The organism is Streptomyces sp. NPDC014006 (assembly GCF_043088925.1).
Lineage (GTDB): Bacteria > Actinomycetota > Actinomycetes > Streptomycetales > Streptomycetaceae > Streptomyces.
In genome coordinates this window covers 1-42,559 of sequence record NZ_JBICAJ010000015.1, presented here as the reverse complement: position 1 = coordinate 42,559, position 42,559 = coordinate 1, and the positions used below count along the sequence as shown (strand labels likewise).

Sequence of the window (42,559 nt, the reverse complement as noted above, 5' to 3'; positions counted from 1 at the left end):
CCGACGGCGGCCTCGGCCGCTGAGGCAGTCTCACCCCGGCAACGCACCGGCGCCGGGGGGGCGGGGGCCCCCCCCCCGAGGTGTGGCTCAGAGGTGCCGGAGCGCGAGTCGCATGCCCGGCTCGATCAGGTCGGGGTCGCCGCCGATGACGCTCTTGTTCGCGGCGTAGATCCGCTGCCAGCTCGTCCCGTTGTGCGCCGCGATGGCGCTGAGCGTGTCGCCCTGGCGCACGGTGTAGTCACCGCCGCGCGCGGTTCCGCGGTCGGCGTGGCCGCCGGAACGGGCCGGCGCCTTCGCCGGCTTCGACGCGGCGGACTCGGTCCGCTGCGGCTTGGACTTCGACCTCGACTTCGCCGAGACGGGGTTCGCCGCGGGCGCGTCGCCGTACGCCCCGGCGTGGCCCGAGCAGACCGGCCAGGCGCCCCAGCCCTGGGCGCGCTGGACCTTCGTGGCCACCGAGATCTGCGCGGACCGGGAGGCCTGGTCGGCGGTCGGCGCGTAGGCGGTGCCGCCGTAGGCGCGCCAGGTGCTCGCGGAGAACTGCAGCCCGCCGTAGTAGCCGTTGCCGGTGTTGATGTGCCAGTTGCCGCCGCTCTCGCACTGGGCGATGCGGTCCCACACTCCGCCGTCCGCCGCCGCGGCGCCGCCGGCCGAGGCGAGCAGGCCGAGGGGGGCGAGAAGCGCCGCCCCGGCGAGGACCGCCGTCGTGCGGGCCTGCCCCTTGGTCAGGGTCTTGCGGTCGGTGGTGCGGCTGTTATCGGCACATTCGGACATGTAGATCCCTCTCGAACGACTCGAGGTCCCCCAAGGCGGACCGCCACCCCTCGCACATCGGCGCGGGGGTCGCGCTCCGCCCCGTCCACCGGGGGTGGTGCTCCGCGACTCGGCGCGGACCGGTGGACGTACTCGAGCGGTGCTCGTTGCACACGGCGGAGGAATGTAGGGAGCCGGAGGGCCCGGCATCAACCAATTCGCTGTCATTCCAGGCCAGTTGGCGGTTACCCGGGGTATCAACGATTTTCGGACACCCACTACATCCTGGAATTCCATGACATATCAACCACGACTCACGCCCCCCTGTGAGCCACTTCACGGCGCCAACGTCCTTGACGACTCGAACACTTGACGCTGCGTGACCGGTTCCGGCGCGGAGTTGACCGTACGCGTCGGATGAGGGGATTCCGTTCCCGCGCGTGCGTGACCCCCACCACAGATCGTCCGTTGTGCTCTTCATGAGCCGGGAACCGCCCGGCGCCGCCAACGCACCGCATCCCGAGGGAGCCCCCCGTGCCGCGCATGCTCGACGTCAGCGACGAGGTTCGCGCCGAGATCGGCGACGAAGAAGCCGACCGGCTGCTCGCCGGGGACAACGCCCCCGGCAGTTACGACTGCACCTCCTGCCGCACCCCGGGCGACCCCGAGCACGAGCGCACCAGCACCGTGCTGTTCATCGGCGACGAGACCGCCGTACTCGCCTTCGCCCACGCCGGCTGCCTGCCCTCGCAGGTCGTCCAGGTCACCGAGGAGCAGCTGCAGGGCGCGGTCCGCTCCATCGGCGGCGTCGCCGGCGGCCAGGGTGCCGTGGGTGAGCCGGTGAAGTCGGTGCCGGAGCAGGCCGTGCTCGGCGTGACCAGCGGACTGGTCCTGATCACCGGGGAGTTGCACGCGGCGCTGGTCGTGGAGCCGACCGGACCGATCGTGCGCCCCGGTTCCACCGGTACCGGCGACGACTTCCTGCCGCTGCTGATCGAGCACGGCTTCGTGCCGCTGCCCGAGCTGTCCGCCGTACCGCCGGTGCTGCACGGCTGGTCCGCGCTGCTGGCGATGGGGCAGCTGCACGCGGTGCTCCAGCCCGGCGCGGACGGCGGCCAGCCGGTGGCCTGGTGGCAGGCGCACCAGCCGCTGCAGGTCACCGAGGGCTGGCGAGCGGCCGCCAACAAGCACCAGCAGGTACTGATGTTCGCGGCCCCCGTGGGCTCCATCGGCCGCCAGCCCCGCGAGGACCTCCTGCGCGACGCGCTGGACAAGACAGCGGCAAACGGCCACCTGGTCGCGGCGACACTGCCCCTGGCCGGGACCTGAGCCCCCGACTCGACCGGACCTGCCCCCCTGCCGGGCCGGTCGACACCGATCGACGGCACTGCCTGCCCCCGGCCGGGACCTGAGCCCCCGACTCGACCAAGCCGAGGCCGCCTGTCGGGAACAGTCGGCACCGGTTGACGGCTGTCCGGGCACGCCCGCATCCACCCTCGACACGCACGCCTGCCACCAACGCCGGCCCAGGCCCGGACGAGACGCGCGGCCGGGGACCGGTCGGCCCCCAGAGCGGACCAGGCTGAATCCGGGTCCGTCCCGCTCGGACAGAGCCAACAGCCGGGGCCTGCCGACACCAGCGGGGCCCCGGCCACCGACCGAACCAGGGCGGCATCAGACACCCGCGGGCCGGGGCCCGGCCAGAGCCCGCGGCCGCCACCCCGGCCCCGGCCCCCTTCCCGGCCCACCGCCCCGGGCCAGCCGACCCCGACCGGGTCCGACACAGGCTGCCCCGCCCCGAACTGGGCTTGCTGTCGGCACCGCTTGACGCAAGCCAGAGCCGAACCCGAGGCCGGCACCGGCTCGTACGGCACCCGAGCCGACGCCTGCCGACGCCGGGCCGGGCAAAGGCCGGCAGCCGACGCCCGCGGCCTCGGCCGGACCAGGCCCACCGCCGGACCGGTCGACCTCGTCCCTGACTGCGCCCGCGGCGACAACGCCGAGACTGCGCCCACAGCCGACCCCTGCCGGCCTTCGTCGGGCCGGGCCTGCAGTCGGTCCTGACTCGCCCCGAGGCCGGGGGGCGGCGGAGACCCGAGCCCCATAGCCGGAGTTGGGCCCGAGGCCCAAGGCCAGGGCAGGGCCCCGTAGCCGGGCCGGAGGCCGCAGACCGGGGCTGCGGCCCACTCCGGGTTGTTGGGTCACGCCGGGCCAAGGCCCGGGTCCGGAGCCGGGCCAAGGAGGGGGGCCGGCCGCTCAAGGCACTGAGGCCCAGGGCCATCGCCGGGCCGGAGCCGGAGCCCGGTCGCCGCCGGAGGCACGGGTGGCCGCATCTCATGACGTGCCGTGTCGTTGGGACTTACGTGCACAATTACGACGTTCCCCGCCGCCAGAGCTTCTCCTCGGTTCCGCCTCCGCCGCGGGTGGGGCAGGACTCGCACCATGGCCCATCGGCCACGCCGATCTACGACGCGCTCTACGCCGAGTACGTCAAGTCCTTCCGCTCACTGCCGGGTGACCGCAGTGGCGAGGAGGAGCTGGGGTTCACCGCCTTCGGGAGCATGCGGCACAGCGGCCCGGTCGTCCCCCGGCCGGGATCGTTCTCCAGCTCGTACAGCGCCTACAGCGCGGGAGCGCAGAGCGCCCGCGTGGGCCGGCAGTCGGCGTGGCAGCGGGTCGGTCCGGTGGGGCCGGCGGGCGGGACCGCTCGGTTCGCCCCGGCGGCGCTGCCGCCCGGCCGGACCGGCGACAGCTGACGGCCCGCCGAAACCGGGCGGCTGACGGCCGTATGACGAAGGAGGGCGGCGCCCCGAGCCCGTGACGGGCTCGGGGCGCCGCCCTCCGGCGTACCCGGACTACTTCTTCTTGCCGCGCTTCTCTCGCACGCGCACGGAGATGTGGATCGGCGTGCCCTCGAACCCGAATTCCTCGCGCAGCCGGCGCTCGATGAAGCGCCGGTAGCCCGCCTCGATGAAGCCGGAGGCGAAGAGCACGAACCGCGGCGGCTTCGTGCCGGCCTGGGTGCCGAACAGGATGCGCGGCTGCTTGCCGCCCCGGATCGGGTGCGGGTGGGCGGCGACCAGCTCGCCGAGGAAGGCGTTCAGCCGGCCGGTCGGGACGCGGGTCTCCCAGCCGGCGAGGGCGGTCTCGATCGCCGGCACCAGCTTCTCCATGTGCCGGCCGGTGCGGGCCGAGACGTTGACGCGCGGCGCCCACGCCACCTGGCCCAGCTCGGTCTCGATCTCCCGCTCCAGGTAGTAGCGGCGCTCCTCGTCGAGGGTGTCCCACTTGTTGAAGGCGAGGACGAGCGCGCGGCCCGCCTCGACCGCCATGGTGACGATCCGCTGGTCCTGCACGGAGATGTTCTCGGAGGCGTCGATCAGGACGACCGCGACCTCGGCCTTCTCCACGGCGGCGGCCGTGCGCAGTGAGGCGTAGTAGTCGGCGCCCTGCTGGAGGTGGACCCGCTTGCGGATGCCGGCGGTGTCGACGAACTTCCAGGTCGTGCCGCCGAGTTCGATCAGCTCGTCGACCGGGTCACGCGTGGTGCCCGCCTGCTCGTTGACGACGACGCGCTCCTCGCCGGCCACCTTGTTCAGCAGGGAGGACTTGCCGACGTTCGGACGGCCGATGAGCGCGATCCGGCGGGGGCCGCCGACGCCGGTGCCGAAGGACTGCTCGGGCGCCTCGGGCAGCGCCTCCAGGACGGCGTCCAGCATGTCGCCGGTGCCACGGCCGTGCAGCGCGGAGACGGGGTGCGGCTCGCCGAGACCGAGGCTCCACAGGTAGGCCGCGTCGGCCTCACCGCTCTGCCCGTCGACCTTGTTGGCGCACAGCACGACCGGCTTGCCGGCCTTGCGCAGCAGCCGTACGACCGCCTCGTCGGTGTCGGTGGCGCCGACCTTGGCGTCGACGACGAAGACGACGGCGTCGGCGGCCTCGATGGCGTACTCGGCCTGCGCGGCGACGGAGGCGTCGATGCCCAGGACGTCCTGCTCCCAGCCGCCGGTGTCGACGACCTTGAAGCGGCGGCCCGCCCACTCGGCCTCGTAGGTGACGCGGTCGCGGGTGACGCCGGGCTTGTCCTCGACGACGGCCTCACGGCGGCCGATGATCCGGTTCACCAGGGTCGACTTGCCGACATTGGGGCGGCCGACGACGGCGAGGACCGGCAGCGGGCCGTGCCCGGCCTCCTCGATCGCGCCCTCGACGTCCGTGACGTCGAAGCCCTCTTCCGCGGCGAGCTCCATGAACTCCGCGTACTCGGCGTCGCCGAGAGCCCCGTGATCGTGCTCGTGTGCGTCCGAGCCGTCGGGCTGGATGTGGTCGTTCATGAAGTCCGTACCTCGTCGTTCATTCGTGGTGATCGGTGGAGCGGCCCGCGAGGAGGCTGATCCACTACTCAGTGTCGCCTAGCGGCCGGTCAGCCGCCTGGCGTTTTCCAGGTGCTCGGTGAGCTGCTTCTGGATGCGCTCGGTGGCCTCGTCGAGTGCCCTGCGCGTACGGCGTCCACTGCCGTCGCCCGCGTCGAACGGGTCGCCGAAGACGACGTCGATGCGCGAGCGCAGCGGCGGCAGCGCCTTTATCAACCGCCCGCGCCGCTCGGAACTTCCCAGCACCGCCACCGGCACGATCGGCGCCCCGGAGCGCACTGCGAAGTAGGCGAGTCCGGCGCGCAGGGAGGCGAAGTCGCCCTCGCCGCGGGTGCCCTCCGGGAAGATCCCGAGGACGCCGCCGGCCGTGAGGACGTCCAGCGCCTGGGTGATCGCGGTGCGGTCGGCCGTGGAGCGGTCGACCTTGAGCTGGCCGATGCCGGTCAGGAAGGGGTCGAGCGGCCCGATGAACGCTTCCTTCTTGATCAGGAAGTGCACGGGCCGGGGCGCCACACCCATGACCATCGGGCCGTCGACGTTGTGCGCGTGGTTGACGGCAAGGATCACCGGGCCGCGCGCCGGCATCCGCCAGGCACCCAGCACACGTGGCTTGAACAGGCCGTACATCAGGCCGACGCCGATGCGCCGCCCGACGTCCGCGCCGCGCTCGGACGCTACGGTCACTTCCCCGCCCGCTTCTCCTCGACGAGGGTGACCACACACTCGATGACCTGGGCCAGCGTGAGCTCGGTGGTGTCCACCTCGACGGCGTCGCCGGCCTTGGCCAGCGGCGAGGTCTTGCGGCTGGAGTCGGCCGCGTCCCGCTTGAGCAGCGCCTCACGGGTCGAGTGCACGTCGGCGCCCTTCAGCTCACCGCTGCGCCGGGCGGCGCGGGCCTCCGGGGAGGCGGTGAGGAAGATCTTCAGGTCGGCGTCCGGCAGCACGGTCGTACCGATGTCACGGCCCTCGACGACGATGCCGTTCTCCGCGCCGATCGCTATGGAGCGCTGCAGCTCGGTGATCCGGGCGCGCACCTCGGGCACCGCGCTGACCGCGCTGACCTGGGAGGTGACCTCCTGGGTGCGGATCGGAGCAGACACGTCGAAGCCGTCGACGGTGATCGTCGGCTTCTCCGGGTCGGTGCCGGAGACGATCTGCGGCTTGCCCGCGGCGGCGGCGATCGCGGCGGGGTCGTCGACGTCGACGCCGTTGGTCACCATCCACCAGGTGATCGCCCGGTACTGGGCGCCGGTGTCCAGGTAGCTCAGGCCGAGCTGCGCGGCCACGGCCTTCGACGTGCTCGACTTGCCCGTGCCGGAGGGACCGTCGATGGCGACGATCACAGGCGGCACAGTCTGGGCGGCGCCGTTTTCCACGGGGGGACACCTTCCTGGTGCGAGGCGGTGAGCGGGGTGCGGGGCGCACGGCCCTAGAGGGACGCCCCGCACAAGGTTACTGGCTCCGCGGCGCGCCTCTTACTGCCGGATGGCCCAGCCCCGCTCGCGCAGCGCGGCCGTGAGCACCGGCGCCGCCTTGGGCTCGACCATGAGCTGGACCAGGCCGGCCTGCTGTCCGGTCGCGTGCTCGATCCGCACGTCCTCGATGTTGACCCCGGCCCGTCCCGCGTCGGCGAAGATGCGGGCCAGCTGCCCGGGCTGGTCGTCGATGAGGACGACGACGGTCTCGTAGACGCGCGGCGCGCTGCCGTGCTTGCCGGGGACGCGGACCTGGCCCGCGTTGCCGCGGCGCAGCACGTCCTCGATGCCGGCGGTGCCTTCGCGGCGCTTGTCGTCGTCGCTGGACTGCAGGGCCCGCAGCGCCTGGACGGTCTCCTCCAGGTCGGAGGCGACGTCGGAGAGCAGGTCGGCGACCGGTCCGGGGTTCGCGGAGAGGATGTCGATCCACATGCGCGGGTCGGAGGCGGCGATCCGGGTCACGTCCCGGATGCCCTGCCCGCACAGCCGTACCGCCGTCTCCTCGGCGTGCTCCAGGCGGGCGGCGACCATGCTGGAGACCAGGTGGGGCATGTGGGAGACCAGCGCTACGGCCCGGTCGTGGGCGTCGGCGTCCATGACGACCGGCACCGCGCGGCAGTGCGAGACCAGCTCCAGGGCGAGGTTCAGCACCTCGGTGTCGGTGTCCCGGCTGGGGGTGAGCACCCAGGGGCGGCCCTCGAAGAGGTCGCCGGAGGCGGCGAGCGGGCCGGACTTCTCCCGGCCGGACATCGGGTGGGTGCCGATGTAGGAGGCGAGGTCCAGGCCGAGCGCCTCCAGCTCCCGGCGCGGCCCGCCCTTGACGCTGGCCACGTCGATGTAGCCGCGGGCCACGCCCCGGCCCATGGCGTCGGCCAGCACGGTGGCCACGTGGGCGGGCGGGGCGGCGACGATCGCCAGGTCGACCGGGCCGGTGGGCGGCTCGTCGGTGCCGGCGCCGAGCGCGGCGGCGGTGCGGGCCTGCTCCGGGTCGTGGTCGACGAGGTGGACGGTGACGCCGCGCTGGGCGAGGGCGAGGGCGGCGGAGGTGCCGATCAGGCCCGTGCCGATGACGAGTGCGGTCCTCACTGGGCGATGTCCTTGCGCAGGGTAGCGGCGGCGCCGAGGTAGACGTGGTTGATGTCGGCGCGCGGCTTGTCCGACTCGATGTGCGCGAGGACGCGCACCACGCGGGGCATCGCGCCCTCGATGTCGAGCTCCTGCGCGCAGATCAGCGGCACGTCGACGATGCCGAGCTTGCGGGCGGCGGCCGCCGGGAAGTCGCTGTGCAGGTCGGGGGTGGCCGTGAACCAGATGCTGATCAGGTCGTCCGTGCTCAGGCCGTTCCGTTCCAGGATGGCGGTGAGCAGCGCCGCGACCTGCTCGTCCATGTGCCCGGCCTCGTCGCGCTCCAACTGGACGGCCCCCCTGACCGCTCGTACCGCCACGGCGCTGCTCCTTGCGTATCGGCTCTGGTGCTGTCGGTCCAGCCTAGTCAGACCGGGGCCCGTGAGCGTGCGGCGCCCGTGGGCTGAGACGCGCGGGCCGTTCGCCGGGCCGCCTCAGGGGTCTGCCGACGGATCTGCGCATCCAGGGCCCCGGCCGGCGGCACCTCGCCGTAAGGAGTGAGACCGTCGACCGCGGGCGGGAGCGCCTGGGCGAGGTCGCCGGCGGCCTGCCCCGGCGCGACCCCGACCTCCCGGGGGCTCCCTCGACGCCCGGGTACCCCGAAGGCGCACCCGCCCCGCGCAGCCGTCGCGCGCCGCCCCGTCAGGCGTCCCAGAGCGCGCCGAGGGCCAGCAGCTCGCTGCGGTACTCGATGCGGTCCGCCCATGCGGCCGGCCAGGCGTCGGCGCCCAGGTACGCCCCCGCGAAGGCGCCGGTCAAGCAGGCGATGGAGTCGGAGTCGCCGGCGGTGCAGGCGGCGCGGCGCAGGGCGGTCAGCGGCTCGTCGGGGAAGAGCAGGAAGCACAGCAGCCCGGTCGCCAGCGCCTCCTCGGCGATCCAGCCCTCCCCCGTGGCCAGACACGGGTCGGTCTCGGGGGACACGGTCCGCGCGGCGTCCTGGAGCCGCGCCAGGATCTCCAGGCACTCGTCCCAGCCGCGCGCGATGAAGTGCTCGGGGGAAGAGTCCTGGCTGCGGGTCCACAGGTCGCCGAGCCAGGTGTGGTCGTAGGAGGTGCGGTGGTCGAGGGCGTACGACCGCAGCAGCCCGACCAGCGCGGTGGGGTCGGCCCCCTGCGCGAGCAGGTGCACGGCGTGCGCGGTGAGGTCGGAGGCGGCGAGCGCCGTCGGGTGGCCGTGGGTGAGGCCGGCCTGGAGCTGGGCGGCCCCGGAGCGCTGGGCGTCGGTCAGCCCGGGCGCGAGCCCGATCGGCGCGACGCGCATGTTGGCGCCGCAGCCCTTGGAGTGGATCTGGCCGGCGTCCTGCCAGACGCGGCCCTCCTCCTTGAGCAGGCTGCAGGCGCGCAGGCAGGTGTTGCCGGGGGCGCGGTTGTTGTCCGGCGACTGGTACCAGTCGACGAACTCCTCGCGCACGGGCCGCTCCAGCCGCTTGGGCGCGAGGTGGCCGCGGTCCATGGCGGTGCGCAGTCCGCGCCCGAGGGCGAGGGTCATCTGGGTGTCGTCGGTGACGAGCGCCCGCCGCGGCAGCTCCAGCTCCCGCCAGGGTCCGAACATCGAGAGGATCAACGGCACGGTCTTGAACTCGGTCGGGTAGCCGAGGGCGTCCCCGAGGGCGAGGCCGATGAGTGCTCCGGTCGCGGCGCGCTTGGACATGCGATCCCCCTTTATCGTCATCGTGACAATAAAGGGGGATGGCGATCACCGCAAGGCGCCGAGAGGGTCGGTTTACAGGTCGACTTCCTTCATCAGCATGCCGACCTCGGTGTTCGACAGGCGGCGCAGCCAGCCCGACTTCTGGTCGCCCAAGGTGATGGGGCCGAAGGCGACCCGGACCAGCTTGTCCACCGGGAAGCCGGCCTCGGCCAGCATGCGGCGCACGATGTGCTTGCGGCCCTCGTGCAGCGTGACCTCGACCAGGTAGTTCTTGCCGGTCTGCTCCACGACCCGGAAGTGGTCGGCGCGGGCGTAGCCGTCCTCCAGCTGGATGCCGTCCTTGAGCCGCTTGCCCAGGTCGCGCGGGATCGGGCCGACGATGTGCGCGAGGTAGGTCTTCTTCACGCCGTACTTCGGGTGGGTCAGCCGGTGCGCCAGCTCGCCGTGGTTGGTGAGCAGGATGACGCCCTCCGTCTCGGTGTCGAGGCGGCCGACGTGGAAGAGACGGGTCTCCCGGTTGGTGACGTAGTCGCCGAGGCACTGGCGGCCCTCGGGGTCCTCCATGGTGGAGACGACACCGGCCGGCTTGTTCAGCGCGAAGAACTGGTACGACTGGGTCGCGACGGTCAGGCCGTCGACCTTGACCTCGTCCTTCTCCGGGTCGACGCGCTTGCCCTGCTCCAGCACGATCTCGCCGTTGACCTCGACCCGCGCCTGCTCGATCAGCTCCTCGCAGGCCCGCCGAGAGCCGTAGCCGGCACGTGCGAGCACCTTCTGCAGCCGCTCGCCCTCCTGCTCGGCGCCCGGGAAGGTCTTCGGCAGCTTGATGTCCTTCTTGCCGGCGTAACGCTCCCGGTTGCGCTCCTCGGTACGGGTCTCGTACTCACGGGAGCGCGAGGGGGCCGTACGGCCGCCGGGGCGCTGCCCCTGCTTGGGGCTGCCCTTGGCACCGCCGCGGGCCGAGGGGCCCCGGCCCGACTTCGGACCGTCCTGCGTGGCGCCGGGGCCGACGTCGTAGCGCCGCTCCTCCGGGCGCGGCTTCTTCGGACGGCCTCCCTGCTTGTCGTCGCGGTTGTTGCCGGCGCCGCGGTGGTTCCCGCGGCCCCCGCTGCTCCCGCCGCGGCCGCCGCTGTTGCCACCACGGCTCCCGCCGTTGTTTCCGCTGCTGTTCCTGCCGCTACTGCTTCGCATCAATGTTCCGTCTTGTCGTCTGCGTCGTCGGAATCCGGAGCGTCCGGATCGAATGACGGAACCCCTTCCTGCGTCTCGGCCTCGATCGCCTCCGCCTCCGGGAGGAAGGGCGCGAGTTCCGGGAGCTCGTCCAGGCCGCGCAGGCCCATCCGCTCCAGGAAGTAGTTCGTCGTCCTGTACAGGATCGCACCTGTTTCGGGTTCCGTGCCCGCCTCCTCGACCAGACCGCGCTGCAGGAGGGTGCGCATCACGCCGTCGCAGTTGACTCCGCGGACGGCGGAGACCCGGCTGCGGCTGACCGGCTGGCGGTAGGCGACGACGGCGAGGGTCTCCAGGGCGGCCTGGGTGAGCCGGGCCGTCTGGCCGTCGAGAACGAGGCGCTCGACGGCGGGCGCGTAGGCGGGACGGGTGTAGAAACGCCAGCCGCCGGCGACGTACCGCAGCTCGAAACCGCGCCCCTGCACGGTGTACTCGTCGGCGAGCTCGCGCAGCGCGTCGGCGATCTGCCGCTCGGGCCGCTCCAGGATCTTCGCCAGGTGCTCCTCGGTCGCGGGTTCGTCGACGACCATGAGGACGGCCTCGAGGGCCGGTTTGAGGTCGAGCCCGGCCACGGCCCGCAGGCCGGCAGGGGCCTCGCTGATGTCCTCGCTCACGCCTTCTTCTCCTCCCGGGCCTCCTCGGCCTTCTCCGGCGGCCGGTCGAACTCGTCCGTGACGGTCGGCGCCGCGTCCCCGTCCCCACCGGTCCAGCGCACGGTCAGCTCGCCGAGGGCGGCCTCCTGCTCCAGGGCGACCGCCTTCTCGCGGTACAGCTCCAGCAGGGCGAGGAAGCGGGCCACGACGGTGAGGGTGTCCTCGGTGTCCGCGACGAGCGTACGGAAACTGGCCTCGCCCAGCTCCTTCAGCCGCGCCACGACGAGCTGTGCCTGCTCCTGCACGCTGACCAGGGGCGCGTGGATGTGATCGACGTACACCTGCGGCTTGGCCCTCGGCTGCATCGCCTTCACGGCGAGCCGGGCGAAGCCCTCCGGGCCGATGCTGATGACGACCTCGGGCAGCAGCTCGGCGTGGTGCGGCTCCAGTCCGACGGTACGGGGGTAGCGGCGGGCCTCGTCCTCGATCCGGGCGTTGAAGATGTCGGCGATCTGCTTGTACGCCCGGTACTGCAACAGCCGCGCGAACAGCAGGTCGCGGGCCTCCAGCAGGGCGAGGTCGCCCTCGTCCTCGACCTCGGCGGCGGGCAGCAGCCGGGCGGCCTTCAGGTCGAGCAGGGTGGCGGCGACGACGAGGAACTCGGTCGTCTGGTCCAGGTCCCAGTCGGCCCCCATGGCCCGGATGTGCGCCATGAACTCATCGGTCACCTTGGACAGCGCGACCTCGGTGACGTCGAGCTTGTGCCGCGAGATGAGCTGCAACAGCAGATCGAAAGGCCCCTCGAAGTTGTCCAGCCGAACCTTGAAGACGCCGTCGCCGTCGGGAACGCCGACCCCGGCATCGGGCGCGCTTGCGTCGGCGCCGGATGCGGACTGCCCGCCGGGGGCGGCGATCGCGGGGCCGGGAACACCGACGGCGCCCGCGTCCGCGACATCCGCCGTCCTGACCGGGGCTCCCCCGGCGCCGGACACGCTTGCGTCGGCTGTGACCACGGCACCCGACAGGCCCGCCCGGGTCTTCGGGGATGCCTCGGTCGCGCCGAAGTCCGTCAGCCCACCGCCGGGCTCCGCGGCGTCGAGCGCACCGACGGGCGCCCCCGCACCGGCCCCGCCCTCATCACCGCCGCGCGGGTGGGGCGGTTGCGGTGCCCCGGGTCCGGCAGGCGCGTCCGTCGCCGACGGCGCCGCCGCATCGTCCCGCGCCGCGGAGTCGCCCCGGTACACCGGCTCGGGCAGAAGCTCCCGCTCCTGCGGCGGACCCGAGTCCGGCCGTTGCGGCGCCTCGGACGGTGACGGCTCGCCATGCACCCTCCGCTCGCCCGGCTGCTCCAGCTCGCCCGGCTGCTCCCGCTCATCCGGCGCAGCCACCGGCCCCCGGCCCAGTGGGCGTCGGCGGCCGGCCGGGCCGTTGGGGGTGGCGGGGTCGTTCGAGGTCATGACCCCCGCAGGGTACCGCTAGCGTCCGCGCAGGCGGCGTACGAGGATGCTCGCGTCCCCGCGGGACTCCAGGTCGGCGAGGACGACGGCGACCGCCTCGCGGACGATGCGCCCGCGGTCCACCGCCAGGCCGTGCTCGCCGCGCAGCACCAGACGGGCGTGCTCGAGGTCCATCAGCTCCTCGGCGGAGACATAGACCGTGATCTTCTCGTCGTGCCGCTCGCGCCCGCTGGGCCGCCGTGCGGCGCGCCCGCGCCGGCGCGGCTGCGCGGCCTCGTCGTCCACCGCACCGGCACCGTTGGCAGAACCTTCCTGCTGTACCGCCCTGCGGCGCGCGGCGCGTTCCGGCGCCGTCGAGGCCCGGCTGCGGGACTCCTCGCCCGCCTCGGCGTCGGCCGCGACGTGCTCCACGCCCTGGCCGTCCCCGCCCTGCGCGGGCACGGAGTGCGGCGCGTCGTCGGGCGCGGCGGCCGCGACGGCGTCACTCTCCCCCGCGGGAGCGGGCACCCGGGCCTCGCCGCCCGGTCGCCGGGGAGTGGACGGCTGCAGCGCCATCCCCCCTGTCGTACGGAAGAGTTCGTCGGCCCCCGGCAGACTCACTCGGCGTGACACCGGGCGAGCACCTCCCTGGCGAGCTGACGGTAGGCGGCGGCGCCGACGGAGTTGGAGGCGTAGGTGGTGATCGGCTCACCGGCGACCGTGGTCTCCGGGAAGCGGACCGTGCGCCCGATGACCGTGTGGTAGACGTGGTCGTCGAACGCCTCGACCACACGGGCCAGCACCTCGCGGCTGTGGACCGTGCGCGAGTCGTACATCGTGGCGAGGATGCCGTCGAGCTCCAGGTCGGGGTTGAGCCGCTCCTGGACCTTCTCGATGGTCTCGGTCAGCAGCGCGACGCCGCGCAGCGCGAAGAACTCGCACTCGAGCGGCACGATCACCTTGTGCGCCGCGGTGAGCGCGTTCACGGTGAGCAGGCCGAGCGAGGGCTGGCAGTCGATGACGACGAAGTCGTAGTCCGGTAGCAGCGGCTTCAGCGCGCGCTGCAGCGTGGACTCGCGCGCGACCTCGCTCACCAGCTGCACCTCGGCGGCCGACAGGTCGATGTTGCTGGGCAGCAGGTCCATGTTGGGGACCGCCGTCTTCAGCAGGACCTCGTCCGCGGACATCCCCCGCTCCATGAGCAGGTTGTAGACCGTCAGGTCGAGTTCCATGGGGTTGACGCCGAGACCCACCGACAGCGCGCCCTGCGGGTCGAAGTCCACGAGCAGCACGCGCCTGCCGTACTCCGCGAGCGCGGCACCCAGGTTGATGGTCGACGTCGTCTTGCCGACGCCGCCCTTCTGGTTGCACATCGCGATGATCTTCGCGGGACCGTGGTCGGTCAGCGGGCCCGGGATCGGGAAGTACGGCAGCGGGCGCCCGGTCGGGCCGACGCGCTCGCGGCGCTGACGCGCGGCGTCGGGCGCGAGGGTGGCCGCGTACTCGGGGTCCGGCTCATACTCGGCGTCGGGATCGTAGAAGTGCCCTTCGGGCAGTTCGTCGTAGTCGGCGAAGTGGTTGTGGGGCGCGCCACTTCCGTCGCCGGCCATGGCGTTCACGTGATGACCGTCCATGCTCTGGTGTGCTGACAGAGCCGTATGGGGGCTGTTCTGGCTCTGGTGGGCTGCGAAGGTTCGGACAGCGACGGAGCCGACAGCCTCGAGCCCCGTGGGGTCCTGGCCCCGCGCAGGCATTCCTGGTCGACCACCCCCGGGAGAAAATGTCGACTCATTCACAAGTCGTCTTACCTCCTTGGTGACCAGGAAACTTCTAGACAAGGTCAGCGTGGCACCATGCCGACGGTTGGCGACTCTATGGCGTGTCGGGCGTCCGCAGCAACACAATCCGCCGGACCCGGCCCGATGTGTCGGCAATGAAACATCGCGCTGTCAAGGGCGTACGGCCGTCGCACCGCAGGTTTCACCGGTGTGCGAATCGGTCGAAGGGTTACGTTCGAGGCGAGTTGACCGAGAGTCGCAAAGTGACCATACACACATCCGGCCGGACCTTGTCGGGCAAGGTCCGGCCGGATGCGTGGTGTTGACGACCTGTGTTGACGTATCGCCTTATTCCCGCGGATGACTTGGAAGTACGGCGGCGAGCCGGTCGGCCGGAGGGTCAGCCCAGGAGGGTGGAGAGCTCCACGTGCTCCAGGCCGTGGGCCTCGGCGACCTCCTTGTAAACGACCTTGCCGTCATGAGTGTTGAGGCCCTTGGCCAGCGCGGCGTCACGGCGCAGCGCCTCCACCCAGCCGTTGTTCGCGAGCGAGACGATGTACGGCAGCGTCGCGTTGGTGAGGGCGTTGGTGGAGGTGTTCGGCACCGCGCCGGGCATGTTGGCGACGCAGTAGAAGACCGAGTTGTGGACCTTGAAGGTCGGCTCGGCGTGCGTGGTCGGGTGCGAGTCCTCGAAGCAGCCGCCCTGGTCGATCGCGATGTCGACAAGAACACTTCCGGGCTTCATGCGGGCCACCAGCTCGTTGGTGACGAGCTTGGGTGCCTTGGCGCCCGGGATGAGCACGGCGCCGATGACGAGGTCGGCGTCCAGGACGGCCTTCTCCAGCTCGAAGGCGTTGGACATGATCGCCTTGACCTTCGTGCCGAAGATCTTGTCGGCCTCGCGCAGCTTGTTGATGTCGCGGTCGAGCAGGGTCACGTCGAAGCCCATGCCGACGGCGACCTGGGTGGCGTTCCAGCCGGAGACGCCACCGCCGATGACGACGGCCTTGGCCGGGGTCACGCCGGGGACGCCGCCGGGCAGCACGCCTCGGCCGCCGGCCGCGCGCATCAGGTGGTAGGCGCCGACCTGCGGGGCCAGCCGGCCCGCGACCTCGGACATCGGGGCGAGCAGCGGCAGGGCGCGGTTCGGCAGCTCGACGGTCTCGTAGGCGATGGCCGTGGTGCCGGACTCGATGAGCGCGTCCGTGCACTCCTTGGAGGCGGCCAGGTGCAGGTAGGTGAAGAGGATCTGGTCCTTGCGAAGGCGGTGGTACTCCTCCGCGATGGGCTCCTTGACCTTCAGCAGCAGGTCGGCGGAGGCCCAGACCTCGTCGGCCGTCTCCAGGATCTGCGCACCGGCGGCGACGTACTCGTCGTCCGTGATCGACGAGCCGACGCCGGCGTTGCGCTCGATGACCACCTGGTGGCCATTGCGCACCAGCTCGTGCACGCCGGCGGGGGTGATGGCCACCCGGAACTCGTTGTTCTTGACCTCGCGGGGGATGCCGACCTTCACGTCGATCACGGTCCTTGGCTCAGGGGAAACAGGGGCATTACTAGACATACCCAGGCATGCGGGGGCACACCGGGAGACACCGCAGGAGAACGTGCGGCAGAGCCAGTCTAATGAAGGTGTTCCAGCTGTCTAGCCTTTCATTGCATCAATCTTCAGCGGATGCACTACGGATTTCGCAGGCATTGGCGGCGCATTCCCGCTGGTCGAGCCCCTCAGGGCTCCCTGCCCCCTGCTCCGCGAGCATCCGCTCGGCCGTCCCGCGGTGGATGCCGGCGGCCACCGGATCGGCGAGGCGGTCCAGGGTGTCGGCGATCCGCAGGTGCAGCGCCGCCTGCAGCCGGGTGTCCTCGGCCCGGCGCGCCCACTCCACCGCCTCCTGGCAGGTTCGCAGCGACTCCGCCGGCCGTCCGGCGTACTCCTGCACCCGCGCCAGCTCGCTCAACGCCCGTGCATGCGCGGTCACATCACCGCACCGCCGGTAGCCGGCGGCGGCAGCCCGCCAGCTGCGCAGCGCCTCGCCGTAGCGGCCCGCGTAGGTCTGCGCGGTGGCGATACGGCCGTACAGCCGGGCGGCGTCGGCGCGCTCGGCGCGGGCCAGGCGCTGGGTGAGCGCCCGGCCGAACCAGTCGGCGGCCCGCTCGTAGTCCCCCAGCTCCAGATGCGCCCCACCTACGGATTCCATTGCGCGAGAGGTCGCGTACGGGTCATTTGCTTTGCGTCCGGCATCCAAAGCTGCGCGATACCGCAGTAGCGCCTCGTTCGTCCGGCCGGTCTGGGCGTCCAGGTCGGCCAGGTTCAGCAGGGCGGCGGCCTTCTCCCGGGGCAGGTCGCGCCGGTCGGCCACGTCGAGGACCAGGCGGTGCACGCCGTACAGGTCGGGCGCGGCGGCCTGGGTGCCGACATGCGCGACCATCGCCCGCACCAGCTGGGACAGCAGCCGCCGGGCGAGGGTGTCCAGCTCCCCGTCGGCGACCGCGAGGCGGGCGGCGCCCAGCAGCGCGGGGCGGCGCACCCGCAGCCACTCCTCGGCCGCCGCGGGGCTGGAGAAGCGCAGGGCGCGCGGCATGCCGAGCAGCTTCTCCCGTGCCTGCGGGCTGTCCGTCTCGGTGATCGCCCGGCAGGACTGCAGCAGCCGTACCGTCCGCTCCAGCATGCGGGCGCGGGCGAGCTGCAGCTCGGCGGGGCGGTCCTGGGTCTCGGTGAGGGCCTTGAGCAGGGGGTGCAGAGCACCGGGGATCTCGTACTCCGGCAGCGGCGAGTCCACGGCCCGCAACAGGCCGAAGCGGACGAAGTCGTCCAGGGCGGTGCGGGCGCCGCTCACCGAGCAGCCGGCCAGCGCGGACGCCGTGTGCGGGTCGACGTGCCCGGCGGGGGCGAGGGAGAGCAGACGCAGTATCCGGGCGGCCGGGGCGGGCAGCGCGGTGTAGGCGAGCTTGAAGACCCGGGCCAGCGCGGTGGTGTCGTCGCCGTCGGCGCGCAGCTGCTTGGCGAGGTCGGCGACGGCCGCCTTCGGGTGGGCCGTGAGCCAGCCGGCGGCCAGCGTCAGCGCGGCGGGCCCGCCCTGACACACCTCGACCAGGCCTTCGGCGGCCCTCGGGTCGACGGTGACCCGCACGGAGCCGATCCGGCGGGACAGCAGTTCGACGGCGGACTTGGTGTCCAGCCCGCCCAGCGTGCAGGGCCGCACATCGGCGATGCCGGTCAGGGGACGCGCGGAGACGGCGACGACCAGGCAGCCGGGGTTGTCGGGGAGGAGGGCGTCGACCTGCTCGGCGCCGGCCGCGTCGTCCAGCAGGAGCAGCGTCCGCCGGTCGGCGAGGGCGTCGCGCAGCGCCTCGGTCAGCTCGTCCTCGCCGGCCCCCGGCGGAACGGGCCGCTCCAGCGCGGCGAGCAGCTCACGGGCGGCACGCTCCACGGGGACGGGCGTGCCGTCCGCCTCGCTGAGCCGGGCGCGCAGCACCCCGTGCTCGTAACGGTCCGCGACCTGCCGGACCAGTTCCTCGGCGAGGGCGGTACGGCCGGAGCCGGGGCGTCCGGCGATGAGCAGCACCCGCGCGCGGGGGGCCTTCCTCCCGCTGAGCGTGTCCAGCCCCGCGCGCTCGATGTCGGCGCGGAGTTCCTTCAACTCCCGTGTGCGGCCCAGGAACACACTCTCCGCCGACAGCCGCACGCCGTCCTCGTCCACCGCCTGTTCCGTCACGGGCCACGCTCCCGTTCCACCGCACGCCAGTGCCCGACGGGACCAATCGATCGGGCGTCTCCAGAGCCTAGTTCACGCTCTGCGACGAACCCGTGCGGAGCACGGCGGTACAGGGGCGAGAGTCCCCTGATCGGATCAACCGATCTTCAGACCAGCGGCTGGGCAGTACCGGTGAGGGGCGCGGGGCTGTGCCGATGTGCGGCTATCGCCGCGTGGGCGCGACCAGCCACAGCGAACGCGCGGCCACCAGCACGGGCGAAGTCCCCGCAGCGCTACGCCTCGAACGGCCGCGCAGGCCAAGGCGCCACCGCCGGCCGCAACGCCTCCACCCCGTCCCCCTGCCGCGCGGCAACGAGAGACAGCACCCCCGTCACCAGACACGTGTTGTGAAGCTCCCCGGCGAGAATCCCCCGCACCAGCTCATCGACGGGCACCCGCGCGTGCTGCATGTCGGTCTCCTCGTGCTCCGCCGCGAACCGCTCCCCCTCCGCCTCGGACAGATTGCGCGCGAGGAAGATCCGTACGGCCTCGTCACAGCCGCCGGGCGTGGTGTACAGGTCGGTCAGCACCCGCCAGTCCTCGGCCTTGACGTGCGCCTCCTCGTACAGCTCGCGCTGGGCGGCGTGCAGCGGGTTCTCGCCGGGCACGTCGAGCAGGCCGGCCGGGATCTCCCACAGCTTGTGCCGCACCGGGTGGCGGTACTGGTTGATCAGCAGGACCCGGTCGTCCTCGTCGAGGGCGAGGACGGCGACCGAGCCGGGGTGTACCTGGTAGTCGCGCGTGGCCACGGAGCCGTCGGGCATGACCACGTCGTCCGTCCTGACGGAGGTCTTGGCCCCGGTGAACGGGGTCCGCGTCGCCCGGATCTCCCACTCCTCGGGCGTGTCCTTGATCGTCATGCCGTTCCTTCCCCACGTGCGCATACGAAAGCCGGGGTGCTTCCTACTGAAAGGTATGCACCCCGGCCACCGTACAAGCTGGTGTGTTACTTCGAATTCTTCCGCTCGACCGCGGCCTTCACGAGACCGGCGAACAGCGGGTGCGGGCGCGTCGGACGCGAGCGCAGCTCCGGGTGGGCCTGGGTGGCCACCAGGTAGGGGTGCGTCTCGCGCGGGTACTCGACGTACTCGACGAGCTTGCCGTCCGGGGAGGTGCCGGAGAACAGGATGCCCGCCTTCTTCTCCAGCTCCGCGCGGTAGGCGTTGTTCACCTCGTAGCGGTGGCGGTGCCGCTCCTCGACGTACTCCTTGCCGTCGTAGACCTCGCGCACGATCGAGTCCTCGGCCAGCTTCGCCGGGTACATGCCGAGTCGCATCGTGCCGCCCATGTCGCCCTCACCGGCGACGATGTCCATCTGCTCGGCCATGGTGGAGATGACCGGGTGGCCGGTGGCCGGGTCGAACTCGGTGGAGTTGGCGTCCGGGATGTCAGCGAGGTTGCGGGCGGCCTCGATCACGATGCACTGCAGGCCCAGGCACAGACCGAGCAGCGGGATCTTGTTCTCGCGGGCGTACTTGATCGCACCGACCTTGCCGAGCACACCGCGGTCGCCGAAGCCGCCGGGGATGCAGATGCCGTCGACGTCCGACAGCTGCGCCTTGGCGCCGGCCGGCGTCTTGCAGTCGTCGGAGGTGACCCACTTGATCTTGACGCGGGCGCGGTTGGCGAAGCCGCCGGCGCGCAGCGCCTCGGTGACCGACAGATAGGCGTCGGGCAGGTCGATGTACTTGCCGACCAGGGCGAGGGTGATCTCGTGGTCGGGGTTGTGGACGCGGTCCAGCAGGTCGTCCCAGGTCGTCCAGTCGACGTCCCGGAAGGGCAGGTCGAGCTTGCGCACGACATAGGCGTCCAGGCCCTCGCCGTGCACGGTCTTCGGGATGTCGTAGATCGAGCGGGCGTCGGGGCAGGCCACCACGGCGGCCTCGTCGACGTCGCACATCAGCGAGATCTTCCGCTTGATCGCGGTGGGCACCTCGCGGTCGCAGCGCAGGACAATGGCATCGGGCTGGATACCGATGTTGCGCAGCGCGGCCACCGAGTGCTGGGTCGGCTTGGTCTTCAGCTCGCCGGAGGGGCCGATGTACGGCAGGAGCGAGATGTGCACGACGAAGACGTTGTCGCGGCCGACCTCGTGACGGACCTGGCGGACCGTCTCCAGGAACGGCAGCGACTCGATGTCGCCGACGGTGCCGCCGACCTCGGTGATCACGACGTCCACCTCGTCGGTGGCCATGCGCCGGATGCGGTGCTTGATCTCGTTGGTGATGTGCGGGATGACCTGCACGGTGTCGCCGAGGTACTCGCCACGGCGCTCCTTGGCGATCACCGTGGAGTAGACCTGGCCTGTAGTGACATTGGCGGAGCCGTCCAGGTCACGGTCGAGGAAGCGCTCGTAGTGTCCGATGTCCAGGTCGGTCTCTGCGCCGTCGTTGGTGACGAACACCTCACCGTGCTGGAAGGGGTTCATCGTGCCCGGGTCGACGTTCAGGTACGGGTCGAGCTTCTGCATGACGACGCGCAGGCCCCGGGCCTTGAGCAGCATGCCGAGGCTGGAGGCGGTCAGCCCCTTGCCGAGAGAGGAGGCGACACCCCCGGTGACGAAGATGTGCTTGGTCGTCGTGGCTTTGCTGTTTCGAAAAGCAGCGGGCGGCATGGCCAAAGGGGGGCTCCCGTGGTCGCGGTCTGGGGGTTGCGGGTCGGCTGTCCGCTCCGGAAGTCCGGGGGTGCCGTCGCTGCGGTTCGGGGGTTTTGCTCCCACCGGTCCACGGGCTACCAGGGTATCAGCGACCGGCGCCGATGGCTTCCGGCCACGCTCCGCGCACGCACCGCCACCCGGCACGCATGGATTACGGGTTTCTCACCCGATGCTCACTCGTTCGGTGGATGGCTGTTGCCCGGAGGGGCACGCGGATCATCTACGTGCGTCGTATCCTGCTCGGACACTCGCTGCCGAGCCCGGCCGGGTACCAGGCGCCACCCCAGCCCGTACATCACCGGAACAACGAGAGCTCGTCAGTTCGTTGAGCAGAGATTGTCGTTTTGCCATCGCGGTTGAGCGGCTGCTTTGCTTCACCGCTCAACGACGCACAACAACGACCCCTTGACCGCACTAGCGACAGCCCCGCACGCGCGGGGCGACGTGGCCGTTCGACTGGAGTTGCACGTGGCCGGGCGCATCGAAGACTACGCACTCATCGGAGACATGCAGACAGCGGCGCTGGTCTGCCGTGACGGCACGGTGGACTGGCTCTGCCTGCCGCGCTTCGACTCGCATGCCATCTTCGCCGGCCTGCTGGGTACCGAGGAGCACGGGTACTGGCGGCTGGGCCCGGCCCACGGGCCCGACCAGCAGCCGCCGACCGCGGCGCGGCGCAGCTACCGCGGTGACTCGCTGATCCTCGAGTCGGAGTGGGACACACCACGCGGCACGGTCCGGGTGACCGATTTCATGCCCCCGCGTGACGGCGCCCCGCAGCTGGTCCGGATCGTCGAGGGCGTCTCGGGCCGCGTCCCCATGCGCTCCGCGCTGCGGATGCGCTTCTCCTACGGCCGGGTCGTGCCGTGGGTGCACAAGCACGAGGGGCGCACGGTTGCCGTGGCGGGCCCGGACTCGGTCTGGTACGACACCGAGGCCGAGACCTACGGCAAGTCGCTGACGACGTTCTCGGACTTCACCGTCGCACCGGGTGACCGGATCGCGTTCACGATCTCCTGGCAGCCCTCGCACAAGGAGCCGCCGCCGCTGCCGGAGCCCGAGCAGTCGCTGGAGGCGACGGAGGACTTCTGGCGCGAGTGGGTCGAGCAGTGCACGTACCACGGCCCCTACCGGGAGGCGGTGGTCCGCTCGCTGATCACCCTCAAGGCGCTGACCTACGCCCCCACGGGCGGCATCGTGGCGGCGCCCACCACCTCCCTGCCGGAGGACATCGGCGGCGTCCGCAACTGGGACTACCGCTACACCTGGCTGCGGGACGCGGCGATCACACTGTCCTCGCTGCTGCGCACCGGCTACCGCGAGGAGGCCCGCGCCTGGCGCGAGTGGCTGCTGCGCGCGGTGGCCGGCGACCCGGAGAACCTGCAGATCATGTACGGCATCGCGGGCGAGCGCGAGCTCGGCGAGGCGGAGCTGGACTGGCTGCCGGGCTATGAGAAGTCCGCGCCGGTGCGGGTCGGCAACGGCGCCGCGCACCAGCTCCAGCTGGACGTGTACGGCGAGGTCACCGAGGCGCTGCACCTGGCCCACATGACGGGCCTGGCCCGCAACGACTACGCCTCGCTGCTCCAGCTGAAGCTGATCAGCTACCTGGAGAAGCACTGGCAGGAGCCGGACGAGGGCATCTGGGAGGTGCGCGGGCCGCGCCGGCACTTCGTGCACTCCAAGGTGATGGCGTGGGTCGCCGTCGACCGCACGATCAAGCTGCTGGAGTCCGGCGAGGCCGACGGTCCGCTGGAGCGCTGGCGGGAGCTGCGCGACGAGATCCACCGCGAGGTGTGCGAGAAGGGTTACGACGAGGAGCGCAATACCTTCACCCAGTCCTACGGCTCGAAGGAGCTGGACGCCTCTCTGCTGCTGATCCCGCAGATGGGCTTCCTGCCGCCGGACGACAAGCGGGTGATCGGCACGATCGAGGCGATCCAGCGGGAACTGTCCACGTCGGACGGTTTCATCCTGCGCTATCCCACCGAGGGCCAGCACGAGGGCGTCGACGGCCTCCCGGGCGACGAGGGCGCCTTCCTCGCGTGTTCCTTCTGGATGGCCGACGACCTGGCGATGATCGGCCGCGTGGACGAGGCCCGCAAGCTGTTCGAGAAGCTGCTGTCCCTGCGCAACGACCTCGGTCTTCTGGCGGAGGAATGGGACCCGCGGTTGCAGCGGCAGGTGGGGAACTTCCCGCAGGCGTTCAGCCACGTGCCTTTGATCGACACGGCGCTGCGGTTGACCGCGTCCGGCGCGTACGGGGGCTGACGGTCGCTTCCGGGCCGCGGCGCCGTCGTGGCTGGTCGCGCAGTTCCCCGCGCCCCTGGACGTCTGCTGCCAGCGCCGTCAGTGTCGAGTTGCCGCCGGGATCCCCGGCAGTGGCCGGTACCAGAGCGATCTCTTCCAGGCCCGCCTCGGCGTACGCGTCGACGCGGGCCTGGATCGTTTTCAGGTCGCCGACCAGGCCGACCTCGGCCGCGGCCCCGGGCGGCAGGGCCCCGATCAGCGCCTCCCGGTCCGCTCCCGCGGCGGCCAGGTCCACCGCCTCCCCGAACCCCGCCGCCCGGAACATGTCGCTGTAGCCCGGCACGGTCAGGTATCCGGCGATGCTGCCCAGGACCTGCCGTACGGACTCCGGCGCCGGATCGAGGGCCGCCGGCAGCCACGCGGCGAGCGTCGGCGGCGTGCGACCCGCCTTTTCCGCCGCCGCGTCGAGCTTGCCGCGCAGCACTCGTACCTGTTCCGGTGTGACCAGGTCGAGCAGCATCCGGTCGGCGTGCGCGGCGGCGATGCCGATGGCGCGGTCCCCGAAGGCCGCCACGGTCAGCGGGCCGCCGGGCGGTGCGAGGCGGCGGCGGAAGGGACTGCCGGGGACGACCGGCTCGCCGGGCACCGCGCGCAGCAGGTTCCGCAGCGCCGCCGCCGACTCCTCCATCGCGGACGTCGGCCGGGTCCGGGGCCGCCCGTGCACCCCCTCGACCACCCGCTTGCTGGCGGTGCCGATCGCCACGCCCACCGCCCGGCCGCCGGTCACGGCGGCGGTGCCCGCCGCGCCCCGGGCGATGGTGTACGCGTCCCGCACCGACACCGGCACCGGCCCCGCCGTCAGCGCGACCCTCCCTGTCGCCGCGCCGATCGCCGTGGCCGGCACGAACGCCTCCCAGGTCGGCCCCTCGCCGACCCACACCTCCCGGTATCCGAGCCGGTCGGCGAGCGCCGCGACGCGCAGCGGCTCGTCGACCGGGCTGTCGTCCTCACGTGCCACGGCAACCACACTGAAGTCCACGCGGGCACCCGCTACCCGATGCACACGCATCTAATCCACTGCGGCGATCACCTCGCGCGCCGCCCGCTCCCCCTCCGTGGCACCGCCCTCCATGTAGCCCTGGAAGTCGTAACTGCAGTGCTCGCCGCCGATGTGGATGTTGCCCTGTGCGGTCCCCTCGTAGCCCGCGTACCGGTGCAGATAGCCCACCGGCCAGTAGGAGTAGGCGCCGAGCGAGTAGGGGTTGAGGTGCCACGCGGACAGCTGCGCCCGGCCGGTCCACGCACCCGACGTACCGGGGAAGAAGGCGTCGATGTCCTTGAGGTACTTGCCGGCGAGGCCCTTCACATAGGGATCGCTCTCGTACGAGAACGGTCCCGCCGGTGTCAGCGACTTGGCGAGGCTGCCGCCGCCGTACTGGATGAGGATGCCGCCGGTGCCGGGCTGGACCTTGGTGGTGTCCCAGGTCTGCTGCACCCGGCCGTCGGTGAAGCACTCGCCGGCGGACACACCGGGCCAGGGACCGGTGCCACGCCACGGACGGCTGGAGAACTGCATGTTGAGCTTGGTGCAGTAACCCATGCGGGCGTCGCGCAGCAGGCTGGTCATCCGGGGGTCGAAGCCGGCCCGGCTCAGATCGAGCCGTTGCAGGATCGGCAGCGGCACGCACAGCACGGTGTGGTCGGCGGTGACGGTGCGGGTGCTGCCGGCCTCGCTGAAGGTCAGCGTCTGTGTGCCGTCGGCCTCGGCGCGTACCGCCTGCAGCGACCAGCCCTGCCGGATCGTCCCGGCGGGCAGGGAGCCGGCGATGGCGTGCGGGAGTTGGTCGTTGCCGCCGACGATGTGGTAGCGCTCGTCGGACAGGCCCCAGATGTTGAAGTCGCCGGGATTGGTCTGGTAGCCCATCAGCAGCACCAGGGCGAGCGAGGACTGCTCGGTGGTGTCGGCGCCGTACTCGACGTTGTAGGCGACGTCGAAGAGCTGTCCCAGCGGGGAGGCGTGGCCGCCGGGCACGCGTGACTCGATCCAGTCGTACAGGGACATGGTGTCCAGGGCGGTGCCGGCGGCGGTGGTCTGGTTCCACTTGACCTCGCCTGCCGCCTGGAGGTCGGTGTGGAGGGCCTGGTAGACGGCCTTGAAGTCCTCGTCGGCCCGTGCGCGCGGGTAGTAGGCGCCGTCGAAGAAGAAGACCTCCTCGGCACCGTTGGGCCCGCCGCCGAGGAAGTCCTCCAGCGGCAGGGAGAAGCGGCGGCACAGTTCCTGGATCTTCTTGTGGCCGGTGTCGATCAGCTCGCCGCCGATCTCGGAGGTCTGCCCCCAGGCCCAGTGGTCGCGCTGGGAGTACATGCGCCCGCCGACCCGGTCGGGGTCGGCCTCGTAGAGGGTGCAGGCGTATCCGGCGTCGTGCAGGGTGAGCGCGGCGGTGAGTCCGGCGATGCCGGCGCCGACGACGGCGATGTGCGGCGCGGACGCGGCGGCCGCTCGGGCCGGGGCCGCCGCGGCGGTCACGGCGGCGGTGGCGAGGGCGCCCTTGAGGACGGTACGGCGGCGGACCTGGCGCGCCTCGGCGACGGGCACGCCGAGCCGGTGGGCGGCGGCGTGGTCGGCGGTGAGGGCGCTCAGGGCGTGCATCAGCTGCGTACGGGACACGGTGCGGCTCCTCAGGCGTTGGCGGGGGCTTCCTCGATGTCGCTGTCCGTGCGCTCGGCCGCGTCCTCCAGGACGATCCGGCCGATGATCTCGTAGCGTTCCGGCCGGCGGGCCCGCAGATACAGGCCCAGGCCGAGGCCGCCGAAGAAGACCAGCCCGACGATCCACGGGATGGCCTTGAAGAAGAGCGAGTCGGCGGCCGTACCGGCCGCGGTGTCCATGTTGACCACCAGCAGCACCACCACGGCGGTCATGCCGATCCCGCCGAGCAGGGGCGCGGTGAGGGTGCGGAACCAGTGCCGGTCCTCGGGGTGGTTCCTGCGGAAGTAGCCGATGACCGCGAAGGAGCACAGGGTCTGCACGATGAGGATGGCCATCGTGCCGAGGATCGCCAACAGCGTGTACAGGTGGATGTACGGGTCCTGCCCGGTCGCCCAGAACGCGCCGACGAGGGCGACGGCGATGACGGACTGCACGAAGGAGGCGAGATACGGCGAACCGTGTCGCGGGTGGGTGCGGCCGAGGGCGGGGTGCAGGAACCCCTCGCGGCCGATGGCGTACAGATAGCGCGCGGCGCACTGGTGGAAGGCCATGCCGCAGGCGAACGAGCCGGTGATCAGCAGCCACTGGAAGGCGTTGACCGCCCAGGCGCCGATGAAGGTGTGCGCGGGGGCGAAGAAGAGGTCGAGCGGGCTCGTCCCGGCGGACAGCTCGACGGCGCCGTTCAGTCCGTTGCCGGCGATGGTCATCCAGGAGACGTAGATGTAGAACAGGCCGACGCCGACGACGGAGATGAGCGTGGCGCGCGGGATGACCCGCTTGGGGTCGCGGGACTCCTCGCCGTACATCGCCGTCGACTCGAAGCCGACCCAGGACCAGAAGGCGAAGAACAGGCCGAGCCCGGCGGATGCGCCGGTGAAGGCGTTCTTCGGGTTGACCGGCTCGAGCGGGATGCCGTCCGGGCCGCCGCCGTGCACCAGGACGGCGGTGGCGACCGCGAAGAGGACGGCGATCTCCGCGATCAGCATGACGCCGAGCGCCTTGGCGGTGAGGTTGATGTCGAAGTACGCGAGGACGGCGGTGACCAGCAGCATGGCGGCGGCATAGAGGACCCAGGGCAGGTCGACGCCGAGCTGGTCGTGGACGGTGGTCTTCGCGAAGTAGGAGAAGACGCCGACGATGGACGCCTCGAAGACGATGTACGCGAGTACCGCGAGCATCCCGGAGGCCAGTCCGGCGATCCGCCCCAGGCCGTGCGAGATGTAGCCGTAGAAGGCGCCGGCCGCGGTGATCCGGCGGGCCATCGCGACGTAGCCGACGGAGAAGACCGTCAGCACGAGGGTGGCGAACAGATAGCCGGCCGGTGCGCCGGTGCCGTTGCCGTAGCCGACCGCGATGGGCAGGTTGCCGGTCATCGCGGTGATGGGTGCGGCGGTGGCCACCGCCATGAACACTACACCCACCAGTCCTACGGAATTCGCTTTGAGGCGTTGCACCTCTCGCGTGGGAGTCTCTGCCATTCCCGCCCCTCTCACCGTGCAGTCACAACGGAATCCGAAGATCACGTAGCCTTTTTCCTGCGGATACGACAGTGTGTCGGCCAAGTGACGCACGCCACAACAGACAGGGGGTCGCGCGATGGCCCACTCGGGGCGACGCAGTGTCGTGCCGGGCGGCCCGGTGATCGTCTCCGTGACCGCCCGGAGATGTCACCGCAACGCGGGCGCGGGTAGCGTCCGCTGCATGGACAGCCGCACCGACCACCGATTCGACACCCAGGGCACCGGGATCACCGTGCAGCGCGCACTGGAGCTGCCGGGTCTGCGCAGCGGGCTGCCCGAGGTGCTCGCCGGCGCCGACCGGCTGGGGCGCACCGTGCGCTGGGTGCACGCGGGCGAGGTGCCGAACATCGCCTCCCTGCTCAAGGGCGGCGAGCTGCTGCTGACCACGGGATACGGCGTCGGCACCCGTCCGGCAGAGCAGCGGGCGTTCGTGCGGACCCTGGCCGAGCGTGGCATCGCGGCGCTGGTGGTGGAGCTGGGCCCGCGCTTCGCCCGGCTGCCCGCACCGCTGGTGGACACGGCACGGGCGGCGGGGCTGCCGCTGGTCCAGCTGCACCGCGAGGTGCCGTTCGTGACGGTCACCGAGGAGATCCACACCGAGATCGTCAACGGCCACTACGCGCTGCTGCAGCGGGCGGAAGAAGTGCACCGGCGCTGCACGCAGGCCCTGCTGGGCGGCGGCGGGGTGCCCCAGGTCCTCGGCATCCTCGCCGACTTCAGCGACAACCCGGTCTTCCTGGAGACGGCCGACGGCCGGCTGCTGTACGCCGCCGGGGCCGGGCCGGAGGGCACCGATCCGCTCCAGGTGTGGGAGGGGCTGCGCGGCCCGCACAAGGACGCGCCGCCGCCGTCGGGTTCGGTGCTGGTGGACGTTCCCGGCGGCGGTCCGGGCACGGGCTCGGTGCGGGCGCGGCTGGTGCTGCTGCCGGTGCGCTCACCGCTGGCCCCCGTGCACCGGATCGCCGGTGAGCGGGCCGCGGGCATCCTCGCGGTGGTGCTGATGCAGGCCCGCCAGGAGGAGGAGCTTGCCGCGCGCGGGCGCGGCGACTTCCTCACCGACCTCGCCGAGGGCCGGATCACCGCAGAGGACGCCCCGGCGCAGGCCCGCGTCCTCGGCTTCAAACCGGGCTCAGGGCCGCTGCTGCCGGTGGTGATGCGGCTCGGCGACGCCCTCTCCCCCGGCGGCGGCTGGGCGGTGCTGGCCCGCGCCGTCTCCGAGGAACTGGCGGCGGTGGGCGTGCCGGTGCTGATCGGCGTACGCCCGGTCGAGGGCCGCGTGCTGGTCCTGCTGGGCCTGCGCTCGGAGTCGGAGCGGGCCGCGGTCGCCGACCGGGTCGCGGCGGCCCTGCGGGCGGGCGTGGAGCGAGCCGGGATGCAGCGGCCGGGCGCGCAGCCGCCGGTCGTGGTGGTCGGGGTCGCGGGCGGCTGGGCGGCGGCTTCGGCGGGCCTGCGGCACGCGGCGGAGACGGCGACGGCGGCGCAGGGCCTCACGGACCGCCCCTGGTACGACGCCCGCCGCCTGGACATCGACCTGCTGCTGTGGCGGCTGCGCGACCATCCGGACCTCGCGGCCTTCGTGGACCGCGCGATCGGGCCCCTGCGCGAGCACGACCGCACCTCGCGCCCCCCGCTGCTGCCCACCCTCGAGACGTACCTGGCGCACGCCGGCCGCAAGGCGGAGACGGCCCGCGAACTGCACCTGAACCGCCAGACTCTCTACAACCGCCTCGCCCGCATCGGCGAACTCCTCGGCACGGACCTCGACGACCCCCAGACGGTCCTGGCCCTCAGCCTGGCGCTGCGGGCCCGCCGACACGCCCCGTAGGCCCCTACAGCCACGGCGACGGCTGGGTCAACTCGTCGTAGACGCTCAGCACTTGCGCGACCGTCTCGTCCTCCGAGGGCCAGGTGGCAGCCTGGCGTGCGCCCTTGTGCCGCAGCCTCTCGCAGCGGCCGGGGTCGCCGAGCAGGGCGACCACACGGGCGGCGAGTGCGGCGGCGTCGCCGTACGGCACCAGCTCGGCGGCGTCGCCGACGAGTTCGCGGATGCCGCCGACGTCGGTCGCGACCAGCGGTACGCGCGCGTGGAGCGCCTCCTGGGCGAGCACCGACCGCGACTCCCAGCGGCTGGGCAGCAGCGCCAGATCCGCGGCGGCGAGCAGCTCGCCGACGTCGTCGCGGCGCCCGAGCAGCCGGACCGGCAGCCCTTCGTCCTCGATACGGCGCTGCAACTCCGGACGCAGCGGACCCTCCCCGGCGATCGCGACCAGCGGCGCCGGGTCCAGGGAGCGCCACGCGCGCGAGGCGTCCAGCAGGCGGTCGTATCCGCGGTGCCGGTCCAGGGAGCCGACCGCCAGCAGCAACGGGCGCCCCGTGGCGCCCAGTTCGGCCCGCACCTTGGGCCGCCGCCGTTCGGCCTCCTCGTCCGGCGCGGCCGAACGCGATCCGGGTACGGAGACCGCGGCCAGCCGGGCGTCCCGGGCGCCGGTGCGGCGGGCGACGTCCACCAGGACGGAGCTGGTCCCGAGCACCACGGAGGCGGTCCTCGCCACCCGCCGCTCCAGCAGTCGCAGCAGCTGGGCGCGCGGCCCCTCGGCGTACGCCCGGTCGTGCCAGGTGACGACGAGCGGGGTGCGGCGCCCGCTGAGCGCGAGCACGGCCCGGAAGGAGGCGTGCAGCCCGTGCGCGTGCACCACGTCGGCGTTGGCGCAGGCCGCCCGCAGCGCGGCGACGGACACCGGGTCGCTGCTGCGCGGCACGGCCACGTGATCGGCGCCGGCACCGGTGAAGTCGTAGGCGTGATCGGCCTCGTAGGGGGCGCACACGGTGACCTTCACGCCCCGTGCGACGAGCCCGGCGGCCAGCGAGCGCACATGGGCGCTGCTGCAGGCGTTGCCGCCGCCGAGCACCTGCACGGTGCGCAGCAACGGCCGACCGCGCGGTGACGGGCTGCTCGCGGGGGTCACGTGGCCGGGCTCCTGGGTCGGCGTGGGACGGTCACGAAGAGAACGTACAGAAGGATCGCGCGAAGGGGGTGGACCACACCGTTTCCTCCACCACTGACGCCAAGAATGCCAGCACGTACGGGCGTTCCGGGAACCCCGGGGGCGCACGCCGACCTCGTGCGCCTCCCGGCGTCACTCACACGAGTGAGCGGACCGCGCCCCCCTGCCCCTCGACCAGACCTGGCGCTACACGTCCGCGCGGGCCGTCGCCAGGAGTTCCTCCGCGTGGGCGCGGGCCGTCTCGGAGTCCTCCTGGCCGGCCAGCATCCGGGACAGTTCGCGGATGCGGTCCTCACCCTCCAGGACCTTCACGCCCGAGCGGGTCACCGAGCCGTCGTTGGTCTTCTCCACCAGCAGCTGCCGGTCGGCGAACGCGGCCACCTGCGGCAGGTGCGTGACGACGACGACCTGCGCGGACTTCGCCAGCCGCGCCAGGCGCCGCCCGATCTCCACCGCGGCCTTGCCGCCGACGCCGGCGTCGACCTCGTCGAAGAGATACGTCGGCACCGGGTCCGTGCCCGCGAACACGACCTCCACGGCCAGCATGACGCGGGACAGCTCACCGCCGGACGCACCCTTGGCGATCGGCCGCGGCGGCGCACCCGGGTGCGGAGCGAGCAGCAGCTCGACCTCGTCCACGCCGGACGGGCCGTAGCCGACCGTGCGCCCGTACACCTCGACGCCCTCCGGGTCGTCCGTCTGCCGGATGTCGAACGACACGCGCGCGTGCGGCATGGCCAGCGACGCCAGCTCCGCGGTCACGGCCGCCGCGAACCGCTCGGCGGCCTCGGTGCGCGCCTCGGTCAGCGCCTGCGCGAGCCCGCCGAGTTCGGCGCGCAGCCCGTCGCGTTCGGCGGTCAGCTCCTCGATGCGCTCGTCGTCGCCGTCGAGTTCGGTCAGCCGCTGCGCGCTGCGCTCGGCCCACGCCAGCACGGCGTTCACGTCCTCGCCGTACTTCCGCGTCAGCTGGGTGAGCGCCGCCCGGCGCTCCTCCACCGCCGCCAGCCGCAGCGGATCGGCGTCCAGGTCGTCGGCGTACCCCGCCAGCTCTCCGGCCACGTCCCCGAGCAGGATGCCGATCTCGCCGATCCGGTCGGCGAGCGCGGCCAGCGCCGGATCGTGCGACCGGACGGCCTCCAGGGCCCGCTGGGCGCCCGCGACCAGCGTGGTCGCGTCGATGCCCTCGGGGTCCTCGGGATTGCCCGCCAGCGCGGCGTGCGCGACCGTCGCGGCCGACGACAGCGCCTCCGCGTGCCCGAGCCGCTCGGCCTCCTCGGCCAGCTCGGTGTCCTCACCGGCGCGCGGCTCGACCGCGGTGATCTCGTCGAGACCGAAGCGCAGCAGGTCGGCCTCCTGGGCCCGCTCACGCGCGCGTGTCGTGATCTCCTCCAGCTCGGCGGCCACGGCCCGCAGCCGCTTGTACGCCTCGCGGTACTTGGTCAGCGGCACGGCGACCGCGTCCCCGGCGTACCGGTCCAGCGCCTCACGCTGCCGGGACAGCTTCAGCAGCCCCTGCTGGTCGGTCTGCCCGTGCACGGCCACCAGGTCGTCGGCCAGCTCCGCGAGCAGCCCCACGGGCACCGACCGCCCGCCCACGTGCGCCCGCGACCGGCCCTCGGCGGACACGGTGCGGCTGATCAGCAGCGCCCCGTCGTCCAGCTCGGCCCCGGCCTCCTCGGCCCGTACGACGGCCGTGGCGTCCGCGGGTACGGTGATCCGGCCCTCGACCACCGCCTTCTCGGCCCCCAGCCGCACGAGCGCCGCGTCGGCGCGGCCGCCCAGCAGCAGCCCGAGGCTGGTGACCACCATGGTCTTGCCCGCACCGGTCTCGCCGGTGACGGCGGTGAACCCGGGCGACAGCTCGACAACGGCGTCGTCGATGACACCGAGCGACCGTATCCGCATCTCTTCCAGCACGCACAAGACCATACGAGGTCCCGCAGGGCGATTGCGACCGCCCCGCCTTTGTCACCCACGCGAGCGAGGCGCCGTCGTTCTACCAAGGCGGCGTCGGCCTAGTGCGGCGCCCCGCGCCACCCCGAAACCGGCAACGCGAACTTCGCGACGAGGCGGTCCGTGAAGTTGGCGTGGTGCAGCCGCGCCAGCCGCACCGGCACGGCCCCCCGCCGCACCTCCACCCGCGCGCCCGGCGGCAGCTCCACCGTCCGCCGCCCGTCGCACCACAGCACCCCCGGAGGGACGTGCGGCAGCACCTCGACGGCCAGCACCGAGTCGGGCGCCGTCACGAGCGGCTTCGCGAACAGCGCGTGCGCCGAGATCGGCACCATCAGCAGCGCCTCGACCTCCGGCCACACCACCGGCCCGCCCGCCGAGAACGCGTACGCCGTCGACCCGGTCGGCGTCGCGCACACGATTCCGTCGCAGCCGAACCCGGTCACCGGCCGCCCGTCGATTTCCAGCACGACCTCGAGCATCCGCTCCGCGGACACCTTCTGCACGGCAGCCTCGTTCAGCGCCCAGTCGGTGTGCACGATGTCGCCGTTGCGGTGCACGACGACGTCGACGGTCATCCGCTCCTCGACCTCGTACGACCGCGCCACCACCCGGTCGACGACCTTCTCCAGGTCGTCCCGCTCGGCCTCGGCGAGGAACCCGACGCGCCCCAGGTTGACGCCGAGCATCGGCACCCCGGACGCCCGCGCGAACTCCGCGCCGCGCAGCAGCGTGCCGTCACCGCCGAGGACGATGAGCAGCTCGCACCCGTCGAGGCACTGCGGGGTCGCCTCCTTGACCAGCTGCACCTCGTCCGGCAGCGGCAGGTCGACCGCCTCCGCCTGAAGCACCCGCACCCCGATACCGGACCGCAGCAGGCCCTTGACCACGAGCTCGGCACTGCGCACGGCCGCCGGCCGTCCGGTGTGGGCGAGCAGGAAAACAGTACGAGCTCGGTTCTGCGTCAACGCGGCCCCTCCGCCACTGCACGGTCAACATCGGCCGGGTCCAGGGCGGGCGCCCCGGCACGCAGCCACAGAAAGTACTCGACGTTACCGGACGGCCCGGGCAGCGGAGACGCGGTGACACCCTTCACCCCGAGCCCCAGCTCCCACGCCTTCCCGGCGACACCCCGCACGGCCTCCGCCCGCAGCTGCGGACTCCGTACGACACCCCCGCTGCCCAGTCGCTCCTTCCCCACTTCGAACTGCGGCTTGACCATCATCACCAGATCGGCGTCCGGCGTCACGCACCGCACCAGCGCGGGCAGCACCAGAGCGAGCGGGATGAACGACAGGTCCCCCACGACCAGATCCACGGGCTTGCCGTCGATCGCCTCCAGCGTCAACTCGCGTACGTTCGTACGGTCCTTGACGGTGACGCGTTCATCGCTCTGCAACGTCCAGGCGAGCTGCCCGTACCCGACGTCCACCGCGACCACGTGCGCGGCACCGGCCCGCAGCAGCACATCCGTGAAGCCGCCCGTGGACGCGCCGGCGTCCAGCGCCCGCCGGCCCTCGACGGCCAGCCCCTGCGGCACGAAGGCCGCCAGCGCCCCGGCGAGCTTGTGCCCGCCGCGGGAGACGTAGTCGGGATCGCTGCCGTCGGCCCTGACGACGATCGCAGCCGCGGTCTCCACCTGCGTGGCGGGTTTGGTCGCGACGGTCTTGCCGACGGTGACCCGCCCCGCGGCGATCAGCTGGCTGGCGTGCTCACGCGAGCGCGCGAGCTTGCGGCGGACCAGCTCCGCGTCCAGACGGCGACGTGCGACTCCTGCCACGGTGCGTTCAGCTCCTGTTTCCATACGGCGAATCAAACGAGGTGACCCGAAGGGTCTCATTGAGGGGCGGTGGTCGGGTGACGGGTGGGAGCCGGAGGTCCCGGGCGGGCGTCGAGCGCGGTGAGCGCGTCGCGCAGCCCCCGATGTACATCCTCGTACACCTCGAGGTGTCCGTCCGTGGCGAGGTGGTCGGCATCGGCGAGCCGGTCCAGGGCGGCGTCGACGTCGGGGTTGCCGGTGGGGGTGCGGGGCACGGTCAGCGGGGCCGGGGCGGCGGGGTCGTAGGCCGGCTCGTCCGGGCCCCCCTCGTGCGCCTCGGCGTCGGGGACGGTGTCGTGCATGCCCAGACGCTACCTCGAAGCCCTGCGGTACCGTCGAGCGCGATGGCCACGATCGAGGAGTGCCGCAGCGCGCTCGACCAGCTTTCGGACAACATGCAGCGCGCCGAGGGCGACGTCCGCGAGGCCGCGGCCATGGACCGTTCGGTGAGCTGCCACATCAGGGACCTGGACGTCACCTTCGTCGGGCGGCTGACCGGCGGCCGGATCCGGGTGGACGACACCCTTGAAGGCCCGCCCCCCGAGCGGGCCGAGATCCGGCTGGCGATGGCCGGCGACGACCTGGTCGCTCTCGTGGACGGCGAGCTGAGCTTCGCGCGCGCCTGGGGCTCGGGCCGGGTGAGGCTGGAGGCGAGCCTGGTGGACCTGTTCCGGCTCAGGAAGCTGCTCTAGCCCCGTACGCGTGCTTTCCGCGCGGCCGGTACCACCAGCGGCGTGCCCGTCTCCGGGTCGTCGATGACCTGGCAGCGCAGACCGAAGACCTCCTCGACCAGCTCGGCCGTGACGATCTCCTTCGGTGCGCCCTCGGCGACGACCCGGCCGCCCTTGAGGGCGATCAGGTGTGTGGCGTACCGGGCCGCATGGTTGAGGTCGTGCAGGACCGCGACGAGCGTGCGGCCCTGTGCCTCGTGCAGCTCGGCGCACAGGTCGAGCACGTCGATCTGGTGCTGGATGTCGAGGTAGGTCGTCGGCTCGTCGAGCAGCATCAGCGGGGTCTGCTGGGCGAGCGCCATCGCGATCCACACCCGCTGCCGCTGTCCGCCGGACAGTTCGTCGACGTACCGGTCGGCGAGTTCGGCGACCCCGGTCTGCGCCATGGACTCCCGTACGACCCGCTCGTCCTCGCTGGACCACTGGCGCAGCAGGCCCTGGTGCGGGTAGCGGCCGCGGCCGACGAGGTCGGCGACCGTGATGCCGTCCGGCGCGAGCGACGACTGCGGCAGCAGGCCGAGGGTGCGGGCCACCTTCTTCGCCGGCATCGACTGTATGACCTGCCCGTCCAGCAGCACCCGGCCCTGGCTCGGCTTGAGCATCCGCGACAGCGCCCCCAGCAGCGTCGACTTGCCGCACGCGTTCGGTCCGACGATCACCGTGAAGGAGTGGTCGGGGATCTGAACCGACAGCTGCTCGGCGACGATGCGCTGATCGTAGGCAAGGGTGATGTTTTCCGCGGACAGGCGGTTCACGGGGCTCCTATCGGTGTTCTGGTGCGTGCCGCTCATATCCGGCCCGCCCGGCGCTCGGTGACCAGCAGCCACAGCAGGTAGACGCCGCCGAGCACGCCGGTGACCACGCCGACGGGCAGCTGGTCGGCGCCGAACAGCCGCTGCGAGGCGAAGTCGGCGGCCACCAGGAGGGCGGCGCCCATGCACAGCGACGGAAGGAGGTTCGGCCCCGGCGACCGGGTCAGGCGACGGGCGAGCTGCGGGGCGGTGAGGGCGACGAAGCCGACGGGTCCGGCGGCGGCCGTGGCGGTCGCGGTGAGCAGGACGGCGGCCACCATCAGCAGCATCCGTACGCGCTCGACGCGCACTCCGAGGGCGCCGGCCATGTCGTCGCCCATCTCCATCATCCTCAGGCCTTGGGCGTGGGCGAGGACCAGCGGCACCAGCACCGCGCACAGCACGAGCAGCGGCCACACCTGCTCCCAGCCGCGGCCGTTGAGCGAGCCGGTCATCCAGACGACGGCGCGGGCCGCGTCGACCAGGTCGGCCTTGGTGATGAGGTAGCCGTTGACGGCCGAGGCGACGGCCGAGACGCCGATGCCGACCAGGACCAGCCGGTAGCCGTGCACGCCCTGCTTCCAGGCCAGCAGATAGATGGCGAGGCCGGTCAGCAGGCCGCCGGCCAGCGCGCCGAGGGTGACCTGCGCGGTGTTGCCGCCGACCAGGACGATCACCACGAGCGCCCCGGCCGTCGAGCCCTGCCCGAGGCCCAGGACGTCCGGACTGCCCAGCGGGTTGCGGGAGACCGCCTGGAACAGCGCACCGCCCAGACCCAGCGCCGCCCCGACCAGCAGGCCGACCAGCACCCGCGGCAACCGCAGCTCCCGGATGACGAACTCCTGGCCCGGATTGCCTTCGCCGAGCAGCGTCCTGATCACGTCCCCGGCGGAGATCGGGAAGTCACCGGTGCCGATGAGCACGACGCTCGCGGCGAGCGCGACCACCAGCAGCAGGGCGACGACAACCAGCGCGCGTACGTCGAGGCGCAGCGACAGCCCGCCGGGGGTGCGCAGCGCGCGCAGGCCACGCCTCGTGCGCCCCGCAGTGCTCGCCTTCTTCACTGCCGTGCTCACAGCTGCGCCGTCCTCCGCCGTCGGACCAGGAAGATGAAGACCGGACCGCCCAGGACGGCGGTGACGACACCGACCTGGAGCTCCGAGGGCCGCACGGCGATCCGGCCGAGCACATCGGCGCCCAGCAGCAGCACGGGCGACAGGATGGTGGCGTACGGCAGGATCCAGCGCAGGTCGGGACCGGTGAAGGAGCGCACGACGTGCGGCACCATCAGCCCGACGAACAGGATCGGCCCGCAGGCGGCGGTGGCCGCCCCGCACAGCACGGTGGCGGCGAGCATGGCCAGCGCCCGGGTCCGGTCGAGGTGGGCGCCGAGCGCCTTGGCGGTCTCGTCGCCCATGGCCATCGCGTTCAGCGGGCGGGCGAGGGAGAGCGCCAGCACCGTCCCGGCCGCGAAGAACGGCAGCACCTGCTTGACGGTCCCGTCGGTGGCGGAGTTCAGCGAGCCCACGGTCCAGAAGCGCATCTTGCCGAGCGCCGCGTCGTCCGTGATCATCACGGCCTGTACGAACCCGTACAGCGCGGCGGTGATCGCGGTCCCTGCGAGCGCGAGCCGGACCGGGGTGGCGCCCCGGCTGCCGCCGAGGAACCACACCAGCGCGCCCACGACGGCGGCCCCGAGGAAGGCGAACCACACATAGCCGGTCAGGCTGGTGACGCCGAGATAGGTGATGGCCGTGACGACCGCGGCGGACGCGCCCGCGTTGATACCGAGCAGCCCCGGATCGGCGAGCGGGTTGCGGGTGAGCGCCTGGAGCACGGCCCCCGACAGCCCGAGCGCCGCTCCGGCGAGCAGCCCGAGCACGGTCCGCGCGAGCCGGTCGTCGACCACGACGTCGCCGTACGTCCCGGTGTCGTGGAACAAACCGTGCCAGACCTGCCCCACAGACAGCTGTTTGGCGCCGACGGCGATGCTCGCCACGACGAGGAGCGCCAGAAGCGCCACGGCGACCAGCAGCCCGACGGCACGGAGCGCCCGGCGGCTCGGGGGCGCGGGAGCGGTCGCCGCGCGCTGTTCGGGAGGACTGTCGACCAACACGAAGTTAGGTTAGCCTACCCTCGCTCTGGTCCACGATCCCCGGTCGTAGTGACTGGTCCGCTCCCGGTCACAGCCGTCTGCGCACACCGGACACCGGACCCCGGCTCACAGCCCCAGCCGGGCCAGCGCCTTCCCCGCGTCCAGCTCGCACACACCGTCCCCGGCCGCCGTCCAGGCCGCCGCGCACAGCGCCCGCAGACCCTCCAGCGCCTCACCGTCCCCGCTCAGCACCAGCTGCTCCTCCGCGGCACGCGCCGTCCACCCGCCGCACCGGAAACCGTCACGCTCCTCGGTGATCTCCGGCTGCCCGGTGAGCATCCCGCGCAGATCCGCGTCGACATACGTCGGCCGGTGCTGCGGCGGCGCGGCGAGCAACTGCGCGCCGTCGGTGACCCCGGTCAGCACGAGCAGCGCGTCGACCCCGCCGTTGAACGCCCCCTCGATGTCCGTGTCCAGCCGGTCGCCCACCACCAGCGGCCGCTTCGCACCCGTGCGCAGGATGGTCTCCCGGTGCATGGGGGGCAGCGGCTTGCCCGCGACCTGCGGCTCGGCGCCGGTCGCGATCCGCACCACCTCCACGGCGGCGCCGTTGCCCGGCGCGATCCCCCGCCCGCTGGGAATCGTCAGATCGGTATTGGACGCGAACCACGGCACCCCGCGCGCGACCGCGTAGGACGCCTCCGCGAACCGCCCCCACGACAGCTCCGGCCCGCCGTACCCCTGCACCACCGCCACCGGGTCGTCGTCCGCCGACTCCACGGGCACCAGGTCGCGCTCGCGCAGCGCCACCCGCAGCCCCTCACCGCCGATCACCAGCACCCGCGCACCCGCCGGCACCTGCTCACTGATCAGCCGGGCCACCGCCTGCGCGGACGTGATGACGTCCTCCGCGCCCGTCGGTATGCCCAGCTCGGTCAGATGCTCCGCGACGACGTCCGGGGTGCGCAGCGCGTTGTTCGTGACGTACGCGAGATGCATCCCGCCCGCCCGCGCCCGCTCCAGCGACTCCACGGCGTGCGCGATCGCGTTCCCGCCCGCGTACACCACCCCGTCCAGGTCGAGCAGCGCAGTGTCGTACGCCTCGCTCAGGGCCTGGCCACTGCCCTCGGGCCTCGTCCTGACGCTCCGGCTCATTGCACATCGCTCCTCGGGTCGCATGCTCTTTCCCCCGATCATCGCGCATGCCACTGACACACGTACGATGCCGGGATGGACACAGCAGGTCACTCGGAAGCGACGGCGCGCCGGGGCCTCGAACTCACCCCGTTCCGAGGTCTGCGCTACGACCCGGACCGGGTCGGCAGCCTGGCCGCCGTCACCTCACCGCCGTACGACGTCGTGGTCCGCCCCGACGGCCTGCACCACCTCCAGTCGTCGGACCCTTACAACATCGTCCGCCTCATCCTGCCCGAGGCCGGCACCCCGAGTGCCCGCAACGAGCAGGCCGCCGACACCCTGCGCCGCTGGCTCGACGAGGGCGTCCTCACCGCGGACCCCGAACCCGGTCTCTACGTCTACGAACAGCGCGACGGCGACGGCATGCTCCAGCGCGGCCTGATCGGCGCCCTGCGCGTGACCGACCCGGACGACGGCCTGGTCCTGCCGCACGAGGACGTCATGCCGCACGTGGTCGCCGACCGCGCCGCCCTGATGCGCGCGACCTCCGCGAACCTCGAACCGCTGCTGCTGACCTACCGCGGCAACGGCCCCACGGCCCCCGCCACCCGGGCCGTCGAGCGTGCCGCGGAGCAGCCCCCGCTGCTGTCGACGACCACCGAGGACGGCTTCACCCACCGCCTGTGGGCCGTCACCGACCCGGCCGAACTGGCCGCGATCCAGGCCGACCTGGCCCACCACCAGGCTCTGATCGCCGACGGCCACCACCGCTGGGCCACCTACCGCCGGCTGCGCGAGGAACACCCCTCCCCCGGCCCCTGGGACTACGGCCTGGTCCTGCTCGTCGACACCGCCCGCTACCCGCTGCGCGTCCGCGCCATCCACCGGCTCCTGCACGGCCTGCCGGTCGCGGACGCGGTCGCCGCCGTCGAGGACCACTTCCGCGTGCAGCGGCTGGACGTGGCGCTGCCGGAGGCCATGGAGGCCCTCGCCGACGCGGCCTGCGCCGGCAACGCCTTCCTGCTGGCCGGCGACGGCGCCTTCCACCTCCTCGACCGGCCCGATCCGGCGCTGCTGGCCCGCACGATCCCCGCCGACCGCCCAGCGGCCTGGCGCACCCTGGACGCGACGGTCCTGCACGCCACGCTGCTGGAACACGTCTGGCGCATCCCCGAGGACTCCCCGGCCCACATCGCCTACATCCACGACACGGCCGCCACCGTCACCAAGGCCGAACACGACGGCTCCACGGCGGTCCTGTTGCACCCGGTGCGCGAGGAGGTCGTCCGCGACCTCGCCCGCCACGGCGTCACCCTGCCCCGCAAGTCGACGTCCTTCGGTCCGAAACCGGCCTCCGGCCTGGTCCTGCGCGCCCTCGACCTCTGAACCCCTCGATCTTCCGGCCGACGGCACAACGACAAAAGGGCGGGCCCCCGGTGAACCGGGGAGCCCGCCCTCTGCTGTCACGGCCGTCAGTCGTTGTCGCTGTCCTTGTCGCTGTCGACGGCCTCGGCGTCGTCATCGACGGCGTCGTCATCGACGGCAGCGTCGGCGTCGGCGGCGTCGGCGTCGGCGGCGGCGGCGTCCTTCTCCTCGGAGGTCTTCGCGACCTCCGAGGCCTCCAGGACCTCCGCGATCTCCGGGGCGGCCGCATCCTCGTCCAGGGCGTCGACGAACTCCACACCGTCCAGCTCGGCAAGCCGGTCCGAGGCGTCGGTGCTGCCGTCCCGGTCCGCCTCGACGGCCTTGGCGAACCACTCGCGCGCTTCGTCCTTGCGGCCGGCCGCCAGCAGCGCGTCGGCGTACGCATAGCGCAGGCGCGCGGTCCACGGCTGGACCGAGTTGGAGGCCAGCTCGGGGCTCTGCAGCGTCACGATGGCCGCGTCGAGCTGCCCCAAGTCCCGCCGGGCACCGGCCGCGACGAGCCGCATCTCGACCTGGCCGGCCTTGTCCAGCTTGTGCACCTCGGGGGCGCCGGCCATGTCCAGCGCCTTCTCGGGCCGCCCGAGCCCACGCTCGCAGTCGGCCATCACGGGCCACAGGTCGGTGTTGCCGGTCATACGCCGGGCCGCGCGGAACTCGGCGAGCGCCTCGCTGTACTTCTGGCTGGCGTACGCCGCGAAACCGGCGGCCTCCCGCACGGCGGCGACGCGCGACGCGAGCCGCAGGGCCACCTTGGAGTAGCCGTAGGCGCCCTCGGGGTCCTCGTCGATGAGCCGCGCGACCATCACCAGGTTCTTGGCGACGTCGTCCGCGAGCGTCTTCGGCAGGCTCTGCAGCTCCTGGCGTACGTCCTTGTCGATCTCCTCGCCGGTGACGTCCGGCGGGATCGGCAGCCGCTTGATCGGCTCGCGGTCGCGGTCGCGGTCGTCACGGAAGCGTCCGCCGCCGCGCCGGTCATCGCGCCGGTCGTCCCGACGGTCGTCCCGGCCACGGAAACCGCCCGGCCGGCCACCGCGGTCGTCACGACGGGGCCCGCGATCGCCACGGTCGTCCCGGCCACGGAAGCCACCACGCTCGCCGCCACGGTCTCCACCACGGTCGCCGAAGCGACGCTCGCCGGTGCGCTCGCCGCCACGGTCACCGAAGCGACGCTCGCCGGCACGGTCGTCCCGACGGTCGTCGCGCCGATCGTCACGGCGGTCATCACGTCGGTCGTCACGGCGGTCGTCACGGCGGAAACCACCGCGGTCACCGCGGTCGTCCCGACGGAAGCCGCCACGGTCGCCGCGGTCGTCACGGGGCGCGTAGCCTCCACGGTCGCGGTCGTCACGACGGTCGTCCCGCCTGTCGTCACGGCGGTCGTCACGGCGGAACCCACCGCGGTCGCCCCGGTCGTCCCGCCGGCCGAAACCACCGCGGTTGTCGTCACGACGGAAGCCCGGACGGTCACCGCCACGGTCGCCGCGGTCGTCACGACGGAAGCCCGGACGATCGCCACGGTCGCCGCGGTCGTCACGACGGAACGGGGGACGGTCACCGCCGCGGTCGTCACGGCGGAAGCCCGGACGGTCACCACCGCGGTCGTCACGGCGGAAACCGGGACGGTCACCACCGCGGTCGCCGCGGTCGTCACGACGGGAGCCCGGACGGTCACCACCGCGGTCGCCGCGGTCGTCACGACGGAACGGGGGACGGTCACCACCGCGGTCGTCACGACGGAAACCGGGACGGTCACCACCGCGGTCGCCGCGGTCGTCACGACGGAACGGGGGACGGTCACCACCGCGGTCGCCGCGGTCGTCACGACGGAACGGGGGACGGTCACCACCGCGGTCATCACGCTGCGGTCCCCGGTCCCGGTCTTCGCGCCGACCGAAACCACCACGGTTGTCGTCCCGCCGGACCCCACCGCGGTCACCACGGTCGCCCCGGTCATCACGGCGGAAGCCGCCGCGGTCGCCACCGTCACGACGGCCGTAACCGCCACGGTCACGGTCGTTGCCGCCGCGGAAGCCGCCACGGTCGCCGCGTTCCCCGCCCTCCCGGCGCCGCTGATCGCGCTCCGGACGGTCGTCGGGAGAGTTGGTGGACATCGGTGACTCCTGTCTTCGGTACTACAAGCATTGTAAAAACAAAAGGACCCCTGGTCCCAGCTGAACGCTGGTGACCAGGGGTCCTTCCCAAAGATTGTTCGGCGGCGTCCTACTCTCCCACAGGGTCCCCCCTGCAGTACCATCGGCGCTGTAAGGCTTAGCTTCCGGGTTCGAAATGTAACCGGGCG

The 42,559-nt window shown here is 72.5% G+C and carries 35 protein-coding genes and 1 rRNA gene; 6 read left to right on the top strand and 30 right to left on the bottom strand.

Features of this window, described 5'->3' with window-relative positions; genetic code table 11:
- Positions 1–87: 87 nt before the first annotated feature.
- Positions 88–774, bottom strand: coding sequence for a transglycosylase family protein (locus ACF1GV_RS36335; protein ID WP_391689854.1), 687 nt, complete (start codon positions 772–774; stop codon positions 88–90).
- 513 nt (positions 775–1,287) lie between these two features.
- Here ACF1GV_RS36335 and ACF1GV_RS36330 point away from each other — a divergent pair.
- Both ACF1GV_RS36330 and ACF1GV_RS36325 read left to right on the top strand, forming a co-directional pair.
- Positions 1,288–2,082 (top strand): hypothetical protein, encoded by a 795-nt coding sequence (locus ACF1GV_RS36330; RefSeq protein ID WP_391689851.1) that lies wholly within the window; start codon positions 1,288–1,290, stop codon positions 2,080–2,082.
- A 1,034-nt stretch (positions 2,083–3,116) separates the two neighbouring features.
- A complete protein-coding gene (locus ACF1GV_RS36325) occupies positions 3,117–3,509 on the top strand; it encodes a hypothetical protein (RefSeq protein WP_391689848.1) in 393 nt (130 codons plus the stop codon).
- A gap of 99 nt (positions 3,510–3,608) precedes the next feature.
- Here ACF1GV_RS36325 and der read toward each other — a convergent pair whose 3' ends face one another.
- From der to ACF1GV_RS36250, 15 genes are all read right to left on the bottom strand, one after another.
- On the bottom strand, positions 3,609–5,087 hold the full coding sequence (der, locus tag ACF1GV_RS36320; RefSeq protein WP_363266923.1) for a ribosome biogenesis GTPase Der: 1,479 nt from the start codon (positions 5,085–5,087) through the stop codon (positions 3,609–3,611).
- A gap of 78 nt (positions 5,088–5,165) precedes the next feature.
- Entirely contained in the window at positions 5,166–5,753 is a 588-nt protein-coding gene (locus ACF1GV_RS36315) for a lysophospholipid acyltransferase family protein (protein WP_391690143.1), read from the bottom strand.
- A 53-nt stretch (positions 5,754–5,806) separates the two neighbouring features.
- Positions 5,807–6,502: a (d)CMP kinase gene (cmk, locus tag ACF1GV_RS36310; RefSeq protein WP_391689845.1), complete on the bottom strand. Its 696-nt coding sequence runs from the start codon at positions 6,500–6,502 to the stop codon at positions 5,807–5,809.
- Between the two features lie 99 nt (positions 6,503–6,601).
- Positions 6,602–7,687, bottom strand: coding sequence for a prephenate dehydrogenase (locus ACF1GV_RS36305; protein ID WP_391689842.1), 1,086 nt, complete (start codon positions 7,685–7,687; stop codon positions 6,602–6,604).
- The gene (gene aroH, locus ACF1GV_RS36300; RefSeq protein ID WP_391689839.1) at positions 7,684–8,046 is read right to left on the bottom strand and encodes a chorismate mutase; all 363 of its coding nucleotides are present in this window, start codon (positions 8,044–8,046) and stop codon (positions 7,684–7,686) included. Before aroH ends, ACF1GV_RS36305 begins: the two co-directional genes overlap by 4 nt.
- Positions 8,047–8,368: 322 nt before the next feature.
- The gene (locus ACF1GV_RS36295) at positions 8,369–9,376 is read right to left on the bottom strand and encodes an ADP-ribosylglycohydrolase family protein (protein WP_391689836.1); all 1,008 of its coding nucleotides are present in this window, start codon (positions 9,374–9,376) and stop codon (positions 8,369–8,371) included.
- 72 nt (positions 9,377–9,448) lie between these two features.
- Positions 9,449–10,567: a pseudouridine synthase gene (locus ACF1GV_RS36290; protein ID WP_363266928.1), complete on the bottom strand. Its 1,119-nt coding sequence runs from the start codon at positions 10,565–10,567 to the stop codon at positions 9,449–9,451.
- Positions 10,567–11,220: an SMC-Scp complex subunit ScpB gene (scpB, locus tag ACF1GV_RS36285; protein WP_391689833.1), complete on the bottom strand. Its 654-nt coding sequence runs from the start codon at positions 11,218–11,220 to the stop codon at positions 10,567–10,569. Before scpB ends, ACF1GV_RS36290 begins: the two co-directional genes overlap by 1 nt.
- The gene (locus ACF1GV_RS36280; protein ID WP_391689831.1) at positions 11,217–12,656 is read right to left on the bottom strand and encodes a segregation and condensation protein A; all 1,440 of its coding nucleotides are present in this window, start codon (positions 12,654–12,656) and stop codon (positions 11,217–11,219) included. Before ACF1GV_RS36280 ends, scpB begins: the two co-directional genes overlap by 4 nt.
- Positions 12,657–12,674: 18 nt before the next feature.
- Entirely contained in the window at positions 12,675–13,268 is a 594-nt protein-coding gene (locus tag ACF1GV_RS36275) for a hypothetical protein (protein WP_391689828.1), read from the bottom strand.
- Positions 13,253–14,389 carry a ParA family protein gene (locus ACF1GV_RS36270; protein ID WP_363266932.1) on the bottom strand — a complete coding sequence of 379 codons (1,137 nt, stop codon included), beginning with the start codon at positions 14,387–14,389 and terminating at the stop codon, positions 13,253–13,255. The genes ACF1GV_RS36275 and ACF1GV_RS36270 overlap by 16 nt, the downstream gene beginning before the upstream one ends.
- 424 nt (positions 14,390–14,813) lie before the next feature.
- Entirely contained in the window at positions 14,814–15,929 is a 1,116-nt protein-coding gene (ald, locus tag ACF1GV_RS36265) for an alanine dehydrogenase (RefSeq protein ID WP_391690140.1), read from the bottom strand.
- A gap of 145 nt (positions 15,930–16,074) precedes the next feature.
- A complete protein-coding gene (locus tag ACF1GV_RS36260; protein ID WP_391689825.1) occupies positions 16,075–18,129 on the bottom strand; it encodes a tetratricopeptide repeat protein in 2,055 nt (684 codons plus the stop codon).
- 272 nt (positions 18,130–18,401) lie between these two features.
- Positions 18,402–19,028, bottom strand: a complete 627-nt coding sequence (locus ACF1GV_RS36255) for an NUDIX domain-containing protein (protein WP_391689822.1) — start codon at positions 19,026–19,028, stop codon at positions 18,402–18,404.
- 86 nt (positions 19,029–19,114) lie between these two features.
- Positions 19,115–20,782, bottom strand: coding sequence for a CTP synthase (locus ACF1GV_RS36250; RefSeq protein ID WP_391689819.1), 1,668 nt, complete (start codon positions 20,780–20,782; stop codon positions 19,115–19,117).
- Positions 20,783–21,292: 510 nt separating this feature from the next.
- Here ACF1GV_RS36250 and ACF1GV_RS36245 point away from each other — a divergent pair.
- Entirely contained in the window at positions 21,293–23,095 is a 1,803-nt protein-coding gene (locus ACF1GV_RS36245; protein WP_391689816.1) for a glycoside hydrolase family 15 protein, read from the top strand.
- Here the strand turns inward: ACF1GV_RS36245 and ACF1GV_RS36240 are convergent.
- The 3 genes from ACF1GV_RS36240 to ACF1GV_RS36230 are packed head-to-tail and all read right to left on the bottom strand — an operon-like array spanning position 23,031 to position 27,262.
- A complete protein-coding gene (locus ACF1GV_RS36240) occupies positions 23,031–24,113 on the bottom strand; it encodes an LLM class F420-dependent oxidoreductase (protein WP_391689813.1) in 1,083 nt (360 codons plus the stop codon). The genes ACF1GV_RS36245 and ACF1GV_RS36240 overlap by 65 nt on opposite strands.
- Before the next feature lie 30 nt (positions 24,114–24,143).
- Complete coding sequence (locus tag ACF1GV_RS36235; protein WP_391689810.1) at positions 24,144–25,742, bottom strand: flavin monoamine oxidase family protein; 1,599 nt, start codon at positions 25,740–25,742, stop codon at positions 24,144–24,146.
- Between the two features lie 11 nt (positions 25,743–25,753).
- Complete coding sequence (locus ACF1GV_RS36230; RefSeq protein ID WP_391689807.1) at positions 25,754–27,262, bottom strand: APC family permease; 1,509 nt, start codon at positions 27,260–27,262, stop codon at positions 25,754–25,756.
- A 223-nt stretch (positions 27,263–27,485) separates the two neighbouring features.
- Here ACF1GV_RS36230 and ACF1GV_RS36225 point away from each other — a divergent pair, with 223 nt between their 5' ends.
- Positions 27,486–29,129, top strand: a complete 1,644-nt coding sequence (locus ACF1GV_RS36225) for a PucR family transcriptional regulator (protein WP_391689804.1) — start codon at positions 27,486–27,488, stop codon at positions 29,127–29,129.
- A 4-nt stretch (positions 29,130–29,133) separates the two neighbouring features.
- Here the strand turns inward: ACF1GV_RS36225 and ACF1GV_RS36220 are convergent, their stop codons facing one another.
- The 5 genes from ACF1GV_RS36220 to ACF1GV_RS36200 all read right to left on the bottom strand — a co-directional run bounded on the left by ACF1GV_RS36220 (position 29,134) and on the right by ACF1GV_RS36200 (position 34,383).
- The gene (locus ACF1GV_RS36220; protein WP_391689801.1) at positions 29,134–30,270 is read right to left on the bottom strand and encodes a glycosyltransferase family 4 protein; all 1,137 of its coding nucleotides are present in this window, start codon (positions 30,268–30,270) and stop codon (positions 29,134–29,136) included.
- Positions 30,271–30,495: 225 nt separating this feature from the next.
- Positions 30,496–32,238, bottom strand: a complete 1,743-nt coding sequence (gene recN / locus ACF1GV_RS36215) for a DNA repair protein RecN (RefSeq protein ID WP_391689798.1) — start codon at positions 32,236–32,238, stop codon at positions 30,496–30,498.
- 86 nt (positions 32,239–32,324) lie between these two features.
- Positions 32,325–33,230: an NAD kinase gene (locus ACF1GV_RS36210; protein WP_103786058.1), complete on the bottom strand. Its 906-nt coding sequence runs from the start codon at positions 33,228–33,230 to the stop codon at positions 32,325–32,327.
- A complete protein-coding gene (locus tag ACF1GV_RS36205) occupies positions 33,227–34,042 on the bottom strand; it encodes a TlyA family RNA methyltransferase (protein ID WP_391689794.1) in 816 nt (271 codons plus the stop codon). The genes ACF1GV_RS36210 and ACF1GV_RS36205 overlap by 4 nt, the downstream gene beginning before the upstream one ends.
- 56 nt (positions 34,043–34,098) lie before the next feature.
- Positions 34,099–34,383, bottom strand: a complete 285-nt coding sequence (locus ACF1GV_RS36200) for a hypothetical protein (protein ID WP_391689791.1) — start codon at positions 34,381–34,383, stop codon at positions 34,099–34,101.
- 42 nt (positions 34,384–34,425) lie between these two features.
- On the opposite strand from ACF1GV_RS36200, the gene ACF1GV_RS36195 reads away from it, so the two are divergent.
- Positions 34,426–34,773 carry a sterol-binding protein gene (locus ACF1GV_RS36195; RefSeq protein ID WP_363266946.1) on the top strand — a complete coding sequence of 116 codons (348 nt, stop codon included), beginning with the start codon at positions 34,426–34,428 and terminating at the stop codon, positions 34,771–34,773.
- Here ACF1GV_RS36195 and ACF1GV_RS36190 read toward each other — a convergent pair.
- From ACF1GV_RS36190 to ACF1GV_RS36175, 4 genes are all read right to left on the bottom strand, one after another.
- Positions 34,770–35,603, bottom strand: a complete 834-nt coding sequence (locus tag ACF1GV_RS36190; protein WP_391689787.1) for an ABC transporter ATP-binding protein — start codon at positions 35,601–35,603, stop codon at positions 34,770–34,772. The two genes, ACF1GV_RS36195 and ACF1GV_RS36190, sit on opposite strands and share 4 nt — an antisense overlap.
- Positions 35,600–36,679: a FecCD family ABC transporter permease gene (locus tag ACF1GV_RS36185; RefSeq protein ID WP_391689784.1), complete on the bottom strand. Its 1,080-nt coding sequence runs from the start codon at positions 36,677–36,679 to the stop codon at positions 35,600–35,602. Before ACF1GV_RS36185 ends, ACF1GV_RS36190 begins: the two co-directional genes overlap by 4 nt.
- Positions 36,676–37,719: a FecCD family ABC transporter permease gene (locus ACF1GV_RS36180; protein WP_391689781.1), complete on the bottom strand. Its 1,044-nt coding sequence runs from the start codon at positions 37,717–37,719 to the stop codon at positions 36,676–36,678. Before ACF1GV_RS36180 ends, ACF1GV_RS36185 begins: the two co-directional genes overlap by 4 nt.
- A 105-nt stretch (positions 37,720–37,824) precedes the next feature.
- Complete coding sequence (locus tag ACF1GV_RS36175) at positions 37,825–38,853, bottom strand: HAD hydrolase-like protein (RefSeq protein ID WP_391689777.1); 1,029 nt, start codon at positions 38,851–38,853, stop codon at positions 37,825–37,827.
- A 75-nt stretch (positions 38,854–38,928) separates the two neighbouring features.
- Here ACF1GV_RS36175 and ACF1GV_RS36170 point away from each other — a divergent pair, with 75 nt between their 5' ends.
- Positions 38,929–40,221 (top strand): DUF1015 domain-containing protein, encoded by a 1,293-nt coding sequence (locus ACF1GV_RS36170; RefSeq protein ID WP_391689774.1) that lies wholly within the window; start codon positions 38,929–38,931, stop codon positions 40,219–40,221.
- Between the two features lie 86 nt (positions 40,222–40,307).
- Here ACF1GV_RS36170 and ACF1GV_RS36165 read toward each other — a convergent pair whose 3' ends face one another.
- Together ACF1GV_RS36165 and rrf are read right to left on the bottom strand one after the other, a co-directional pair.
- Positions 40,308–41,171: a tetratricopeptide repeat protein gene (locus ACF1GV_RS36165; RefSeq protein ID WP_391690137.1), complete on the bottom strand. Its 864-nt coding sequence runs from the start codon at positions 41,169–41,171 to the stop codon at positions 40,308–40,310.
- A 1,296-nt stretch (positions 41,172–42,467) separates the two neighbouring features.
- Positions 42,468–42,559 (bottom strand): 5S ribosomal RNA (gene rrf / locus ACF1GV_RS36160); the annotation flags it as partial.

Bases quoted from the DNA above. Each gene is read 5' to 3' on its own strand.
- ACF1GV_RS36335 (WP_391689854.1), bottom strand. From the start codon at position 774: ATGTCCGAATGTGCCGATAACAGCCGCACCACCGACCGCAAGACCCTG.
- der (WP_363266923.1), bottom strand. From the start codon at position 5,087: ATGAACGACCACATCCAGCCCGACGGCTCGGACGCACACGAGCACGAT.
- ACF1GV_RS36315 (WP_391690143.1), bottom strand. From the start codon at position 5,753: ATGTACGGCCTGTTCAAGCCACGTGTGCTGGGTGCCTGGCGGATGCCG.
- ACF1GV_RS36295 (WP_391689836.1), bottom strand. From the start codon at position 9,376: ATGTCCAAGCGCGCCGCGACCGGAGCACTCATCGGCCTCGCCCTCGGG.
- ACF1GV_RS36290 (WP_363266928.1), bottom strand. From the start codon at position 10,567: ATGCGAAGCAGTAGCGGCAGGAACAGCAGCGGAAACAACGGCGGGAGC.
- ACF1GV_RS36280 (WP_391689831.1), bottom strand. From the start codon at position 12,656: ATGACCTCGAACGACCCCGCCACCCCCAACGGCCCGGCCGGCCGCCGA.
- ACF1GV_RS36270 (WP_363266932.1), bottom strand. From the start codon at position 14,389: ATGCCTGCGCGGGGCCAGGACCCCACGGGGCTCGAGGCTGTCGGCTCC.
- ACF1GV_RS36255 (WP_391689822.1), bottom strand. From the start codon at position 19,028: ATGACGATCAAGGACACGCCCGAGGAGTGGGAGATCCGGGCGACGCGG.
- ACF1GV_RS36250 (WP_391689819.1), bottom strand. From the start codon at position 20,782: ATGCCGCCCGCTGCTTTTCGAAACAGCAAAGCCACGACGACCAAGCAC.
- ACF1GV_RS36230 (WP_391689807.1), bottom strand. From the start codon at position 27,262: ATGGCAGAGACTCCCACGCGAGAGGTGCAACGCCTCAAAGCGAATTCC.
- ACF1GV_RS36225 (WP_391689804.1), top strand. From the start codon at position 27,486: ATGGACAGCCGCACCGACCACCGATTCGACACCCAGGGCACCGGGATC.
- recN (WP_391689798.1), bottom strand. From the start codon at position 32,238: ATGGTCTTGTGCGTGCTGGAAGAGATGCGGATACGGTCGCTCGGTGTC.
- ACF1GV_RS36200 (WP_391689791.1), bottom strand. From the start codon at position 34,383: ATGCACGACACCGTCCCCGACGCCGAGGCGCACGAGGGGGGCCCGGAC.
- ACF1GV_RS36195 (WP_363266946.1), top strand. From the start codon at position 34,426: ATGGCCACGATCGAGGAGTGCCGCAGCGCGCTCGACCAGCTTTCGGAC.
- ACF1GV_RS36190 (WP_391689787.1), bottom strand. From the start codon at position 35,603: ATGAGCGGCACGCACCAGAACACCGATAGGAGCCCCGTGAACCGCCTG.
- ACF1GV_RS36175 (WP_391689777.1), bottom strand. From the start codon at position 38,853: ATGAGCCGGAGCGTCAGGACGAGGCCCGAGGGCAGTGGCCAGGCCCTG.
- ACF1GV_RS36170 (WP_391689774.1), top strand. From the start codon at position 38,929: ATGGACACAGCAGGTCACTCGGAAGCGACGGCGCGCCGGGGCCTCGAA.